Source organism: Nonomuraea sp. NPDC005983 (assembly GCF_040614375.1).
Taxonomy (GTDB): Bacteria; Actinomycetota; Actinomycetes; order Streptosporangiales; family Streptosporangiaceae; genus Nonomuraea.
In genome coordinates this window covers 55852-113522 of record NZ_JBEXUP010000006.1, presented here as the reverse complement: position 1 = coordinate 113522, position 57671 = coordinate 55852, and the positions used below count along the sequence as shown (strand labels likewise).

At 69.9% G+C, this 57671-nt stretch carries 51 protein-coding genes (2 of these 51 only partly in view); 12 read left to right on the top strand and 39 right to left on the bottom strand.

Translation table 11 applies throughout. The annotated features are described in order from the left end of the window. A protein-coding gene (locus tag ABZ297_RS05360; protein WP_355339749.1) for an LCP family protein crosses the window boundary here: on the top strand, positions 1 to 703 show its 3' portion. 698 nt of this gene lie to the left of the window's left edge; the window shows 703 of its 1401 coding nt (coding positions 699-1401); its start codon lies beyond the left edge, outside the window; the stop codon is at positions 701 to 703. A gap of 164 nt (positions 704 to 867) precedes the next feature. Further along, on the top strand, positions 868 to 2349 hold the full coding sequence (locus ABZ297_RS05355; RefSeq protein WP_355339746.1) for an LCP family protein: 1482 nt from the start codon (positions 868 to 870) through the stop codon (positions 2347 to 2349). On the opposite strand, the gene mgtA is transcribed toward ABZ297_RS05355, so the two are convergent. After that, on the bottom strand, positions 2291 to 4771 hold the full coding sequence (gene mgtA, locus ABZ297_RS05350; RefSeq protein ID WP_355339743.1) for a magnesium-translocating P-type ATPase: 2481 nt from the start codon (positions 4769 to 4771) through the stop codon (positions 2291 to 2293). The genes ABZ297_RS05355 and mgtA overlap by 59 nt on opposite strands. Then, positions 4755 to 5108, bottom strand: a complete 354-nt coding sequence (locus ABZ297_RS05345) for a metalloregulator ArsR/SmtB family transcription factor (protein ID WP_355339740.1) — start codon at positions 5106 to 5108, stop codon at positions 4755 to 4757. The genes mgtA and ABZ297_RS05345 overlap by 17 nt, the downstream gene beginning before the upstream one ends. Before the next feature lie 352 nt (positions 5109 to 5460). Here ABZ297_RS05345 and ABZ297_RS05340 point away from each other — a divergent pair, with 352 nt between their 5' ends. Further along, a complete protein-coding gene (locus tag ABZ297_RS05340; RefSeq protein ID WP_355339737.1) occupies positions 5461 to 6114 on the top strand; it encodes a class I SAM-dependent methyltransferase in 654 nt (217 codons plus the stop codon). Positions 6115 to 6122: 8 nt separating this feature from the next. On the opposite strand, the gene ABZ297_RS05335 is transcribed toward ABZ297_RS05340, so the two are convergent. The 5 genes from ABZ297_RS05335 to ABZ297_RS05315 form a co-directional block, all read right to left on the bottom strand. Further along, complete coding sequence (locus ABZ297_RS05335) at positions 6123 to 6476, bottom strand: hypothetical protein (RefSeq protein WP_355339734.1); 354 nt, start codon at positions 6474 to 6476, stop codon at positions 6123 to 6125. Beyond that, on the bottom strand, positions 6473 to 6667 hold the full coding sequence (locus ABZ297_RS05330) for a hypothetical protein (protein WP_355339732.1): 195 nt from the start codon (positions 6665 to 6667) through the stop codon (positions 6473 to 6475). The genes ABZ297_RS05335 and ABZ297_RS05330 overlap by 4 nt, the downstream gene beginning before the upstream one ends. After that, the gene (locus ABZ297_RS05325; RefSeq protein ID WP_355339729.1) at positions 6645 to 7094 is read right to left on the bottom strand and encodes an ATP-binding cassette domain-containing protein; all 450 of its coding nucleotides are present in this window, start codon (positions 7092 to 7094) and stop codon (positions 6645 to 6647) included. The genes ABZ297_RS05330 and ABZ297_RS05325 overlap by 23 nt, the downstream gene beginning before the upstream one ends. 111 nt (positions 7095 to 7205) lie before the next feature. After that, positions 7206 to 7973, bottom strand: a complete 768-nt coding sequence (locus ABZ297_RS05320; protein ID WP_355339726.1) for a helix-turn-helix domain-containing protein — start codon at positions 7971 to 7973, stop codon at positions 7206 to 7208. Between the two features lie 308 nt (positions 7974 to 8281). Further along, positions 8282 to 9769, bottom strand: coding sequence for a carboxylesterase/lipase family protein (locus ABZ297_RS05315; protein WP_355339723.1), 1488 nt, complete (start codon positions 9767 to 9769; stop codon positions 8282 to 8284). Positions 9770 to 10245: 476 nt separating this feature from the next. Here ABZ297_RS05315 and ABZ297_RS05310 point away from each other — a divergent pair, with 476 nt between their 5' ends. After that, positions 10246 to 10683 carry a nuclear transport factor 2 family protein gene (locus ABZ297_RS05310; protein ID WP_355339720.1) on the top strand — a complete coding sequence of 146 codons (438 nt, stop codon included), beginning with the start codon at positions 10246 to 10248 and terminating at the stop codon, positions 10681 to 10683. Between the two features lie 49 nt (positions 10684 to 10732). Continuing rightward, positions 10733 to 13954 carry a BTAD domain-containing putative transcriptional regulator gene (locus tag ABZ297_RS05305; RefSeq protein ID WP_355339717.1) on the top strand — a complete coding sequence of 1074 codons (3222 nt, stop codon included), beginning with the start codon at positions 10733 to 10735 and terminating at the stop codon, positions 13952 to 13954. Here the strand turns inward: ABZ297_RS05305 and ABZ297_RS05300 are convergent. The 3 genes from ABZ297_RS05300 to ABZ297_RS05290 all read right to left on the bottom strand — a co-directional run bounded on the left by ABZ297_RS05300 (position 13938) and on the right by ABZ297_RS05290 (position 16158). Continuing rightward, positions 13938 to 14687 (bottom strand): ABC transporter permease, encoded by a 750-nt coding sequence (locus ABZ297_RS05300; RefSeq protein ID WP_355339714.1) that lies wholly within the window; start codon positions 14685 to 14687, stop codon positions 13938 to 13940. The genes ABZ297_RS05305 and ABZ297_RS05300 overlap by 17 nt on opposite strands. Beyond that, positions 14684 to 15622 carry an ATP-binding cassette domain-containing protein gene (locus ABZ297_RS05295; protein WP_355339711.1) on the bottom strand — a complete coding sequence of 313 codons (939 nt, stop codon included), beginning with the start codon at positions 15620 to 15622 and terminating at the stop codon, positions 14684 to 14686. Before ABZ297_RS05295 ends, ABZ297_RS05300 begins: the two co-directional genes overlap by 4 nt. 137 nt (positions 15623 to 15759) lie before the next feature. Beyond that, positions 15760 to 16158: a hypothetical protein gene (locus ABZ297_RS05290; RefSeq protein ID WP_355339709.1), complete on the bottom strand. Its 399-nt coding sequence runs from the start codon at positions 16156 to 16158 to the stop codon at positions 15760 to 15762. A gap of 333 nt (positions 16159 to 16491) precedes the next feature. Here ABZ297_RS05290 and ABZ297_RS05285 point away from each other — a divergent pair, with 333 nt between their 5' ends. Continuing rightward, positions 16492 to 17973: an alpha/beta fold hydrolase gene (locus tag ABZ297_RS05285; protein WP_355339706.1), complete on the top strand. Its 1482-nt coding sequence runs from the start codon at positions 16492 to 16494 to the stop codon at positions 17971 to 17973. A gap of 37 nt (positions 17974 to 18010) precedes the next feature. Here the strand turns inward: ABZ297_RS05285 and ABZ297_RS05280 are convergent, their stop codons facing one another. Beyond that, entirely contained in the window at positions 18011 to 18538 is a 528-nt protein-coding gene (locus ABZ297_RS05280) for a hypothetical protein (protein ID WP_355339703.1), read from the bottom strand. 78 nt (positions 18539 to 18616) lie between these two features. Next, entirely contained in the window at positions 18617 to 19342 is a 726-nt protein-coding gene (locus ABZ297_RS05275; RefSeq protein WP_355339700.1) for a LuxR C-terminal-related transcriptional regulator, read from the bottom strand. 293 nt (positions 19343 to 19635) lie between these two features. On the opposite strand from ABZ297_RS05275, the gene ABZ297_RS05270 reads away from it, so the two are divergent. From ABZ297_RS05270 to ABZ297_RS05260, 3 genes are all read left to right on the top strand, one after another. Beyond that, a complete protein-coding gene (locus ABZ297_RS05270) occupies positions 19636 to 20964 on the top strand; it encodes a M1 family metallopeptidase (RefSeq protein WP_355339697.1) in 1329 nt (442 codons plus the stop codon). A gap of 390 nt (positions 20965 to 21354) precedes the next feature. Then, positions 21355 to 22938 carry a protein kinase gene (locus ABZ297_RS05265; protein ID WP_355339694.1) on the top strand — a complete coding sequence of 528 codons (1584 nt, stop codon included), beginning with the start codon at positions 21355 to 21357 and terminating at the stop codon, positions 22936 to 22938. A gap of 455 nt (positions 22939 to 23393) precedes the next feature. Continuing rightward, complete coding sequence (locus ABZ297_RS05260; protein WP_355339691.1) at positions 23394 to 24863, top strand: multicopper oxidase domain-containing protein; 1470 nt, start codon at positions 23394 to 23396, stop codon at positions 24861 to 24863. On the opposite strand, the gene ABZ297_RS05255 is transcribed toward ABZ297_RS05260, so the two are convergent. The 3 genes from ABZ297_RS05255 to ABZ297_RS05245 form a co-directional block, all read right to left on the bottom strand. After that, on the bottom strand, positions 24860 to 26098 hold the full coding sequence (locus ABZ297_RS05255) for an RNA polymerase sigma factor (RefSeq protein WP_355339688.1): 1239 nt from the start codon (positions 26096 to 26098) through the stop codon (positions 24860 to 24862). The two genes, ABZ297_RS05260 and ABZ297_RS05255, sit on opposite strands and share 4 nt — an antisense overlap. Continuing rightward, the gene (locus ABZ297_RS05250; RefSeq protein ID WP_355339685.1) at positions 26091 to 26432 is read right to left on the bottom strand and encodes a YciI family protein; all 342 of its coding nucleotides are present in this window, start codon (positions 26430 to 26432) and stop codon (positions 26091 to 26093) included. Before ABZ297_RS05250 ends, ABZ297_RS05255 begins: the two co-directional genes overlap by 8 nt. A gap of 488 nt (positions 26433 to 26920) precedes the next feature. Further along, complete coding sequence (locus ABZ297_RS05245; RefSeq protein WP_355339682.1) at positions 26921 to 28156, bottom strand: hypothetical protein; 1236 nt, start codon at positions 28154 to 28156, stop codon at positions 26921 to 26923. Positions 28157 to 28803: 647 nt separating this feature from the next. Here ABZ297_RS05245 and ABZ297_RS05240 point away from each other — a divergent pair. Together ABZ297_RS05240 and ABZ297_RS05235 are read left to right on the top strand one after the other, a co-directional pair. Then, a complete protein-coding gene (locus tag ABZ297_RS05240) occupies positions 28804 to 29922 on the top strand; it encodes a hypothetical protein (protein ID WP_355339679.1) in 1119 nt (372 codons plus the stop codon). A gap of 153 nt (positions 29923 to 30075) precedes the next feature. Beyond that, the gene (locus ABZ297_RS05235) at positions 30076 to 30624 is read left to right on the top strand and encodes a hypothetical protein (protein ID WP_355339676.1); all 549 of its coding nucleotides are present in this window, start codon (positions 30076 to 30078) and stop codon (positions 30622 to 30624) included. On the opposite strand, the gene ABZ297_RS05230 is transcribed toward ABZ297_RS05235, so the two are convergent. From ABZ297_RS05230 to ABZ297_RS05115, 24 genes are all read right to left on the bottom strand, one after another. Beyond that, on the bottom strand, positions 30625 to 32352 hold the full coding sequence (locus tag ABZ297_RS05230) for a hypothetical protein (protein WP_355339673.1): 1728 nt from the start codon (positions 32350 to 32352) through the stop codon (positions 30625 to 30627). It lies immediately after the preceding gene. Further along, positions 32345 to 33058 (bottom strand): hypothetical protein, encoded by a 714-nt coding sequence (locus tag ABZ297_RS05225; protein WP_355339670.1) that lies wholly within the window; start codon positions 33056 to 33058, stop codon positions 32345 to 32347. The genes ABZ297_RS05230 and ABZ297_RS05225 overlap by 8 nt, the downstream gene beginning before the upstream one ends. 13 nt (positions 33059 to 33071) lie before the next feature. Next, complete coding sequence (locus ABZ297_RS05220; RefSeq protein WP_355339667.1) at positions 33072 to 33404, bottom strand: hypothetical protein; 333 nt, start codon at positions 33402 to 33404, stop codon at positions 33072 to 33074. 60 nt (positions 33405 to 33464) lie between these two features. Beyond that, on the bottom strand, positions 33465 to 34595 hold the full coding sequence (locus tag ABZ297_RS05215; RefSeq protein WP_355339664.1) for an ATP-binding protein: 1131 nt from the start codon (positions 34593 to 34595) through the stop codon (positions 33465 to 33467). After that, positions 34592 to 35632: a hypothetical protein gene (locus ABZ297_RS05210; RefSeq protein ID WP_355339661.1), complete on the bottom strand. Its 1041-nt coding sequence runs from the start codon at positions 35630 to 35632 to the stop codon at positions 34592 to 34594. Before ABZ297_RS05210 ends, ABZ297_RS05215 begins: the two co-directional genes overlap by 4 nt. Further along, a complete protein-coding gene (locus ABZ297_RS05205; protein ID WP_355339658.1) occupies positions 35629 to 36234 on the bottom strand; it encodes a response regulator transcription factor in 606 nt (201 codons plus the stop codon). Before ABZ297_RS05205 ends, ABZ297_RS05210 begins: the two co-directional genes overlap by 4 nt. A gap of 92 nt (positions 36235 to 36326) precedes the next feature. Then, positions 36327 to 37607 carry a sigma-70 family RNA polymerase sigma factor gene (locus tag ABZ297_RS05200; protein WP_355339655.1) on the bottom strand — a complete coding sequence of 427 codons (1281 nt, stop codon included), beginning with the start codon at positions 37605 to 37607 and terminating at the stop codon, positions 36327 to 36329. Next, on the bottom strand, positions 37604 to 37951 hold the full coding sequence (locus ABZ297_RS05195; protein WP_355339652.1) for a YciI family protein: 348 nt from the start codon (positions 37949 to 37951) through the stop codon (positions 37604 to 37606). The genes ABZ297_RS05200 and ABZ297_RS05195 overlap by 4 nt, the downstream gene beginning before the upstream one ends. A gap of 88 nt (positions 37952 to 38039) precedes the next feature. Further along, entirely contained in the window at positions 38040 to 38282 is a 243-nt protein-coding gene (locus tag ABZ297_RS05190) for a hypothetical protein (protein ID WP_355339649.1), read from the bottom strand. A gap of 139 nt (positions 38283 to 38421) precedes the next feature. Continuing rightward, positions 38422 to 38844 carry a histone-like nucleoid-structuring protein Lsr2 gene (locus tag ABZ297_RS05185; protein WP_355339646.1) on the bottom strand — a complete coding sequence of 141 codons (423 nt, stop codon included), beginning with the start codon at positions 38842 to 38844 and terminating at the stop codon, positions 38422 to 38424. 116 nt (positions 38845 to 38960) lie between these two features. Continuing rightward, positions 38961 to 40169 carry a TIGR02679 family protein gene (locus ABZ297_RS05180; protein ID WP_355339643.1) on the bottom strand — a complete coding sequence of 403 codons (1209 nt, stop codon included), beginning with the start codon at positions 40167 to 40169 and terminating at the stop codon, positions 38961 to 38963. Next, positions 40166 to 44152 (bottom strand): TIGR02680 family protein, encoded by a 3987-nt coding sequence (locus ABZ297_RS05175; protein ID WP_355339640.1) that lies wholly within the window; start codon positions 44150 to 44152, stop codon positions 40166 to 40168. The genes ABZ297_RS05180 and ABZ297_RS05175 overlap by 4 nt, the downstream gene beginning before the upstream one ends. Beyond that, the gene (locus tag ABZ297_RS05170; RefSeq protein ID WP_355339637.1) at positions 44149 to 45336 is read right to left on the bottom strand and encodes a TIGR02678 family protein; all 1188 of its coding nucleotides are present in this window, start codon (positions 45334 to 45336) and stop codon (positions 44149 to 44151) included. The genes ABZ297_RS05175 and ABZ297_RS05170 overlap by 4 nt, the downstream gene beginning before the upstream one ends. Then, a complete protein-coding gene (locus tag ABZ297_RS05165) occupies positions 45329 to 46837 on the bottom strand; it encodes a TIGR02677 family protein (protein ID WP_355339634.1) in 1509 nt (502 codons plus the stop codon). Before ABZ297_RS05165 ends, ABZ297_RS05170 begins: the two co-directional genes overlap by 8 nt. A gap of 176 nt (positions 46838 to 47013) precedes the next feature. After that, the gene (locus ABZ297_RS05160; RefSeq protein WP_355339631.1) at positions 47014 to 47934 is read right to left on the bottom strand and encodes a hypothetical protein; all 921 of its coding nucleotides are present in this window, start codon (positions 47932 to 47934) and stop codon (positions 47014 to 47016) included. Positions 47935 to 48153: 219 nt separating this feature from the next. Continuing rightward, positions 48154 to 48747: a hypothetical protein gene (locus ABZ297_RS05155; RefSeq protein WP_355339628.1), complete on the bottom strand. Its 594-nt coding sequence runs from the start codon at positions 48745 to 48747 to the stop codon at positions 48154 to 48156. Positions 48748 to 48961: 214 nt separating this feature from the next. Then, positions 48962 to 50503: an aldehyde dehydrogenase (NADP(+)) gene (locus ABZ297_RS05150; protein ID WP_355339625.1), complete on the bottom strand. Its 1542-nt coding sequence runs from the start codon at positions 50501 to 50503 to the stop codon at positions 48962 to 48964. Then, positions 50500 to 51381 carry a fumarylacetoacetate hydrolase family protein gene (locus ABZ297_RS05145; RefSeq protein ID WP_355339622.1) on the bottom strand — a complete coding sequence of 294 codons (882 nt, stop codon included), beginning with the start codon at positions 51379 to 51381 and terminating at the stop codon, positions 50500 to 50502. The genes ABZ297_RS05150 and ABZ297_RS05145 overlap by 4 nt, the downstream gene beginning before the upstream one ends. Then, positions 51378 to 52262, bottom strand: coding sequence for an SMP-30/gluconolactonase/LRE family protein (locus ABZ297_RS05140; protein ID WP_355339619.1), 885 nt, complete (start codon positions 52260 to 52262; stop codon positions 51378 to 51380). Before ABZ297_RS05140 ends, ABZ297_RS05145 begins: the two co-directional genes overlap by 4 nt. Further along, a complete protein-coding gene (locus ABZ297_RS05135; RefSeq protein ID WP_355339616.1) occupies positions 52262 to 53320 on the bottom strand; it encodes an alcohol dehydrogenase catalytic domain-containing protein in 1059 nt (352 codons plus the stop codon). Before ABZ297_RS05135 ends, ABZ297_RS05140 begins: the two co-directional genes overlap by 1 nt. Continuing rightward, positions 53317 to 54510, bottom strand: coding sequence for a mandelate racemase/muconate lactonizing enzyme family protein (locus ABZ297_RS05130; protein ID WP_355339613.1), 1194 nt, complete (start codon positions 54508 to 54510; stop codon positions 53317 to 53319). Before ABZ297_RS05130 ends, ABZ297_RS05135 begins: the two co-directional genes overlap by 4 nt. Positions 54511 to 54567: 57 nt before the next feature. After that, a complete protein-coding gene (locus tag ABZ297_RS05125) occupies positions 54568 to 55611 on the bottom strand; it encodes a substrate-binding domain-containing protein (RefSeq protein ID WP_355339610.1) in 1044 nt (347 codons plus the stop codon). 24 nt (positions 55612 to 55635) lie between these two features. Continuing rightward, complete coding sequence (locus ABZ297_RS05120) at positions 55636 to 56655, bottom strand: ABC transporter permease (RefSeq protein WP_355339607.1); 1020 nt, start codon at positions 56653 to 56655, stop codon at positions 55636 to 55638. Further along, on the bottom strand, positions 56652 to 57422 hold the full coding sequence (locus ABZ297_RS05115) for an ATP-binding cassette domain-containing protein (protein WP_355339603.1): 771 nt from the start codon (positions 57420 to 57422) through the stop codon (positions 56652 to 56654). The genes ABZ297_RS05120 and ABZ297_RS05115 overlap by 4 nt, the downstream gene beginning before the upstream one ends. Positions 57423 to 57621: 199 nt before the next feature. Here ABZ297_RS05115 and ABZ297_RS05110 point away from each other — a divergent pair, with 199 nt between their 5' ends. Then, on the top strand, positions 57622 to 57671 hold the beginning of the coding sequence (locus ABZ297_RS05110) for an SDR family oxidoreductase (protein WP_355339600.1). The gene runs 706 nt beyond the window's last position; the window shows 50 of its 756 coding nt (coding positions 1-50); it begins with the start codon at positions 57622 to 57624; the stop codon falls past the right edge of the window.

The window sequence follows — 57671 nt, the reverse complement described above, 5'->3', positions numbered from 1 at the left end:
GGTCTGGCAGTACGCCGACACCCACCCCGCGCCCTTCCACAACTCACCCACCCGCGCGCCGGAGGCCATCAAGGGCGCGGTCGGAGAGATCCTCGGACTGAAGATCGACTATTACGTGCTGGTCAACATGTGGGGCGTGGCCCGCCTGATCGACGCGCTCGGCGGCGTGCGCATCCACGTCGAGCAGGACATCTGCTTCGGCGTGGGGCGCAGTGACGGTGGCGTCATCAAGGCCGGCACCCGCCGGCTGAACGGCAACGACGCTCTCTGGTACGGCAGGGCCCGCGACCACGACGGGTCCACCTGTGCCGGCGGCGACAACCACACGCGCATGCGCCGTCAGCACTGCGTGATCTCAGCCATGCTCGACCAACTCGATCCCGGCACGGTGCTGTTCAAGTTCAACCAGCTCGCGCGCGCGGCGCGGCAGACGTTCAAGACCGACGTTCCACGCGGCCTGCTGCAGGACCTGGTGCCGTTGGCCGACAGGGTCAAGGGCGCTCGTGTGAGCACGCTGTCGTTCGTGCCGCCGCACTACAACCCGGCTTACCCCGACTTCCCTCGCATCCGGGCCGCCGTTCGCAAGGCCATCGCCCGCTCCCACGGCACTCCCGCTCAGGCCGGCCCCCGCACTCCGGCGCCGAAACCCATCAAAACCCTGATGGCGGCCACCGCCAAGCTGTCCGACACATGTTCCGCTTAGAAGATCAACACCCATTCGTATAAGTCGAGTACGCACACCAGCGCCCACAGCATGAGCGCGACGATTCTTTGTTGCTCCCCTACCCGCATGTCCCTGCCCCGTCGGTCCTACGTCACATGCTTGCTATATTGCGCAACTATACAACTGGGGTGCCGGGAGCGAGCATGAGCAGACCTACCAGGGAAACGCGGCACGGGCAGGGCCGGGTTCCCCGACGGGCGCGGCGCCGGCGCAGCCGGACGCCGCTGGTCGTGCTCGCCGTCACGGCGCTGGTAGCCGTGGTCGCGGGCGTGGCCGGCACGGTCTACGCCAAACTCAGCTCCAGCATCAACACCTTCGACGGGCAGGGCATCGACGGCAACCGTCCCGCCGCCAACGTCGCCGGGCAGAACATCCTCATCATCGGCTCCGACTCCCGCTCCGGTAACAACGCCAAGCTGGGCGGCGGCACCGGCGCCGTCGGCCGCTCCGACACCACCCTGCTCGTCCACGTCTACGGCGACGGCAAGCACGCGGTGGCGGTCTCGATACCTCGCGACACGCTGGTGGACATCCCGCGCTGCCGCCTGCCCGATGGAACCTGGACGGCACCCCAGACCGGCGCGATGTTCAACTCCGCCTTCACCGTGGGCGTGACCGCCAAGGGCAACCCCGCCTGCACCCAGAACACCGTGGAGAAGCTGACCGGGCTGCGGATCGATCACACGATCGTGGTCGACTTCGACGGCTTCGCAAAGATCACCGAAGCGGTCGGCGGGGTCCAGGTCTGCCTGCCCAACTACGTCTACCAGGGCGACCTCAACCCCAACCGCGGCTCTCGCGGTCAACTCCTCTTCGCCAAAGGGCTCCAGACCGTCTCCGGTCAGAAGGCTCTGGATTACGTCCGCATCCGCCACGGCCTCGGTGACGGCTCCGACATCGGCCGCATCAAGCGCCAGCAGGCCTTCATCGGCAGCCTGATCAAGAAGGTCAAAGCACAGGGCCTGGACCCCGTGACGCTCCTGCCGCTGGCCGAGGCGGCCGCCGCCTCGATGACCGTCGACCCCGGACTCGGCTCGGCCGACAAGCTGCTGTCGTTCGCCCTCGGGTTGAAGGACATCGACCTGCACAACACCAAGTTCGTCACGCTGCCCTGGCGCTATCAGGGCGCCCGCGTGGCCGTCGTCCAGTCCGAAGCGGAGCAGTTGTGGGCGGCCCTGAAGGCCGACCGCACCCTGGACGGCGCGGACGCCAGCGGCAAGGTCCGCCCCTCCGCCAAGCCCTCCGCCAAGTCGGCCCCCAAGCCGGTCTCCGGTGCCGGCATCAACCTGGCGGTCTACAACGGCACCACCGTCAGCGGCCTGGCGGCCCGCGCCGCCGCCGAGCTCAAGGCCGCCGGCTTCACCGTCACCGCGGTCGGCACCGCCGCCTCCCAGAGCACCCTCAAGACCGTCATCCAGTACGGTCCGGCCGCCACCGACCAGGCCAGAACGGTGGCCCGGCTCCATCCCAAGGCCGAGCGCGTGCCCGTCGCCGCCCCCGGGATCACGCTCATCCTCGGCAGCGACTACGCCACGTCAGCCGCCCCCGCTCCGACGCCTACGACACTCAACGGCAAGGCACGCTCGGCCGACGACGATCCCTGTTCCAATCTCTCCTACGGCTGAGAACAAGCAACACCCCGCCGTACGCGATGGCCACCAGCAACAGCCACAGGTAACTCGCGGCAGGCAGCGCGAGCAGTCCGAACGCGCCCGCCAGCGGCGAGAGCGGCAGCAGCAGGCCGACCGCGGCCAGCGCGCCCGTGGCCAGCCCGAGCGGACGCGACACCCGCGTGGTCGGGCGCAGCAGCAACATGATGACGGCCTGGGTGAGCATGTTCTCGATGAACCAGCCGGTGTGGAAGGCCGACTCCCCCTCCACGCCGACGACCCGGGTCAGGACGGCGAAGGTGGCCAGGTCCGCCACGGCGTTCAGGGCGCCGAATCCCAGGATGAAGCGGAGAATGCCACGTGGCCGGAGCAGGAAAGGCCGGCGAAGTACTGCCGGATCGGCCCGGTCGAAGGCGAAAGCGAGCTGCGCGGCGTCGAAGCACAGATTCTGCACCAGCACCTGGACGGGCAGCATCGGCAGGAACGGCAGCGCCAGTCCCGCCGCCAGCATCGCGATCACATTTCCGACGTTGGACGACAACGCGATGCGCAGGTAGGTGAGGATGTTGCCGGTGCTACGCCGCCCGACCACAACCGCATGATCGACCGCGGTGAGATCCTTGGCCGCCAGCACAATGTCGGCGGCCTCCCGGGTCACGTCCACAGCGTCCCGCGGGCAGATACCGACGTCAGCGACACTCATCGCGGGCCGGTCGTTCACGCCGTCACCGAGGAAACCGACCGTGTGCCCGGCCTCCTTCAGCGCGGTCACCACGCGGGCCTTGTCCTCCGGGGTGCAGCGGGCGATCACCGTGGCCCGGTCGAGCGTTTGCGGCGTCAGAGCGGATGCATCGACCACCGCCTCCACCCTGAGTCCCAACTCCCGGCAGACGCGGGCGGCAGTTGCCGGGTGGTCTCCGGTCAGCACCTTCAGTCTGATCCCCCTACGAGCCAGCATGGCCAGCGCGTGGGCCGCCTCTGGTGAAGGCTCGTCGACCACGGTGACGAAGCCGGTGAGTTCCAGCTCGCGCTCCTCGCCCAGGTGGTGAAGAGCGAGGCGCTCGGCAACGGCGACCGCGAGCACCCGCGCCCCGGCTTCTGCCAGGGCCTCGGCGACCTCGCCCGCACGCAGCCGCTCCTGCGTGCTCATCGCGCATCGCTCCAGCACCGCTTCCACGGCCCCCTTGACCACCACGACGTGCCTGCCGCTCTCCTGGACCAGCGCGCAGGAGATCCTTCGCGAGGGGTCGAACGGCGTGGCATCCAGCCCCTCGACGTCGCCCAGATCCGGCGCGCTCTCGAGGATCGCCTCGTCCAGAGGATCAGGCGTCGGTGGGTCGGTCAGGTGCAGCGTCCAGAAGCTGTTGACGGCTGCCCAGCGCAGCACCTCGGGATCGGCCCGGCCGTCCGGGGCGACCGAGCCGCTGACCACGGGACGATCCTGAGTGAGCGTGCCGGTCTTGTCCATGCACATGACATCGATCGCGCCCACATCGTGCAGCGAGGGAAGCCGCTTGACGATCACACCATCGCGCGCCAGCAAGGCCGACCCCCTAGCCAAGGCCGTGGTCACCACGACAGGCAGCATCTCCGGCGTCAGCCCGACGGCCACCGCCACAGCGAACGGCAGCGCCTCCAATCCCGTCCCGTGCAGCATTGCGTTGGCCACGAGCGCGACCGGCGGAATGATCAGCATGACGCGGATCAAGATCCAGGAGATGCCGTTCACCGAACGGTCGAAGGCCGAAAGCCTCCGCACCGGCGCCTGGTAGGCGCCGGCGAACAGGGTGTCAGCTCCCGTGGCCGTCACCACGGCCAGCGCGGTGCCCGAGGCCACGCTGCTGCCTTGCCACAGCAGATGGTCCTCGCCGTTGGGCAGGTCGCGTGCCTGCTTGGGCACGGGCGCGGACTCGCCGGTCAGCGGCGCCTGGTGCACCGTCAGACCACTGGCCCGCAGCAGCCGCACATCGGCCGGGACCAGGTCCCCCGAACTCAGCTTGATCACGTCACCAGGGACGAGTTGGTCGATCGGGATCTCCCGCTCATGCGGCTCGGCGTCCTCCGAGGTACGCCGCCGGACGGTTACCGTGGCGGCCACCAGCTTCCGCAGCGCCAGGGTGGAGCGGTCGGCCTGGTACTCGCCGTTGGAGCGCAGCAGGCAACTGGCCACGACCAGGATCACGATGACGCCCGCCGTACCCCACGAAGCGATCACGGCGGACACCAGACCCAACGCGAGCAACACCATCGTGAACGGGTCGCGCAGGCTTCGAGCCAGCCGACGAGGCCAAGACGTCGGCCGCTGGAAGGGGACCGTGTTCTCGCCGTACTCCAAAAGACGGGTCTCGGCCTGCGCCTCCGCCAGGCCGCGCGGCCCGGTTTCCAGCAGTCGCAGTGTTTGGAGTTGACTGGCGCCCGCTTCAGGCGCCCAGACCATGCCTGCGTTCCCCGGAGAGGCCCGCCCGCTCGGTTAGTCGCCCGACCAAGCCGTGAACGGTGGCCACGATGTCATCGTCGTCGATCAGGTAGATCACCCTGCGTCCCTCGCGCCTCGACCGGACGAGGCCTGCGAGCTTGAGTTTGGCCAGGTGTTGACTCACCGCCGGAAGCGCGCCACCCACCCGCTCGGCCAGCCCGGTCACGTCGCACTCGCCCTGCGCCAGCACCCAGACAATGTGCAACCGAGGAGGCGAGGACAACAAGGTGAAAACGGACGCGGCCTCTGCCAGCACCTCAGCCGGCGGGTCAACGATCTCTCTGGTCGCCACGATCACCCCTCCTTCAGATAGTGGCCAAGTTTAGGCGTGTCCACCGGGACGCCCTTCGACGACGATCCCAACCAGTGGATGCCGGTGGCCCGAAGGCCTGGACTCTGAGCTGCTCAGGCCCTTGGGCCGCTTGTCCTACCGAGAAGCCCAGCCCGCAGCCGAAACCCAAGGTTCCAGCGAACGCGAGCGCCGACCACAGCCCTCGCCACCTGCGCCGGGTCACGTCCGTGGACGTGACCGTACCCACGTCGTCTATGAGACTCGTTGAGGTCGCGGTTAGCCGACCGGAACGGAACGGACGCGCCGACCGGTCGATGATCGACGACCTTCGCCGACCGATGAACTAAAGTCGTCCGCCGTGGCTGAATCCTCCCCCTATCTGACCGCGACGGCGGACGCCTACGACGCCGTCGCCGACCTCTACGCCGACCTCGCCCGAGACTCGCTCGACCGCCTGCCACTGGATCGCGCGATACTCGCCGTGTTCGCCGAACTCGTAAGGGCCGCCGGACCCCGGCCCGTCGCCGAGGCCGGCTGCGGTCCCGGGCACATGACGGCACACCTGCGTAACCTCGGACTGGACGCCTTCGGCATCGACCTGTCTCCAGCACTGATCGACATCGCCCGCAAAGACCATCCTGACCTGCGTTTCGAGGTCGGTTCGATGGGCGCCTTCGACGTGGCCGACGGCGAGCTGGGCGGTCTGCTCTCCTGGTACTCCGTCATCCACATCCCGCCATCGGAGCTGCCGCCGTACTTTGCCGAGTTCCGCCGGGTGCTGGCCCCAGGTGGTTACCTCCTGCTCGGCTTCTTCGAATCCGAGGGCGGTCCGGTGCTGCAGTTCGACCATAAGGTCACGCCGGCCTACCGTTGGCCGATCGATGACTTGGCCGACCTGGCCCGCAAGGAAGAGTTCGTCGAGGTGGCGCGGATGTTGCGCGAGCCTTTGGAGGATGAACGATTCCGCCGCGGCCACTTGCTGATGCGCAGACAAGCCGCCGCCATGAGCTGATGCGCGCACTATAGGCCCCAGCACACCAGACGGGCGGGCACGCGGGCGGCCTGGCGCGGAACAGGCACGCCCGCTGCCCGAATGCGCCGCGTGACCACGTCAATGGTGCTGGAGATCGTCGCGATCGACGCGCCGTCACGCGTGAGGACCAAGTTCTCACCGGGCTCGAGGGCGTCGATGAGCGCCACGACGTCTTCTGGAAGGCGGGTCACGTCGATTCGCTGCGTGGAGCGTGGGGCGCGTTTGCGGATCACCACGCCTGGGACACGCTCACGGCGGCGTGGCCGGCCTGCGGCGAGCAGGATGTCGATCTGGTAGGTCTCCGCCGCGGTGGGGCGCGTGATGGCGGCCGGGGTGCTCATACGTTCACGTCCTGGTGGTCGGTGGTGGCCGGGCCGGCCGTGTGGCCGGTCAGGGCGAGGAAGGCCTCGTCCAGGCTGGGCTGGCCGAGAGTGACCTCGGCGACGCCCACGCGGGCCTCGGCGAGCTGGGTCAGCGCGTGCCCGACCAGCCGGCCCACGTCTGTCGTGTCAGCCGGGGTGACAAGCAGCATGGACAGGGCGAGCGGGTCGGCGGCGAGGTGGACCGTCCCCTTCAGGGCGCCGGCCAGGACCCGTTGCGCTCGCGGCGCGGGACAGGCCGTGGAGACGACCGAGGCTGATCAGGTTCTCATACCCGGTCAGGTCCTCATCAAGGGCGGCGAACTGGCCGGTCACGGCCACCCGGGCCCGGATCGCATCCCGCTCGCTGACCACGTCGTGACCGAGGACACGGGCGGTGCCGCTGTCAGGCCGGGTCAAGGTGGCCAGGATGCGGATCGTGGTGGTCTTGCCCGCTCCGTTGGGGCCGAGGAACCCGAACACCTGACCGCGCCGGACCGTGAGGTCGATCCCGTCCAGTGCTCGGTTCTCGCCGTAGATCTTGACCAGGCCGTACGCCTCGATCGCTGGATGGTCCCCATCCGCGCTGTTCTTCGACATGCTCGACATGACTGCCAACATCGCAAGCGCGCAGGCGGGATGTCTTGGAAAATGTTCCACTCTCGTGGTCAGCGCGACGGGCATCGGTACTGGCCGTAGCGCTCGCTCACGTCACCTGCCAGATGCGTGCTTGGGGGGCCACGCGACATCGTCGAGCGCGAGAAACGGCGTGACCGCAACCGCAGTCGGCGTCATCCCGGCGAAGGCTATGACGTCTCTGTGCAGGTGGGACTGGTCGGCGTAGCCGCTTCCTGCCGCTACCAAGGCGGCGCTATGGCCGGCGGCGAGACCGTGGGCCGCGCGGTCGAAGCGGATGAGCTGGGCGACACGCTTGGGGGTGAGGCCGACCTGGGCGCGGAAGCGAGACCAAAGGCGCTTGCGGCTCCATCCGGTCTCGGCGGCCAGTCGTTCGACACGTACCTGCCCTCGGCTAGCCACCATCTGTGCCCAGGAGAAGGCGACTTCCGGGTCGACAGCTCGGCCTGCGTCCTCCCGCCGAGCCAGCGCAGCCTCCGCGATCGCGAACCGGTCCTCCCACGACCCGGCGGCACGCAATCGCTCTTGGATTCGCACGGCCTCTCGTCCCCAGAGATCATCGAGGGCGGCCACCGTCCCGCCCAGCTCCGAGGAGGCGCCGAAGACCGCGTATGCGACCCTCGGCGAAAGCCGCAACTGGAGGCACTCGGAACTTCTGGCCAGCCCCCGCCCCCGAGCCCTCATGGGTGCGAGCCCGGCGACGACGCTTCCTCGCTGCTGCGAACCACAGCCGTCTTCGATGACGAACGGTTCGTCGCCGAGGTCGAAGATCACCATAACCGCGGGGTGCGGGACCAGCGCGACGTCGCGGAGCTCATTCGCTTGGTCGCTGAACCCTGCCATCACGACCCCCGGCAGCCGGCCAGGACGCGACGGGACCGTGATCTCCCATCGAGGTACACCGGCGCGAACCAGCTCGGCTGATCCCACACCGACATGATAGGAGCCGCTTCGCGGCGGCCACAACGCGACCATTCTCAAGACACAGCTCGGGCGCGCGACACCGCGCAGCCCCGGTGCCCGGCAAGGATCCTTCCGCTGGCGGCGCTCTGCTGCTGGTTCTGGTCTCGTCCCATGACGCCCCCTTGTTGTCTTCGTCAAATGGATCGCCACGTTGAGCCACACGGTCGACACCGAATGACAACTGCCGATCAGCGTCGGCCGGCCCACCCCTCGCGCTCGGCACCGTCGGGGGCGTCGACGACGGTGATCCCCTCGTCGATCAGTGCAGTGGACCGGTCGGCCAGGGTGTATCGGGGCCAGCCCGGGTCGCCGTCGGCAACGAAGCGGACCCAGGCGCCGTGGGCCGTATCGGCGACGATTTGTGGTGGTTCGTCACCGATGAGGGCGTGGGTGGACTCCTCGTCGAGGAGGTCGAACACGTACGGGAGCTCCACCGCGTGGGCGGCGCCGAGGCGGCCGGCGAAGCTCGGCGACTCGTGGTCGAAGCGGTACATCCAGGTGTCGGCCGCGCCGGCATCGAGGCGTGCCTCGGCGACCCGGATCGCCGGAACCCGAATGAAGCAGTCGGTGGTCACGGCGGCGAGCAGGTCCCCGTTACTCGCTCCCGGCCGGGCTGCCCGGTAGCGCTCGACCGTCGCGTCGGGCGCGCCGAGGGCGCCCACGACTGCGGAGAGGATGCGCTCGTCGACGATGTCGATCATGCCGGTGGGGACGAGGCCGATCCGGATGTCGTCCCGGTTCCACCCGGCCAGGAGCCGCACGCCGCTGCGGGCGCCCCTTCTCAAGGCGTCGAGAGGGTGGTCGGGGAGGGTGTCGCCGTCGACGACCGGGGCGAAGGGGAGGCTTGCCCACCTGGCCGGATCCGGGGCGGTCTGGTTCTCCTCGACGAGGGCGGACGCCGCCAGCGCGAGCCGTTCGACTGGCACCTCGCTGAAGGCCTTGCGGGTCGGGGCGACCCCGAGCGACTCAGCCAGCCTTGAGGCGACGCCCGCGGCGGTCTCAGCCGTGAGTGTCTGGGCGGCCGCCCCGCTTTGGGCGACCGCCTGGCGGAACAGGCCTCGGGCGCGGGGCATGGCCATTAGGGTGATGACGCTCATGGCCCCGGCGGACTGGCCGGCGACGGTCACCTTCCCCGGATCGCCACCGAAGGCGGCGATGTTGCCCTGGACCCACTCGAGCGCGGCGATCTGGTCCAGCAACCCCAGGTTGGCGGTGCCGTCATCGAGGTAGAGAAAGCCCTCGGCACCGAGCCGGTAGTTGATCGTGACGCACACGACCCCGTCGCGGGCGAAGGAGGTGCCGCGGTAGCCGGCGGCGGATCCGGACCCCTTCGTGAACATGCCGCCGTGAATCCAGACCAGTACCGGTAAGCCTGCTCCCCGGGGGTCGGGGGTCCACACGTTGAGGTTGAGGCACTCCTCACCAGGGATCACGACCTCCGGGAACAGCGCTGCGATCTCCGGACCGTCGTTGCCTTTCGGGCAGGTCGGCCCGTAATCGGTAGCGCTGCGCTCGCCCTCCCACCGCACATGTGGCTCGGGAGGCCGCATGCGGCGCGCCCCGAAGGGCGGGGCGGCGTACGGGATCCCGAGGAACGCTGCCACTCCCTGGTCCATCCGACCCCGCAGCCGACCACTCGCCACCTGAACCTCTGGCGCGCTGTTCACGGCCGTCATCACCTCTCCTGCCGCTCGGAGCTCCGCGGCCTCCGCACGTGGAGCCGTACCAGACACGAGATCGAGCATCACAAGCTCAGGCCAGGGTGTCTTGGACGAATGTTCCGTTCGGTGGTCTCGAAGACCGCCAGTCCTGTCTGGGCTGCAGGTTCCTGATCGTTCACGACGCCCACGGCCCGATATGGTCTCGACCGGCGCCGCGTCTGCGATCGCCTGTGTGATCACCGAACCTCGGCGAGTTCACCGGTGGGCATGTCCACCATCCTCTTCATCAGCGGCTCAACGCGCCGTGCCGACATCACGCGTGTTCGCCGCGACTCAATGCGATCGGACTGATCTACGTGTCATCCATCGAGTACATGCAGAGGCCCGAGCACGCCACCGAGGCCGATTACGTGGGAGGTAATCGCTGCGGCGTAGGAGGCGCTGGCAAGGTGGGCTCGTCCAATCCTGTTGTGGTTCTGAGGAGGCTGGCCATGTCGGTAATTGCCACGTCCATGAGCACGCGAGCTGTGGTGGAGGAGTTGCTGCGCCGGATCGGTGCAGGCGACCCTGAACAGATTGCTGAGATGTACGCCGAGCACAGCGACTGGAAGTTGGACTGGCCCGAGGCGGAGCACGGCCGCGCCGCTACACCATGGATCCAGCACCGGTCCGGCCGCGCTGATGCTGCTGCCCACTACCGAGAGATCGCCGAGCATCACGTTCCTGAGGAGGTGGACACTCAGGTTGAGCGCATTCTGGTCGACGATGCTGACGCGGTGGTGTTGGGTGAGATTCGACAGACCGCCCGATCCACCGGGCGCGCTTATCGCGCCCGGTTCGCCTTGCACCTCACGGTCGAAAACGGCCTCGTCACACGACACCACGTCTATGAAGACAGCCTTGCCGTCGCCCAGGCCTTCGCGCACTGATCATCAACGGCGGCTTGCGTGAGGAGATGACCAGCGCCCTGACCGTCCGTTGAAGGTCGGCGGTGTTTGCGGACTGCGCGCAGTGGCGATTAGTCGGTTGTCGCCGGGGTTCGGCACAATTGCCCATGTGAGAGTCGGATTGCTCGGGCCGTTCGAGGTCCAGAACCGCGATGGGGCCGTGGTGGAGGTTCCTGGGGTTCGGCTGCGCGCACTGCTGGCCGCCCTCGCCCTCGAACCTGGCCGGATCGTCACGCGTGCGAGGCTGGTGGACTGGGTTTGGGGGGAGCAGCCGCCCGCGGACGAAGTGAATGCCTTGCAGGCGTTGGTGTCCAGGCTGCGCAGGGTGCTGCCGGACGGTGTGATCGAGGCCGATTCCGGCGGGTACCGGTTGGCCGTGGCTCCCGACGCCGTGGACGTGGGCCGGTTCGAGCGGCTGGTCGGCCAGGCCCGCACCGCCGAGCCTGCGGCACGGGCGGATCTGCTGCGCTCGGCCTTGGAGTTGTGGCGCGGTACGGCCATGGCGGACATCGCACTGCGAGGCAGCGATGCGTTCGACGCCGCGATCGCGCGTCTGGACGAACTCCACGTTGCCGCGCTCGGGGATCGGGTGGATGCGGATATCCGCCTCGGCCGTGGCTCGGAGTTGGTCTCCGAGCTGACCGAGCTGGTTGCCGCGTATCCGCTGCGGGAAGGGTTCGTGGCGGCCTTGATGCGAGCGCTCGCCGAGGCGGGGCGCGGGAATGAGGCGCTGACCCTGTACCAGCGGACACGCGAACTGCTCGCTGAGGAGCTGGGCGCCGATCCATCGGCCGAGCTCTCCGCGCTGCACACCGCGTTGCTCCGTGGCGAGCTGGGCGAGCGAGCGGAGAATCGCAGGACGAACCTCCGCGCCGAGCTGACGAGTTTCGTCGGCAAGGACAATGACATCTCCGCGGTCGCCGTTCTGGCCATCGGGCACCGGCTGGTCACCTTGACGGGGGCGGGTGGCGCCGGCAAGACAAGACTGGCCACGGAGACCGCGCGGACGATGCTCACCGAGCTGCCGGATGGGGCGTGGCTGGTGGAACTGGCCTCGGTGCAGGCAGGCGGTGACCTGGCGCAGGCCGCCCTGACCGCGCTCGGCCTGCGTGAGCAGCCATTGCTCGGTGGTGAGCGAGGCGGGGAGCCGATGGATCGGCTCATCGCCGCAGTCAGGGAGCGCGCGATCCTGCTGATCCTGGACAACTGCGAGCACGTGATCGAGGCGGCCGCGGCCTTCGCGGATCGGCTTCTGGGGGAGTGCCGGAGGCTGCGGATTCTGGCCACGAGCAGAGAACCGCTCGGTATCACCGGGGAGGTTCTGTGGCAGGTCGAGCCACTCGCGCTGCCCGCGATGGAAGCGAACCCCGCCGAGGTCGGGTCCTCGCCCGCGGTGCGGCTGCTGCGGGACCGCGCGGGTTTGGTACGCAAGGACATCGGCTCCGACGCGCACACCTTGTCGGCCATGGCGCGGATCTGCCGGGCGCTGGACGGGATACCGCTGGCGATCGAACTGGCCGCGGCACGGCTGCGCACCATGTCCATCGATCAGCTGGCACGTGGGCTCGATGACCGTTTCCGTCTGTTGACCGGCGGCAGCCGTACGGCGCTTCCCCGGCACAAGACGCTGCGTGCGGTCGTGGACTACAGCTGGGATCTGTTGACCGAGGCCGAGCGTGGCGTGCTGCGGCGGCTCTCGGTGTTCTCCGGCGGGGCGAGCCTGGAAGCGGCCGAACGGGTGTGCGGGGACGGGGCGTTCGCCGGGGAGCAGGTGCTCGACCTGCTGACCGCGTTGATCGAGAAGTCGCTGCTACTCACCGACGGCGAGGGCACGCCGCGCTACCGGATGCTCAACACCATCAGGGAGTACGCGGCGCACCGGCTCACCGAAGCCGGGGAGAGCGAGCTGGCGCGCCGGGCGCACCTCGCCTACTTCACCGAGCTGGTCGAGACGGCCGATCCGCACCTGCGCCGGGCCGAGCAGCTGGAATGGCTGGCCACGCTCGAGGCCGAGCACGACAACCTCAACGCGGCCCTGCGCGGGGCGATCGCCGAAGGATGGGCCCAGGAGGCGATGCGGCTGGTCGGGTCCGCGGGCTGGTACTGGTTCCTCACCGGGCGCAGGGCCGAGGGCACCGAGTTGAGCGTCGCGGCGGCCTCGATGCCCGGTGAGGTGTCCGATGAGGTGCGGGCGCTGGCCTACACCATCGTGACAGTGTTCCTGACCTCCGGGGTCGGTCGCGATCAGTATCAGGCGCAGGAGTGGATCCGCGAGGCGTACCGGATCACCCAGCGCAGCAGGTCTCGCCACCCCATGCTCGGGTTCGTCGCGCTTTGGGAGCGGATTCTGCAGGACCCGACGGACTTCCTGCCCACGTTGGAGCCGCTCATCGCGGACGATGATCCATGGGTGCGCGCGCAGGCCAGGCTCACGCGTGGCCGATTCCGGCTCACGCTCGGCGGCGACGAGACCGATGTGGACATCGACGCCGAAATCGCCCTTGCCGAGTTCCGCACGCTGGGTGACCGGATGGGGATCTCGTTGGCGCTGACCTTCCTGGCCGATCGGCTCGCCATGGGCGGCGAGTTCGCACGTGCGAGTGAGCTCTACGAAGAGGCGGGCACGGCGCTGACCGAGCTCGGCGTGAGGGAGGAAGTGGTCAGCCTGCGGGCGCGGCAGGCCCAGCTGTACTGGCTGGTCGGCGATGAGCGCTCCAGCGCGTCCGCCATGGAGGAAGCGCAGCGGTGCGCGGGCGGGATCACCTGGCCGGAGGCGCTTACCGACCTGGAGCTTGTGAAGGCGCAGCTGGCGCGCTGGCGCGGCGAGCCGGATGAGGCACGCCGGCACCTGGCCACAGTGCGGGCGATGCTGGGCGGCGAGGAAATGACCGGCTCGACCCTCGTCAGGGCCATGGACCTGCACGGCTATCTCACCGGGGACCTCGAGGAGGCCCGCGCGCATCGGAGGGATGCGTTCCGCGCGGCTGTGGAGACGACGTATCAGCCGCTGATCGCCGAGGTGTTGATCGGGATCGCGGATCTCGCGCTGCGCCAGGGACAGGACGAGCAGGCCGTACGACTGCTCGCGGCGAGCGACGGCGTGCGCGGCACACCGGATCGTTCGCAGCCGGACGCATCCAGGATCGCCGCGGACACGCGCGATCGCCTCGGTGAAACCGTGTTCACCGAGGCGACCCGTGACGGACAGCGGCGGGATTGGCATGAGCTGGCGGAGATCACGCTCGCTTCGTGAACGACGCGCGTGCCCAGAAGTAGCCGATCAACATGATCCCCACACACCAGGCGATCGCCGTGATGGTCGAGCCCGTCGACGGCGCGCCGGTCAGCAGCCCGCGCAGGGTTTCGATGATCGAGGTGAACGGCTGGTACTCGGCGAACTGCCGCGCACCAGGGCCCATCTTGTCGGCCGGCACGAATGCGCTGCTCAAGAAGGGAAGGAGCATCAGCGGGACGCCGACGAGGCCCGCGCTCTCCGGCGACTTCGACGCGAGACCGAACGCGACGGTCAGCCAGCCGATCGCCAGTACCGCCAACACGACGATGCCGATCACGCCGAGCCACTGCGCGAAACTCGCCGACGGCCGGAATCCCATCAGGAACGCGACCCCGATGATGAGCGCGATGGCCACCAGGCCCCGTAGCAGGGTCCCGATCACGTGCGCGTTCAGCACCGCGGACCGGGACACGCTCATGACGCGAAGCCGGTTGATGAATCCGCTCGTCATATCGGAGTTCACCGCGATCGCGGTGGGGCTGATGCCGTAGCAGATGGCCGTCAGGATCAACCCTGGCGTCGCGTAGTCGGCATAGTTGACGCCGACGCTGAACGCGTCGCCGAGCACGTAGACCATCAGGAACATCAGAACGATCGGCATGATGATGCCGTTGAACATTGCCAGGGGATTTCGCATCGTGTGGCGGAAGTTGCGCCGCAGCATGGTCGCGGAGTCCGAGATGACGTTCATCGTGCGTTGACCTTCTTGTTCTGGGGACCGGTGAGGGCGAGGAAGACGTCATCCAGGTCCGGTGTATGCACCGACAGTTCCTCGACGTCGATGGAGTGCGCATCGAGCCGATCGAGCAGCGCGCGCAACGACCGCACCCCGCCGTCGCCGGGTACCCGCAAGGCCAGCTCTTCGGCGTCCATGGTGGACCCGTGCAGGACCTGTGCCGCGACGTCGAGTGCGTGCCGATCGGCGAACCGCAGCCGGACATGGCTGCCGGGAACCCGGCGCTTGAGCTCATCGGCGGTGCCCTCGGCGACCAGCCGCCCCTGATCGAGTACCGCGATACGGTCGGCGAGTTCGTCGGCCTCTTCCAGATACTGGGTGGTGAGGAAGATGGTCGTACCGCTGGCGACCAGTTCCCGGATGATCTCCCACATGGTGCGGCGGCTGCGCGGATCGAGTCCCGTCGTGGGCTCGTCCAGGAAGATGATCTGCGGCTCGCCGACCAGCGTCATGGCAAGGTCCAGCTTGCGGCGCATGCCGCCGGAGTAGGACGCCGCCGGTTTGCCCGCCGCTTCACCCAGATCGAACCGGTCGAGCAACCGGGCGGCTATTCGTCCGGCCTTGGGCAGGTGCAGGAGATCCGCCATCAGCAGCAGGTTCTCCTCGCCGGTGAGCAGGTCGTCCACCGAAGCGAACTGCCCGGTGACCCCGATCGCCGCGCGCACCGCCTTGGTCTCCGTGACCACGTCGTGCCCGGCGACGACCACCTTCCCGGCGTCGGGGGTCAGCAGCGTGGTCAGCACGTTCACCGTCGTGGTCTTCCCGGCGCCGTTGGGCCCGAGCAGGGCGAAGATCGTGCCGGCCCGGACATCCAGGTCGATGCCGTCGAGCACGATCTTGTCTTTGTACGCCTTTCGCAGCCCCGAGGCCGCGATCGCTGAACCGTTCATGGCATCCACGATCGCCGACCGCTCTGATACCAGGCCGTTGTCGTGCTGACACGGCCGCTGACACGGCCCCGCATCAGACCTGATCGCCGCCGGAACCTCCGCCGGCCTGGCGTGTCGCCCGCACAGCACGTTTGTTGCTAAAAGATCGGGACTCCTTGCTGGGTTGCCTGGTCGAGCAACTGGCGTCCCGCAAGAGGGCTCTTCAGGTGAAACTGATACCTGCGGCCGTACCCTATGTACGTTGAGTCAATTCCGTGCTCCCAAGGAAAGAGTGGTTCGCAATTGTTGCGAGCCTTGATTCCCAGAACGACCTGCTTGGCGGATTCTGATACTTCGGTACCGGTGACCTCCTCGCAAAACTTTCCATCGGAGCCCGGCTTGCCAGTGACAATTTCGGCTGTGATCGTGCGGCCATCGGAGCCGACAGCAGCGGTTTCGATCGGATACCAATCTGCTTGCCGGGCGCATCCGGCGGCCAGGAGGGCGCCGATTACCGCTACTACCATTCGGAACGGAAATCTCGCACGATCCACCATGCTTCACTCCGGATCATTCAGGTTGCCTTGCGTTCCTTGATATCGCCGCCGTACGCCTTGGCGGCCAGTCTGATATCGGTGAAGCGCGCCTGACAGCCTCCCGAGGTTACCGCTCTACCGCCGCTGATGATCCCCTTGGCAGTTCGCCCCCGGGTGCCGACGACATGCGCTCCTGCGATGGGGGCATTGAGGCGGCTCGGCCGTAGAGCCGTGATCATTGCCTGACGAAGGCCTGGTCCACCCTGGAGAGTAGGACGAGGATCCTAGATCGCCTCTGCCGAATCCATCTCGAGGTAGGAAGAAACCGCCGGTCCGCGACGGCACGCTGGGATCATGATCGCGATTCGCGCAATGAACCTGAGCACACGCCGCGGCGGCGTACGCGGTAGGAGCACATGGCCGGTCATCGCCGTGATAGCGGCAATGCTGGCGGTGATGGCCCCGGCGGCGTCAGCTTCCCGTGATGACGGGCGGCTGAGGTGGCGGGACTGCGGGAGCGAAGGCGTGCCCACGGACATGCAGTGCGCCTCGATCGAGGTGCCCGCGGACTGGGCGAAGCCGGAGGGGCAGAAGATCACGCTGGATCTGGCCCGGCTGTCGGCCACCGAGCCCGCACGCCGGATCGGCAGCGTCCTGGGCATTTCCAGTGGTTACGGGATCCAGGACCTGACCCGTTCCGCAGCGGATCTCACCGAGCTGCGGCGCAGGTTCGATCTGGTCGGCTACAACACGCGTACCACCACGTGGATCGCACACATGCCCCAAGCATGCACGCAGCCCGGGGGGTTCCTGCACGACCCGCGCAACGCAAAGGAACTCGCGACGATGGCCGCCGCGATGAACGACGCGTTCACGCAGTGCCGGCAGGCGGACACGACGGGGCTGTTCGCGCACTTGGACGCCGTGTCGATCGCCAGAGACACCGAGGCGATCCGCAAGGCGCTGGGCGAACAGCGGCTGAGCTTCATGGCCAGCGGCATCGGCGGGTCGGCGGCCGCCGCGTATGCTCGTCTGTTCCCGCAGCGCATCCGGGCCATGTATCTCGACGGAGTGAACAACCAGACCGAGGGCTGGCCCGCGCAGCGGCTGCTGGCCCTGCCCGTCATGCAACAGATGTTCACCAGGTTCGCCGACTGGTGCACGAAAACTGCCGCTTGCGCACTGCATGGTCAGGACGCCGAGGCGGTGTGGCGCAGGCTCCTGCGAGATGCTGATCGCCATCCGATTCCGGTCACCTCATCTCAGTACGGCGATGGGAAGCTGACTGGATGGCTGCTGACATCCACCCTCCCTCTCGATCCGGGGCGGCAGAACGCCAACTGGCTCACCTTTGCAGACGCGGTGGACAAGGCGCGGAGTGGGGACGGGTCAGGGTTCGCCGATCAGGCCCTCTACAACGTGCGGTACGCGGCAACGCCGGCAGCGCAGGTGATGAGTTGTGGGGATGACCGCGGATACTCCAGCTATGCCCAGCTTGAGGACTTCCGTAGGAAAGCGCGGAAGATCTCACCTGAGTACGCGGGAGCGGCAATCGACGCGCTCGGCTGCACAGGCTGGCCACTGCCGGTCGCCAATCCATCCCGCCCGCTGCTCACGCGGGGTCTGCCGCCCTTCCTAGGGGTGGGCACCACGTGGGTCGACTACACCTCGACCAAGAGCTTCACAAGCATGATCCCGGGATCGGTGACCATTCCCTACGACGGGCCCGGTCACGTCATGTACCTGTCGGGCAAGAAGTGCCCGATCCGTCACGCCACCAGATACCTGATCGACCTGACACTCCCGGAACCGGGCGCAGTCTGCCCCACCGAATGATCAACGCTTAGGGTCAAGCCAGGGTGGCGATGTGCTCCTAAGCCGTCCGAGCCGTCGCGGCGCGCCAGCCGAAGGTGACGGCGCCGGCCAGGAGCACCACCCCGGACAGCACGCCGCTGACGAGCGGTACCCAGGCGACGGCGGCCGTCGAGGCCAGAACGAGGCCGGCAGTACCGAGCAAGGTCAGCACCCCGCCGGGCACGGCGATGCTCCGGTCCTTCCAGATCGGCGCCAACGCGATGAAATGCACGCCCACCACCAACGCCACCCAGGCCACGTTGGCCTGTTCAGGACGTCCCCATGCGGCCAGTACCCGGAGCCCGCCGAAGAGCAGGATCGCCTCGGCGGCCACGACGATCAGGTAACCACGGCTGAACATGTTCCGCCGCGGTCCTGCGGCGGGCCGCTGTTTCCGGGCGGTGGTGAACCACATGGCGACCACGCTCGCGGCTGCCAGGCAGGCGGCCAGCCGCAGGAGGTTCACGCTCACGGCGTTCAGCGGGCTCTGCGCGTTGACAACCACGAAGACCGCGCCGAAGACCGCGCCAACCAGTAATCCAGTCATTCTCTGCATGACGTCATTGAAGTCCTCGCCGCACCCCGCCTGCATGGGGGCTGGGGCGAGGACGAGGTCGGCCTGGCACTACCTCGCCGTGCCGCGCAGGTAGGCGAGCACCGCCAGCACCCTCCGGTTGTCGTCCTGGGTCGCGGGGAGCTCGAGCTTGCCGAACACGCTGGCCACGTGCTTGCCGACGGCCGCCTCCGTGATCGACAGGGCGCGGGCGATGGCGCCGTTGGAGCGTCCTTCGGCGATCAGAGCGAGCACCTCGCGTTCGCGCGGGGTCAGCCGGTGCGTCGGCTCGCTGACCTCCCGGGCTCTGGACCAGGTCTGCTCGAACAGGTCGATGAGGGTGGTGATCAGACTCTGCTGCCTGATCACCAGGGCGCCCGGCGAGTGGGCGACTGGGGTGATCCGGACGAACGCCACCGCGCGATCGAAGACGAGCAGCTGCTGGATCGGCTCGTCGACGACCCGGTGCAGGTCACCGGCGGCGTGCAGCTCCCCGATCCGGGCCGCCTTGCGCGGGTCGTCCAGCACGCTCGAGTGGATGATCGTGCGCATCGCCATGCCGCGCCGCAGCTCGTCCAGCACACTGAGGCGGCTCTGCTGCTCCTGGCGGCCGGTGTCCGGCGAGCCCACCGGGTGCATCGCGCGCAACTCGCCGGCCGTGCGGGCGGCCTGTGCGATCTGCTGCCGGACGAGTTCGCTGTCGTCCAGTCGTTCGACGTCGACGGGGATGCCGCGCAGCTCCCCCACCACCTCTTTCAGTCGTTGGGCAAGCTGGGCCAACGACGCACTCTCGTCCACATGCCTCCTTTGCTCCGATCACGTCGCCCTCGCCCCAGCGCGACTGCTACCTGCAGATTCTGGCCGGTGCGATCGGCGCAGCGCTAATTGGCCCACGACTCCGCTGACGTCGCCCTGCACCGCTGCGTCGCCCGCCCGGATCGTCCGGTGGACCGGCAACGGGTTTGCTCGGCCTACAGCTGAGACCATCCCGACCCATAACACTTCCTGTCATCGATATTGACCCGTATGACCTAAGAAGTTACGTTTCGTCGGCAGATCGGGGGCCCCAGCGTCACACAAGGAGCCAGCCCATGATCCGAAGAATGCTGACGTTCTGCGCGATCGTCGCGTTACTCGCCGGACTCTCCACCCCCGCCCTGGCGGCGGACGCGACCCGTACACCAGGCTCGCCCTCCTACACCGTGACTCTCACCAGCGACTCCTCGGGCACCACGTGGACCGGCCACGAGAGCGTCAGCTTCACGAACCTGTCCGCCGATCCCCTCAACGAGGTCTATCTGCGCCTCTGGGACAACTTTCACGGAAGCTGCCCGTCCACGCCGATCACGGTCACGAACGTCACCGGCGGTACGCCCAGCCCGCTGACCGTCGCCTGCACAGCGCTGAAGATCACCCTCCCCGCGCCGCTCGCCCAGGGGCAGAACGGCTCGGTCGGCTTCGACCTGAGCATCGTCGTGCCCAGCGGCGCCGACCGGTTCGGCCACGACGGCGCGTACAACTTCATCGGCAACGCCCTCCCCGTGCTGGCCGTACGAGACGGCGCCGGATGGCATCTGGACCCCTACACCAACAACGGCGAGTCCTTCTACCAGCTCGCCAGCGACTACAACGTCACCCTGGACCACCCGAGCTCGCTGCTCGTGCCCGCGACCGGCACCTCTGTGGACACCCCCGGCAGCGCCGGCCGTACGATCACCACCGCGACCGCCACCCACGTCCGCGAGTTCGCCTGGGCGGCCGGCCCGTTCACCAAGACCACCGGCACGACCAGCACGGGCGTCACCGTGAACGTCTTCCGCGTCAGCGGCGTCAGCTCCTCCAGCGCCACCTCGATGATGAACACCGCCAAGAACTCGCTCGTCGCCCACGCCGACCGCTTCGGCGCCTACCCCTACGACGAGGTCGACGTCGTCCTTGACAACAACTTCTGGTTCGGCGGTATGGAGTACCCGGGGTTCGTGCTTGACGTGGTCAGCTCCACCGCGCTCGCCCATGAGCTCGCCCACCAGTGGTGGTACGGCATCGTCGGCGACGACGAGTACAACACCCCATGGCTGGATGAGTCCTTCGCCGACTACGCCACCGACCTGTACCGGGGAGTCAGCGGCACCAACTGCTGGAACAGCGTCTCCTGGCAGTCGTCGGCCGAGAAGATCAGCAACTCGATGGCCTACTGGGACGCCCATCCCAGCCGGTACAGCACGGTCGTCTACACCTACGGCAAGTGCGCCCTGCACGACCTGCGCCGCCTGATCGGCACGTCGACCATGCAGACGCTCCTGCACGACTACGCCGCCTCACACTGGTACGGCATCTCCACGGTGGCGGACTTCAAGGCCGCCGCCCAGGCCGCGACGACGGTCGACCTGTCGTCGTTCTGGACCACGCACCGCATCTAGGCCTTTCGTGGCCACGTGCCGCCCATTCGCCCGCCGCCTCCTCGTCCAGAGCCTGTACGGATGCGCACAGCGGCGGGCGGATGCTGGACCCCGAAGAGTTCCATCCGGGACGCATGGCGGCGGCGTTTGATCGGACCGGATATCGGCCGGCGTGTTTAGTGGATTATGGCCGTTATGAGAGGGTCTATCGCTCAGGCATCGCGGGGGCACCACCACACTTCTGCCACCCCAAGCCATCACATAAAGGGCAGTAGATATCAGAAACGATGATATCGGGCTAAATCTTCCACAGGAAGATCCGATTGCTGAGTGAGCACTCTGACTTATCTCTTAACTAGCCACGACGCCGCTCTGATACGATCTCTGCTCCCTTGACTGGCTGGAGGCTTGGTGGCCGAAGTGCTGGCCCTGTTAGCTGAAGACCCCCGGACGGTCGGCCCCTACCGCCTGGAGGGGCGGCTCGGGGCGGGCGGGCAGGGCACCGTCTATGTGGCGCGGGGCGACGACGGCGTGCTCGTGGCGGTCAAGCTGCTACACCCGCACCTGATGGCCGACCATCGCGAGCAGCGACGCTTCCTGCGCGAAGTGGAGACCGCCAAACGGGTCGCGCTGTTCTGCACGGCCCAGGTGCTCGACTCCGGGTTCGTCGGAGGCAGGCCGTACATCGTCAACGAGTTCGTCGACGGACCATCGTTGCAGACCGCCGTGGAGGACAACGGTCCGCGCGGCGCGGCCGCTTTACAGCGACTGGCGATCAACACCGCGACCGCCCTGGCGGCCATCCACGAGGCAGGGGTGGTGCACCGCGACTTCAAGCCCGGCAACGTGCTGCTCGGGCCCGACGGGCCGGTCGTCATAGACTTCGGCATCGCCCGGGCGCTGGATCTCAGCCAGTCGGTCGTCAGCAGCCAGCCCATCGGCAGTCCCGCCTACATGGCGCCCGAGCAGATCGCCGGCGGCGAGGTCGGGCCTGCGGGCGACCTGTTCACCTGGGGCGCGACCATGGTCTACGCGGCCACCGGGCAGCGCGCCTTCGCCGGCAACTCGATCCCCGGCATCCTGCACACGATCCTGCACGGCGAGCCGGACCTCGGCGGGCTGGAGGGGCCGCTGCGGGCGCTGCTGGAGGAGTGCCTGGCCAAGGACCCAGCCCGGCGACCCACCGCCACCCAGGTGATCGAACGTCTGCGCGCGCTTCCGTCCCCTGCCTGGCACACACGTCCGGTCGCCCGCTCGGCAGGCTTCGCCGCCCCAGATGCGCCCGGAGTTCCGGTCGGTGTCCCGACCGCTCCTGGAGCCGCTGTCGTACCTGCTCAGAAAAGGGGCGGTCGGCGGCGCGGCCTGATCATGGGGACGGCGAGCGCGGCGGCCTTGCTCGTCGCCGTGGTGACCGGCTACTTCGCCTTGGTGCCCAGAGACTCCGACAACCACACGGCGGGGGTGACGCTGGCGATGTCGCTACCAGTGACTTCGCCTACCCCCAGCGCACGTGAGACGCCGACCGCGCATGGCACGCCCACACCGGGGGCCACCAGGGAGTCACTGTCGGCCGAGGCCGTGCCCAGCATGAGCCCCGTCAAGCCGAGCACGCCGAGCCAGACCCGCAAGCCGTCGCGCACCAAAGCCCCAGTTGAGCCCACCACCAGCGCGCCCACCACCGACGCACCCACCACGAAGCCGACCCACAAGCCCGTGAGAAAGCCGACCAAGACCACGCCACCCCCGAGCGACGACCCGCCCGCGGCCTCCCAAGGGACGATCACCCTCGACGACGCCCAGGCATACTGCAAGGCACAGGGCTACAGCATGGTCTCCAATAACTGGAACTCTCTGTCGTGCTTTGGTGGCGCGAGCTACGCCCCGGTGAGCATCACCCCGACAACGGTGTGCCAGTGGAAGTACCAGGGCCGCGACGCGGTCGCCGAGCAACCTCCGAACGCGTGGGCGCTTGAGCGGACCTGCCGGTTGTCATGACGCGCGTCCAGCGCTCAGACCGCCGACATGACCCATCCGCACGCCCATCCGCGCGCCCGTCCACAGGGCCCTCCAAGCGCCCGTCCACCCGAACGACGGTTCCGGTCCCGACGGTCAAGACCTGCACGACGACCAGGACGGGCAAGGTCACGACCCGCCGCTGCTCCTGACCCCGGCCTCGGCGGCCAGGACACCGTGTCCCGGCTTCTCGATTCAGGCCGCCGGGTCTGACCCCTCGCGACGGGCGTCCGTCCTGCCATCGTGCACAGGCGCGCGTGCCCGTCCGTGAAGCGCCCGCGCGCCGCAGAAGGCCGGCGGCCGCGATCGGTGAGCATTTTTGAGGAAGACATCGCAAGATCACTGTGCGACGTTCTTGGTGACGAACGTCTCGCTAACGGAGGGTCTCGCGGCGGATCTCAGGGGGCCGCCGCCGCCGGTCATCGATTGGGGAAATCATGTTGAACCGACGGCAGTTCCTGGCGCTCGGCGTCACCGTGGGCGGTGCGGCGGCGCTGCCGTTCAGCCAGCTGATCCCTGCGGACGCCAACGAAGGGGAGCCGATCCACAAGGGCTACCACCTCGGCAAGAGGGTCAGCGGCACCGGGGTGCGGCCGGCCGTGACGGCGTTCACCGAGCAGATGCCCGTGCCGCCGGTGGTCCAGCCGGCGCAGTCGGCAAGCGGCGTGGACATCTACATGATCCCTATCCGGGCCTCGACCGCCGAGTTCATCCCCGGCCTCAAGACGCCTGTGCTGACCTACGCCGGCTCGTTCGTCGGGCCGACGATCCGTGCCAGGACCGGCCGTCCCGTGAAGGTGTTGTACGCCAACCAACTGGACCAGCCCGCGAACGTGCACCTGCACGGCGGCCACGTGCCCGCGGTCAGCGACGGCCACCCCATGGACGTCATCCAGCCCGGCCAGACCCGGGTGTACGACTACCCGAACCTCCAGCAGGGCGCGACCCTGTGGTACCACGACCACAGCCACCACACCGAGGCCGAGCACGTCTACCGCGGCCTGCACGGTTTCTACCTCATCGAGGACCCGGCGGAGCAGGGGCTCGGGCTGCCGAAGGGGCAGTACGACGTGCCGATCATGCTGCGCGACGCGGAGTTCGACAAGGACGGCGGCCTGATCTTCTTCGACGATCCGGCGAACCGCACCACCATCCTGGCCAACGGCAAGATCCAGCCGTTCTTCCCCGTGGCCGCGCGCAAGTACCGGATCCGCCTGCTCAACGCCTCCAACGAGCACGTTTTCCAGCTGAACCTCGGCGGCCAGGAGATGGTGCAGATCGCCTCCGACATCGGCCTGCTGCCCGCGCCGGTGCCCCTGACGGAGCTGGTGCTCGCCTCGGCGCAACGGGCCGAGATCGTGGTCGACTTCTCCCGTTTCGCCGTCGGCACCAAGCTGGTGCTCTCCAATGGGAGCGAGCCCGTCCTGCGGTTCGACGTGGTGCGCGAGGCCCTGGACCTCAGCCACCTGCCCGCCACCCTGCGCCCGCTGCCCCCGTTGCCCACCGCCACGACCGAGCGGGAGGTGGCGATGAGCTTCGACCTGTCGAGTACCAGCCCGGTCGGTCTGGTCAACGGCAAGCCGTACGACCCGAACAGGGTCGACTTCCAGATCAAGCGGGGCAGCACGGAGATCTGGAACGTCATCAACGCCGACGCCATCGAGGGCGTCGACATCGACCACACCTTCCACATGCACATGACGCACTTCCGGGTGCTGGACCGCGACGGCGGCAAGCCGCCCCTGCCGCAGGACGCCGGGCTGAAGGACACCGTGCGCGTCCCGCCGCGCTCGAGGGTGCGCGTGCAGGCGACCTTCCCCGACTACCTCGGCAAGTTCGTCTACCACTGCCACTACCTCGAGCACTCATCCCTCGGCATGATGGCGCAGATGGAGATCGTCTCCTAAGGTCGGCGCGCCTCGACGGCGGCCAGGCGGCGCCGGAGGTGGGCGCGCTCGGGCTCGCTCCCGGCCGCCTCAAGAGCCACGCGGTAGGCCGCGGCGGCCTCGGGAAGGCGGCCGAGCCGGTGCAGCAGGTCGGCACGCGCCGCCAGGTAGGGATGGTAGCCGCGCAGCCGCGGCTCGCCGGCCAGCTCGTCCAGCAGCGTCAGGCCCGCCTCGGGCCCGTCGCGCATGGCCACGGCCGCCGCCCGGTTCAGCGCGACCACCGGTGACTGGTCGAGCGCGAGCAGCACGTCGTACAGGGCCACGATCTGCGGCCAGTCGGTCGTGGCCAGGTCCGCCGCCTCGTCGTGGAGCGCCGCGATCGCGGCCTGCACGCCGTACACGCCGGGCGGGCCGCCGCTCAGCGCGGCCACCACCAGCGCCGAGCCCTCCTCGATCATGGCCCGGTCCCAGCGGCCGCGGTCCTGCTCGTCCAGCAGCACCGGCTCGCCGTCGGGACCGGTACGGGCATCGCGGCGCGCATGGATCAGCAGCGACAGCGCGAGCAGCCCGGCGACCTCCCGCTCGGCGGGCAGCAGCCGACGCAGGATCCTCGCCAGCCGGATCGCCTCCTCGGTCAGGTCCAGCCGCTGCAGGTCGGGGCCGGAGCTGGCCGCGTACCCTTCGGTGAAGATCGAGTAGACCACCTGGAGTACACCGGGCAGCCGCTCCGGCAGTTCGTCCGCGCCGGGCACGCGGAACGGGATGCGGGCCTCACGGATCTTCTTCTTCGCCCGGACGATCCGCTTGGCCATCGTCTGGACCGGCACCAGGTAGGCCCGCGCCACCTCCGGCGTGGTCAGCCCCGCCAGGCAGCGCAGCGTCAGTGCCCCGCGGTCCTCGGGGGGCAGCGCGGGGTGTGCGCAGGTGAAGAACAACTGCAGCCGCTCGTCCGGCAGATCGCCGTCCGCGTCGGGCGGCGGGGCGTGCGCCGCCCGCTCCGCCTCCACCTGCAGGACGGCCAACCGCGCTGCCAAGGCCCGGTCGCGCCTGAGCCGATCGACCGCCTTGCGCCGCGCCGTCGTCATCAGCCACGCGCCCGGCTTGGGCGGCACGCCCTCGACCGGCCAGTGCTTCAACGCCGCCTCGATGGCGTCCGAGGTCACCTCCTCGGCGAGGTCGAGATCGCCGAAGCGCCGCACCAGCGCGGCCAGCAGCCTGCCGCGCTCCTCACGGAAGACCGCTTCGACGTCACGCATCGAAGTCGGCGACCGGGCGCACCACCACCGACCCGCCGCCGCGCGCGCCCGGGCAGCGGGCGGCCCAGTCGAGCGCCACGTCCAGGTCCGGCACGTCGATCACGTAGAAACCGCCCAGAACCTCCCGGGTCTCGGCGTACGGCCCATCGGTCACGGTCCGCGCGCCGTCCCTCCCGACGCGCACCGTCGTGGCGGTCACCAGATCGGCCAGCGACTCGCCGGACACCCAGATGCCCGCCTCCCGCACGGCCTTGTCGTAGGCCATCCAGTCTTCGACGGTGCACGGGTCGTCCTGGGCGGCGGTACCGGCGTTGATCAGCATCATGTACTTCACGGTGTTCCCCTTTTCGTGGAGGCAGCGTACGGCAGGCTCGCCGCACGCCATCACCACGAACGGACCCCGGCCAGATGGACACGGCCTCCCAACAATTTTCTCCCCACGCAACCACCCCCTCGAGCCGCCGCCCGCGCCAAGGCGGGCAGTAGGGCGTTTCGGTCGTACGGCGAGACGGACCGGCGTGCCAGGCCCTCGCCCGGCGCCGTGCGCTGAGTGGGGATGGCGGCCTGGCATGGATGATCGCACGCCGTTGCACGAGGCCCCAGCGGACACCGGACGGCACGCGCCCGGCTCGATACGACTACTGACCTCGTAGCCCTCCGGGCGGGCGGTCAGGCGGCATAAGGCCAGCTCCTTTCAAGCCGCGCGCCGTCGCCTGGTGATGGTCCCGATCGCGGGCAAGCAGATCGCCCGCCGCTCGCCAAAAACGGCAACCGCAGAGTCGCGGGTTGCGGTTACGACCGCAGTCGCCCGGGTACTGGCGGTCAGCCGCCGGGCCTGGTGAACTCCACGCCGTCGAACCGGAACACCGTGATGCGGCCGGGGTAGTCGCTGACCGCCAGAAGTCGCCCGTCGGCGGAGAAACCAACCGCCTGGTACCAGCCTGACCGCTCGCCGGGTACGGCGAAGTGCGGCTCCAACGGCTGTCCGTTCGCAACGTCATAAACGATGACCGGGCCACGGTCGAGGACGCCGGCGAGCAGGGTGCCGTTGGGTGACAGTGCGAAGTCACTCAACCGCTCGCACCCGTACCGCTCGTCCTCAATCGCCCAGCACAAGGCACCGGATTCCACCGAGACGCCAAAGCATCCTGACGTCGCGCCGCTCGCGACAAGGATTTGCTCGGCCCCGTTGAACGCCAGCTTGTCGAACCGGCGGCTGATTCCCTGGAGTCCTGCTGGGAAGGGGAACGGGGCGGCGAGCACTCGCTGACCAGCGTCGACATCCCAGATCTCGAGGTCGTACTCCGTATCGCGGTTGTCCGGGTCGTGGGCGAGGCCGACGAGCCGGCCCGACGGCGACAGCGCGGCGGTGGTCTGGAAGCGTTTGCCTGCCGGAAGATCGAGGCACGAACCGCCGTCCGGGCCCAGCACTCGCGGCGCGTGATCGTTGTCCACCACCAGCATCCGCTGACGGGCGGTGTCCCACCCTGGCCGGGTGTAGGGCAGGCGCTGGACATGACCGGTGGCGAGCGCCACCGTGTAGCTCACCTCCACGAAGGTGATCGTGTCGCGGACGGTGAACGTCAGGTGCGATCCGTCCGGCTCGAACGTCACAGTATGGATCAGCGAGTACTGATACGCATCGGTGTACACCACCTGGCGGGCGCCGGTCCGTAGGTCGACTGTCTGCACATCGGAGCCGGCATGACCGATCCGGTCGGGGATGCCGCGTGCGACCGCAACGGTGTGGCCGTCCGGGTGCAGAGCGATCGCCACGACGCCGTTCGTCGCCCGCGTCGCGCACTGGACGACGACGTCGCCCGGTTCGGTTGCGGCGACGTCGTGGAGCAGGGCGTACCCGTCACGCATCTTCTCGGCGACGATCTTCTCCAGGGCCTCGCGCGCCGCGCCCCCGTCATCGAACGACTTCGTGCGCCCCTGAGGCTTCCCGGTACCGGCCCACCAATTCCGGTGCAGCTCAGCCCCGTCGACTCGGAGTTCCAGATACTTAGGCTTCGAGGCACCGGGATGGGTCAGGAGAATCTGGTCACGATCCACCCGCGGCATCATAGAGGCCTCCAGCACACAAGTGGGCAGCCCAGCTCGACCGCTAGGCAGGCGGCCGTGCCGCTTCTAACCTGTTTACGGCTGTCGGTACTTTCGATCCCTGCCAGGTAGTCGTCGTCTGATGGAACAAAGAACCCGCTCGTCCGATACGCCCCCTTGGCGGCTCGACAGTCCTGCTCGCCACCCTGCCAGCCAGCGACACCGGCACCCTCGACGACACAGCCCGGCTCCACCTCGCCGCAACCGACGCCGCCGTCCTCGCCGACTCCGGCCGACTCCGGCCGACTCGCCGCGTCCACCAGCGGCGCCGGCGGCACGCGACCGCGTTCGCCCGGATGCACCCGACGAAGAGGAGCAGCGCGGATCTTGCCGCTCCCATCATCCTGTTATAGATCCCATAGAGAGAGGTCGACTACCAGGCGTCCACACTGAGCGCACCACATGGAGCACATGTGCATCACCTCTGGGAGCGGCTTGAGATGGCTATGACGTGGTTCCTGCGGATGGCGGCAGCGGGGGCCCTGGCCGTAACGGTTGTGTCGCCTGCCGGCGCAACGGCCCTGGCCACTGACACGGCGCCGCTTCAACCGCTGAGTCTGGCGGGCCTCGATCTGCGCGCCGGATCCGACCCTTACACCGTGCCGCCCTCAGTGGAGTACGAGCAGGTGGGCATCGGCGGGGCGCTCAGCGGGAACGACCGTACCGCGTTACCGGGCAGCGAGGATGCCGCCTGCGCTGCTCGGGCGGCGTATCTGCCGCGGGTGCCGGTCCGCTCCTGGTTCTGCTGGGACGCCGCAGCCCAGGGCGACAAGGACGACGTCCCGCACTCTCCCTGGGTACCGCAAGGGCTGGCCACCTCCGGCGAGGCCCAGCTCGACGGCACTCCGATCGGCAGTGAGCACAGGGCGCTCATCACCAGCTGGGCCTGGCTGAACTCGCCCGACCCGAACGCACCCGACTACCGCACCAACTCCGTGAACCTGTCGGTCGTCGACCTCGACGAGCGCCGCTACCGCAACGTCCTGCCCGTGTGGGTCGACGGGCAGGGCAAGCTGCGACGCATCTACGGACACGGCGGCGGCCTGGCGTGGTACGGCCCCTATCTGTTCATGACCTCCAGCTCCAACTGGAACGGCTACTCAGGCCCCGACTCCACCCAGCACACCCTCCGGGTGTTCGACACCCGCAAGATCTACCGCAAGAAGGACGGAGGGGGTGGTGACTACCGTTACGTCATTCCCGAGGTACGCCACTACATCACCCCCATCCTCCTGGACTTCGTCTCCCTGGACCGCCACAGCTCCGGCGGCGCAAGCTTGATCGCGGGCACCTACAAGCGCTCCAGCGGCACCTCCGCCTCCCTGGCCGGCACCAAACTGGTCCGCTACCGCTTCCAGCCACCCCCCGACGGCGACTACCGGGTCATCACCACCCCTGTGCAGGCCTGGGTGTCGACCGCCCCGGCCGACCCGGCCGACGCCATCAGCGACGTGCAAGGCGTCCAAGCCGACGGCGACCGTCTCTACCTCAACATGTCGGCCGGCTCGCACCCCGGCCCCGACCCCCGCAGACGCTTCGCCACCGTGAACGTCAGCGGCCCCGCCTCGACCTGGACGATCAACGCCCACACAAGCTGGGCCTACCGGCCGGAGGACCTGTCGCTGTGGTACGCCACCGGCGAGCTCTGGGGACTCACCGAAGGCGAGGAGGAGCGGGTCGTCTTCTCCGTCGGAGTCGCCGACACCGATCCCCCATGACCGTTCCTCTCGCCGAGGCCGCCGCATTCGTCCACAGCGAGCGCAAAGCACCGGCTTGGCCGGTGCTGACGGGCCGCTGCGCGATCTGGGTGTGCAGAACGCGCACCTTCTCTCATTACCGTGATCCCCGCACCGAGAGAAGGGGGTACGAACATGCGCACAAGGATCATGGCCGTGGCCGTCGGGCTGGCGCTGACGGCCGGCGCGCTGGGAGCAGGACCCGCAGCCGCCGAGGACAAGGTGACGTACCGGCTCAAGCCGCACGTGAACGCGCTTAAGCAAGGCGCCTGTCCTGCGGGTGACAAGCAGTGGTTCGAGAATAACGACAAGGATGGAGCGCAGATCGCCTGGACGTACACCAACGGCAGCCGTCCCTGCGTGACAGTTCTCTACGAGGCGGTGACGACCTCCCGCCAGTGTGATTTCTACTTCTACGTTCCGCGCGGTTTCGCGACGGCGCTCGTCCGCTTCGACTTCACCACCGCCGACGGGACGTTCGTCGACGGGCCCGGCACGTACGGCCTCGACGAGGAGGACCTCGAAGGCTGGCAGCACATCGGCACCGGAGCGCGAGTAACTTCGATCTTCTTCACCGACGCGAACGGGCAACGGTACAAGAGCAAGATGCTCGGGTGGGGCATGGATGAGAACCACTGGCTCAAGCAGGTGTGCCCGCAGGTGGGCCGGAGGAGTAGAGGGTGATCAGAGCCTCGCGAGGCGGCGGCGGACCTCGGCGAGGCGGCGCTCGATCTCCGGCAGGAAGAACGGGCCGATCAGCGCTCGGTCTTCCCGCAGCCGCCGCTCCGCCTCCTCGTGCGCCCGCCGTACCAGATCGACGACCGCCTGCCGGCCTTCCAGGTAGCCCTCCTGGACGGCCGCGGCGCGGTCTCGGGCGAGCACCCGATCGAAGGCCACCTTCTCCTGGATGAGCAGATCGCGCAAGGTGGACGCGCCAACGGTGAAGGCCAGCGGCCACAGCAGCGCGGTGAGGTCGGCCAGGCGGACGGGGAGCGGGAGGAGGGCGGAGCAGGCGGTGAAGACGGCCGCGGAGGCGGCGACGGTGGCGGCACGCCGGCCGCGCGACAGGTCGCGGACGTACATGACCGCGAGCGGCCCGACGAAGAGCGGGAAGTGCAGGAACGGCATCCTGGTCAGCCCGCCGGCAGCGGGGTTGGCCAGCAGCGCCGTCGCCGCCAGCGCGTCCACTGCCCCGAACGCGAGCGCTGCTGCCAGGACCCGCCCATGCGCGCAGTCGCCGTCGGCGACGATCTGCCGATGAGACCACCAGGCGACCGCCAGCCCAATGATCACGAGGAGCAGGCTGGCCGGAAGGGGCACCGCGTCCAGCTTGGGCCATGAATGCGAGAGGCTGCCGACCGCTCCCAACGCGATCATGCTGGGCCCCGGGTCGAGTGAGGGGACCCGGGCCGGGGTGTCCTCGGGAAGGATCACCAGTTCGGTGCCGATCCGTACCTCCTGGCGCTGTCCCAGTGGTCTGGGGTCCGCCACGGTCACCACGACGAGGTCTCTGGGCGCGAGCCGTACCAGCTCCGCCTCCAACCGGGCCACCTGGTGACGGGACAGCAGGAGGGAGGTGCAACCGCCCTCCGTACGTAACCGCACGTCCCTGGCCAGGTCGGGGCTGGCCAGGTTGTGGCGTTGCTCCCAGCGCAGCAAGGCGGCGGACAGGTAGTCGGAGCAGCCGATGGTCTGCTCGGCCAGGTGCTGGCGCCAGGCCGCCAGCGGCGAGTGGACGGCCTTGCCTGGTACGGCGAGCAGGGGCCACGTACGGGTGATCAGGTCGACCACGGTGTCGGCGCCCACCGCGACACTGTGCCGCCCGGCGAGCTCGGCCTGGCCACGCGCCGCCTCCTGGTCCGCGAGGGCGGTGCGGAGGTGCGCGTGCAGGCGCAGCTCCAGGTAGCGGCCCAGCCCCAAGCCGCACAGCACGGCGAAGGCCGGCCAGAGGAAGGGAGACACGCTGCCCGGCCGCGCCGCGGCGAGCAGGGCGGCGTTGGTGGCCAAGCCCACCGCCAGGGGGACGGCAAGGGCTCGGCCGCCACGGACCAGGGCCAGTTCGAAGGCCAGAGGCGCGGCCAGGAGCGCGGGGGCGTCGATCGGGTCGCCCATGACGACCGACCAGCCCGCCACGTCGGCCATGTCCAGCGCCAGGCGCAGCCCCGGGGGAACGCGCAGGCCCCGGCGCAGGCGGAGATAGAGCACCGCGTCATAGCTCAGGCAGAGCACGCAGGCGGCCAGCGCGGCCGGCGGGGTGAGCCGCCGGCCCGTCACGGCCATGACACACACCGCGATCCGGGCGACGAGGCGCAGGTTGAGGAAGAACTGTGTGGTCGTGAAGGCGGTGGTGGCGGCGGCGAGCTGGGCGAACGGCGGCAGCTCAGTCGGCAGCCCAGTCGGCGGCTCAGCCATCGCCGGCCTCAGGTGGCTGGGTCTTGACCCGGGTGGCCCACTGCAGGAACCGGGAGATCTGCGGCAATGACGGAAGATCCTGGCGGCGGTCCGGGGTTCGGCCGTCGGAGGTCATCGCTGTCAGCCGGGCCTCCCGGTTGAAGTCCCGGCGCAGCCGCTCCCACGCGCGCGAGCGGGGATTGCGCCGTTCGGCGATCGTGGCCGGCAGGCCGTGCTCCAGCGCGTGCCGTACGGCCCGGTTGACCAGGCTGTGACGGGACACGCCGTGCCTGACCTCCTCCTCGCAGTCGATCGGCGGCGGCACGGCCCGCCGCGGGTCGCGCACGGTCGCCAGGAGCACGGCGGTGTCGGCGAGTTCGCCGCGATGGTAGAAGTAGTCGGCCCTGGCCTCCTTCATCCTGCGGCGGATGGCGCCGTCGAGGAAGTGGCCGGTGATGACGATGACCACGGTGTGCGGGCTGGTCGCGCGGATGGCCTCCACCACCGCCACGCCGGGGAAGTGGTCGTCCGCGCGGCGCTCGTCGGCGGCGTCCACCAGGGCCACGTCGATCCGGGGCCAGCCCTGCCAGGTCATCGCCCGCTCGTGGTCGAGCACGGCCACCACCTGCAGGCCGGGCGCGGTGGAGAGGATGGCGGCCAGGCCGAGCCGGTTGATGTCGTCGTCGTCCACGATCACCAGCCGTCGCGCGGAGATGTCACGGTCCATGATCGGCGCCCGTCTACCGACCGTCATCCATGGCGCGGCGGCAGGCGGCCAGCGTGGCCGCGCAGGCCAGGCGGAGCCGGTCCTCTCCGACGGACGCGGCGAGCCCCACCGCCTCGCGGGCCAGGGGCAGGGCTTCGCTCGCCCGGTCCAGTGCCAGGAGGTACCGGGCGGCCTGGTGCAGCGCGCGGCCGAGCACGTGTGGCCGCTCCGGCGTGAGGCCGCGCAGGAGGACGATCGCCTCGGTCACGGTGTCCAGGGCGACGCGCGGGCGCCCGCTGTTGAACTCGTGCTCCGAGCGGGCCCGCAACTCCAGCGCCCGCTCGAAGCTCTCCTCCATCGAGTGCACGAGGAGCCTCCTGCCGTCCCGCGGACCCCCGCTCGCCGTGGAGCCCTGCTCACTCCCCGATCATGGGCGTCCGGTGGCTGTCGCGTCTGTCCCGGCGCCTGTCCCCGGTTCCGGGGACAGCGGGAGGACGATCTCCACGCTCGTGCCGCGATCGGGCGCGGAGTCGATGGCGACCGTGCCGCCCACGCCCTCGATCCGGCCCTCGATCGACTGCCTCAGGCCGAAGCCGGGCCCGTGCCCGCGGGCGAAGCCGCGCCCCTCGTCGGTGACGCGTACGACGAGCCGTCCGCCCAGCAGCCGCGTGCTCACCTGGGCGCGCCTGGTTCCGGCGTGCTTGACCACGTTGACCAGGGCCTCCTGGACGGCTCCCGCCGCTGCCGCGACAACGGCGGCGGACAGCGGCGGGCTGCCGGCGAGATCGGACTCCACCTCCAGGCCGAGGGCTCGGGCCCGCGCGATCGCCACGGTCAGCGACTCCCCCAGGGTCGAAGGGCCGCTGTTCCCGTCCAGGTAACGGCGCAGCCAGGCGGCCTGGTCGGCCACGTGGGCGCGCAGCCGCGGGTCGGCGACGTGATCCTCCTCGCCCAGCCGGTCGAACAGCCGCAACACCCGTTCACTGATCAGCTCGGCGTGGACGGCGCGCTCCCGCTGCGCTGCCAGGTCCGTCGCCGCCTCGATCGCCTGCTCCCTGGCGGCGTCCACCGTGTCGGCGTAGGCGCGCAGGGTCCTGGCGACGTACCACGCCAGTACCGCCATGAGGGGCAGGCTGACGGCGGTCGCGGGGCGTTCGGCGTGCGGCAGCGATACCGAGACCGCCACGGTCAGCGGTGCGATCGCGCTCAGGAGGAGCAGCATCGAGGGCAGAGCGAGGCCCGCGCCGACGACGACCACGTAGGCGTAGGGATAGGTCCACGAGTGGCCGTCGGCGGGAGCGCAGATCACGGCCGCGACCGCGACGAAGAGCGCGTCGGCGACGAACATCCACGAAGGTGACAGCGTACGGCGGCGGACGGTCCACAGCACGAGCGCCGTGGCCTCCACGGCGGTGACGGCGAGAAACGGCTGGAGCCAGTCGAGGCGGCCACCGGCGAAGGTCGCCGCCAGCTGCAAGCCGTATCCCGCGCGCAGCACGGCGAAGGCCACCATCAGCGAGTGCTCGGTGCCTTCCCTGCCGAGCGCGTGCGGCCTCACTGCCGGGCCGCCCTGAGCTCGACCTCGCTGCCCTCACCCGGCGTGAAGAGCACCTCGGACTCGACCCGGGGATGCTCCCATCCCCGGGCGGGCGGACCGGCATGGGTGATCGTGACCAGGACGGTCCCGGCCGCCGCCTCGACCGGCTCGACGAAGATCACCACCCTGCCCCGGACCGGCAGCGCGGTGAGGTAGTCGCGGACCGCAGTGACGATCTCCTGTGGTACGGCCAGTCCGTCCGGCAACGTCAGCTCGGCGCTCACCCCGAGGCCGCGGGCGTGCTCCACGACCGCGGCCATTCCTTCGTCCACAGCCGCTCCCCCACCTGACCCGATGAGCGCCCTGAGCCGCCCCGCCTCCGCCCTGACCTGCTCCCGCAGCGCCGGCTCCGGGACCTGCCCCTGGTGGCCGAGGAGTTCCAGGGTCTGGAGCACCTGGTCGTGGATGACGCGCGCGTGCGCGGCCCGTTCCCGCGCGGCCGCGGCCGCCGCCTCGGTGGTCACCGCCTCCTGGCGCGCGGCGTCCGCCTCGCCTCCTCTTCTGCGTACGGCCCGCGCCACGAGCGTCCCCACCGCCGTGTTCACGGTGAGCGTGGCGAGATCGAAGGAGGCGTATCCGAGAGGTTCGCCGGTCATCGGCGAGGCCGCGGCGACCACGGCCAGCACCGGCGCCAACGCGGGCAGGGTGACGCGCCATCTCCCGCCGCTCAACCCGATCCCGATGACGAACGGGACGGCGTAGTCGAACGGCCAGTTGTCCCAGGTGTGCGGCCGGGCCGTCCGCACCAGCACGGCCAGCGCCATCGCCGCGAGCAAAGCCCCTTCGGCGAACACGGCCCAGCTCGGCGGCACCCTGCCCGCCCGCCACGAGAGCCCGGTCAGCACCGCGCTCTCCACCACTGCCACCACCATCAGCCAGTCGCGGGACTCGCCGCTCAACGCCGTGGCCGCGACCATGACCGCCGCGGCGGCCCTGACGACGGTGAACGCCACGAGCAGCCACCGCTCGGCCGCGTCCGCCCCGCTGGACAGGCTCACTCCCCTGGAGGTCGCAGGCCGAGCTCGTCCGCCGCGCGGACGAGATCCGCCATGGCCCCCAGCCCCAGCTTCACCCTGATCCGCTTGACCAGCGTGTCGACGGTCGACTCCGCCACTCCCATCCTGCCGGCCGTCTGCCGGCGGGTCCGCCCCTTGGCCAGGTGGGCCAGCACCTCCGCCTCCCGGGGCGACAGCGCCGGCCTGCCTGCCAGCGGAGAGGCGGGGACGGAGAGCTGGCCGTGCAGGATGCCGGCCAGCCCGCTGCCGAGCACGAATCCGCCCGAGGCCACCGACACCACGGCCGCGTGGAACTCGGCGGGTTCGGAGCTCTTGGTCAGATAACCACTGGCTCCCGCCTGTATGGCCGCCACGACATCGGCCTGCTCACCCGAGACGGACATCACCAGGACTCTGGCCCTGGCCGACCAGTCGGCGATGACCGGCAGCGACGGCCTGCCGTTCTCCAGATAGAGGTCGAGAAGCAGGACGTCCACCTCGTGCGGCACCTGGCCCGGGTCCGCGGTGCTCGCCACGACGGCCACCTGCGCCGACTGCTCGAAGAAGCGGGTGATGCCCTCCCGCATGAATGGATGATCATCCACGACGGCAAGCCTGATCACTGCCCTGCCTTCACAAGGGTGGCCACGTCACCCCATTCTTCACCGACCCGTCATTGTGATCAAGGAGTCGCTTCTCAGCGGGACGGTTCGTCCTCCGTCAGATCGCGGAGGCGGGCGGCCAGGTAGGCCCGTTCCACGGCGTTCTCGGTGAGAAGAAGGGCCTCCTCGTAGGCCACGCGGGCTTCCGCGGCGCGGCCGAGGCGGGCCAGGAACGCGCCGCGCGAGGAGGCGGCGTAGGCGTACCCGGCGAGTTGCGGCTCGGCGGCCAGCGCGTCGAGCGCCGCCAGGCCGGCGGCGGGGCCATGGGCGAACCCCACGGCGACCGCGCGGTTCAGCGCGACCACGGGAGACGGCCACAGCTGTACCAGCAGGTCGTACAGCGCCACGATCTCGGCCCAGTCGGTGTCCTGCCAGACGGGCGCCTCGGCGTGCACGGCCGCGATGGCCGCCATCAGCGCGAAGCGGCCCGGTGGCCGGTGCCGCAGGGCGTGCCTGACCAGTGCGATGCCCTCGTCGATGGCGCGCCGGTCCCACCGCGATCTGTCCTGCTCGGCCAGGAGGAGCAGTCGTCCGTCCGCGTTCGTCCGGGTGTCACGGCGGGCGTCGGTGAGCAGGATGAGAGCCAGCAGACCCGCGACGCCCGCTTCGTCGGGCAGCAGCGTCCGCAGCAGGCGGGCCAGTTCCAGCGAGCGTTCGACGAGGTCACGGCGGATCAGCTCCGCCCCCGCGGGAGCGGTGTGCCCTGTGGTGAACAGCAGGTGCACGACCGTGAGGACGGCGTCCACGCGAGCCGGCAGTTCGTCCGCCGCCGGTACCCGGTACGGGATGGCGGCCGCGGCGATCTTCTTCTTGGCCCTGGTGATCCGCGCCGCCATCGTGGCCTCCCCCACCAGGAAGGCACGCGCCACCTCGGCCGTGCTGAGCCCGCACAGCAACCGCAGCGTGAGCGCCACCTGCGCCTCGACGGACAGCGCAGGATGGCAGCAGGTGAAGATCAGCCGCAGCCGGTCATCCGGGATGTCCGGGTCATCGCCGTCTCCAGGCCCCGGCTCGGTCTGCTCCGTGAGCAGGTGCGGCAGGCGGCGCCGCATCGTCGCCTCCCTGCGCAGCAGTTCCAGTGCGCGCCGCCGGGCGACCGTGGTCAGCCACGCCCCGGGCCTGGCCGGCACGCCACGGTCGGACCACGCGGCCAAGGCCTGCGCGTAGGCGTCCTGCACGCACTCCTCGGCCAGGTCCAGGTCCCGCGTGACGCGCACAGTCGCGGCGAGGACGAAGGCCCATTCGCGTCGGTGCGCCTCAGCCACGGCGGCGGCTGAGGCGCCCTCGGACCACTGACGCCCGGCGGCGTCCGTCACTCGAACACCCGGATGGGCCGCACCTCGACCCCGCCGAAAGGCGCCGGCACCCGTTTGGCCACGGCCAACGCCTCGTCCAGGTGCGCGACCTCGATCAGGTAGTAGCCGGCCAGAACCTCCTTGGTCTCGGCGAACGCGCCGTCGGTGACGACGAACCCGCCGGAGGAGTCCGCCCGGATCGCGGTCGCGGTGTCAGCCGCCTGCAGAGCATGACCGGCGCGGACGACCGCGCCGTCGGCGGCGCCGAACTCCTCGTGCGCCTTCAGCAGGCGCACGAACTCCTCCGGGTTCGCCGCCGCCCGCACGGCCTCATCGTCGTAGATCAGAATCAGGTACTGCGGCATGACGCATCCTTCCGTCCCTCGACCATGGACCCGATGCCGGGCCCTCATCAATCCGATGGATGACATCCGCCGAAATCGACAGCGCGGCTCAGTGCATCCGCGTGTAGTACCACGACTGGCCATTCCAGGGCGCGGCGAGGTTGTAGCACTCCCGATTGGTGACGTAGACGTCGTTCCGCCTTGCGGATTCGCAGGTCCACGGGTCCCTGTAGGGGCCGATCGCCTCATAGGTGCCTCCGCCCCACGGCAGGTCCTCGTCGGCCTGGGCCGGGCTGACGATCACGACGGCGGTGACGGCTCCGGCGAGCAGCACCGCGATGCGCTTGAGCATGGTCGAACGGTCCCTTCCTGTGGTTCGAGCTTCGAACACGTAGGGGGACTGTAGGAGCGAGAGCCGCGCGATCCGGACAGCCGGATCACGCACCGCTCGATCTTCCGGTGGTACGGCGGGACGGCCTCCCGGCCACTTCTCAGGCGTCGGCCTCTGCCCCAGCGGCGGCCGAGGCTTCCGCGGCGGCCGGCGTCTCCGCGGCGGGCTCCGTCGAGTCGGCGTCGGGATGGGCCGCGATGAACTGCTCGATGACCTCGTCGGCGACCTTCCCCCGAGGGGCCTCCAGCCCTTGCTCGCGCGCCCATTCGCGGACGTCGGTGAGGGTGTAGCCGCGCAACCGGGGGGAGAGGTCCGCGGCCTTCTTCGACCGCGACGCCTGCTTCACCTCGCGGGAGTTCTCCAGGACCTCTTCGATGAACGCGAGAGCGTCGCTCAGCCGTTTCTGGTTGGCGTCGGACAGGTCGATGGCGAAGGTCCGGTTCAGCAGCGGGAACTCCCGTCTCGCCACATCATCGCCCTCGGAGTGGTCGAGGTCGTCAACCAGTATTACCTTCTGCGCCACGTGCAGCCCTCTCCGGATGGATCTTCGTCTGTCTCAACCGTGGAATCTTACTGGTGGTTCATCTTGCGATCGCCCACCGACGGAACCAGTGCTCTGCCGGTCTCCTCGATGCGCGTTCAGTGAGCCATATCGGCGACGAGGTCTGGGATGAGACGCTCCTCCATGATTGCTCGGCCTGTCTGCGCCATACGCTCCGCCAGCTCCTGCGCCCAGGGGCTGCTGGACCGGCTGCCCCGGAGAGGCTCCGACTCGCCTGCCGCCAGCGCGCGATCGTAGGTCTCCATGTCCATCCGCCACGGAGACGCGCCGTAGCGGTTGATCGCCTCGGCGGTGGTGCGCAGGCCGGTCCAGTCGAAGTCGCCACGCCAGTGGATGGGACGTCCCGCGCACGCCGTGAGCAGCCGGTGGCACGCGATGGAGGGTATGCCTTCCGTACAGATCAGGGCCGCGCCGGAAACGCCCGTCGCGGCCCTGAGGACGGCGGGATTCTCACACACGTAGACCACGGAAGAGGTCACCGTGAGAGACATGGTGACGAGCTGGTGCAGCGTGACGCGGAACGGAGTCCGGTGACGGGCCGCCGACGACAGCCACTCGGCGAGCGGAGAGCCCTCCGCCGCAACTCCGAGGACCAGCACCTGGCTGGCCAGGTCGTCCACGATCACGCCCGCGGACTCCCACAGTGACCGCCGCCCCGCCGCCGTCACCGAAGGGGCCTGTCCCGCACGCCACGCCAGCGCCCGCAGCACGAACCTGGCCAGCGGCGTGCCCGACAGGGCCTTGGTGTCACCTGTCGCCTGCTCGGCGAGCACGGTCAGCGGGGTCAGGTCGGCGGGGAGAAGCTCGAGGACGGCGTGCGCGTGGCGGACCAGCTCGGCGCCGCCCTGCCGGACGAGTCTGGTCAGGGTGCCGTCGGCCGACAGCGAGTCGAGCCAGTCGGTGTGCCACGCCGCTCCAGCGTGGCGGCCGGTGGACAGCGCGGCGACGATCAGAGACCTGGCAGCGTCCTCCTGCGCAACGGTCTCGGCCCGCACCGGGACGCCGCCGACCAGCCCGACCACGGCGGTGCGGAGATCCTGGCAGATGCCGGCCTCGCGTAGCGCGGACTGGATCAGCTCTGGCCGTACGCTCAGCGTTCCGCCGTCCTGCCGGACCCTACGCCCCAGCAGCCGGGCGATCGCCCTACGCTCGGCGTCGGACGGGGCGGCCAGCACGACGGGGATGAAGAGGTCCTGGCCGAGCTCGATCCGCTTGGCCAGCCTGGACAGCAGCCGCTCCAGCTCCGGTACGCCGAGGGTACGCCGCAGCCGTACGATGTCCGTCACCACAAGGGATCACGGCGATCCTGTGCCGGGCGCTCCACCCGTTCGGCACTGGTGCCGTCCCATTCCCAGGTGGTCACGTGGACCGCGTCGATGCCGTCCCTGCGCACCAGGTGATGCGCGGCGATGCCCGGCACCGTCGAGTAGAACCCCCACTCCCGCTCGCTGGTCATCGCCACGTCGAGGTCGAAGGTCGCCAGCAGTCCCAGGCATTTGGCGCGGGCGTCGTCGTCCACGCCGGCGAACGCTTCGTCGAGGGTGACCAGCCTGGGGGCGTGCGGATGAGCCGACCGATAGTGGGAGGAGGCCGCGGCGAACAGCGGCAGCGAGACGGTCAGGACCCGTTCTCCGCCGGAGGCGGGGCCTGCGGCGGAGCGCCAGCCGCCGTCCTGGTGACGCTCGATGACGAAGGTGTGCCAGTCACGGTAGTCCAGGGCGCGGCGCAGATGCTCGGTCCAGGTGCCATGCTCGTCCTTGAGTCGTTCAGCCTCGATCTGCGCCTGGAGGAAGTCGCTGACAGCGGCCCTGTCGGACGGCGACCACATGTCCGCTCCCTGCCGCAACAGCCTGGTTCTGGCCTCGGCGAGCCCAGCCGGACCGTCCTTCCTCGGCAGCCAGGACATGCGTAGCTTCATGCCGGTCGAGGTGGGGCGCTCCATCAGCTCCCGGTTCATCTGGGCCACCTGCTCGTCACCGTCGGCGATGAGCTGCTGAAGGTGCGCGGCGACGTCGTTGACCAGGTGCTCCTCGACGATGTCCCGCTGCCGCGCGGTGAGCGTCCGCTCCCGGTAGTCGATCTCGCCGTCGAGCAGCGCGACCAGTTCGCCGGGGGGACGTTCCCTGCCCTGGAACTGGATCGTCACCACGAACCAGTCCGACAGTCCCGCCATGGCATGGTGGCCGTGACGGGTGAGCGCCTCGGCCAGCTCGCTGTACCGGCGCGTGATGTCGTCCTGGACTCTGCGCCAGGCCTCGTCGGAGTCGTCCACGTCGGTGAGAAGCTGCTCGGCCCGACGAGCCAGCCTTACGGCGGGGTCGGCCGACCACGAACCGGGCAGGTCGATGTCGCACGCGACGGCGAGCAGCCCCGTCTCCGCGAACCTCTGCAGCGCCCCCACGGCCGCGTCGCGCCGTTCGAGGACCGCGGTCATGCTCTCCAGGAGCTGCTCCTCCTTGCCTTGCGCCCTGGCCCGCCGTTCTCCGGCCTCCCGATGCCTGCCGTCAAGGCGCTTGATCTCGGCGGTCAGCGCGCCGACCCGTTCCTTGGTCTCGGTGAGGCGGGCCCTGAGGTCGTCCACTGAGGCGCCGACCGCGGCCTGGAGCGCCACCAGCCGCCCGTGCTGGTCCGCGGCCTTGCGCACGGCGTCGCGCTCGTGCTCACGCGCCCGCGCCAGCTCGCGCTCGGCCGCTTCCAGCTCTCCCGCCCAGGTACGGACCTCCGCCGTGCGGCCTACGTGCAGCCGCACGGCGGCGACCAGCTCGGTGATCACTTGCCGGTAGTCGGCGAGGACCTCTCTCACGTCGGCCAGGCCGGTCAGCGTGGAGGGCAGCCGGGTGTCGGCCGCCGCCCGGTCGCGATCGTCCGCGGCCCGCTTCAGGTCGTCCTCGGCCCAGCTCACCTCGTTCGCCTGGTCCTCGACGGACCGGACGGTCTCGCGGTGCCTGTCTGCGGCGGCGGCCACGGCGACGTGCGCGGCGCGCAGGTCCTCGTCACGGGGGTGGCCGTCGGCCTCCGCGGCGACCGCGTCCTGGCGGGCCGCCAGCGTGGCGGCGACCTGCTCTGCCTGCGCGACCGCCTCTGCGCCCGCCGCGATGAGCTCCGCCAGTTCGGCCAGGCGCCTGCGCCGGGCCTCCGCACGGGCCGCCGCTCCGATGTACTCGGCGCCGTCCTTGGCCCAGGCCCCGTGCAGCGGGCCGAGCCGCCACCGGCCCTCGGCCGTCACATAGGGGCCGTCCTGCTCCCCCAGGCCGATGGTCGCCAGTACGGCTCGTGCCACCTCGTCACCGGTGTCCAGCGCGTCGGTGAGAGCGGAGGCGGCCGGCGTGCCCGGGACGACGATCACATCGTGCGTGGCGGGATCGAGCAGCCGCCCGTCGGGTGTGATCCACGCGTCCAGCAGCCCCGATGCCTCCAGCGCCGCTTCGAGCCCGGCCCGCGCCCGCTCGTCCAGCCCGTCCTTGAAGTCGGTCAGCTCCCACAGTGCCGCACCCGGCCTGCCCTCGCGGACGCCGGCTCCTCGCGTGTGGGGCGGACGGGGCCGCGCCCGCTCGCCCTGCTCCAGCCGGTCACGCTCGTCGTGCAGCGCGCGTAGCCCGGCCTCGGCCTGCTCCAGGCGGAGCGTCGCGGCCGCGTGCTCGTTGGCCAGGTGCTGGCCGGCCCGCTGCGCCGCCGCGCGCAGCTGGCGTTCGGCGGGATGTGGTCCGATCATGTTCACTGTCCACGTCGGCAGGTCCAGGTCCTCCGGGTCGGGGAGGGCGAGTTCCGCCAGACTCATGCCGTACCGACGCCAGGCCGCGACGTGGGCGGACGCGGCCGTGTCGAGCTCTTCCCCGGCACGGGCCAGCCCGTCGGCCGCCCTGTCACGTTCGCCCTCAAGGCGGGTCAGGGCTGTGCGCGCCTGTACCAGCTCGCGCTCCGCGGTCTCGGCCGTCTCGGCGAGCGCGAGCACATGGGCCACCGCCTCGCTCCTGACGGCCGTGCCGCTCCTGGCGGCCGCCTCGCCCTGCGCGAGCCCGTCCTCGCCGGACGCTCCGGCGATCACGGAACAGTAGCCCTCCAGGCCCGCGCGCTCCTCTGCCCGGGCGGCCTCCGACCGGCTCCGCTCGACCGCCTCGCCAGACTCCCGCGCGGCCGTGACGGCTTCGCCATGCCTGCTCCGCCTGCCCGTCCGCGTGGTCTCGGCCCGCTCGACGGCTTCCAGCGCCGCGGTCACGGCCCTGTCGGCCTCCTGGGCGTGGCGCTCGGCCGCGTCGAGGTCCTTCAGCCGTGGGTCCCCCGCCAGCTCCTCGCGAATCGCGTGCTGCTCGGCCAGCTCGACCTGCGCGGTCTCCAGGCCGACCGCCGCCTCCGCCTCCGCCGCTCCCTCCTGTGCGATCAGCTCCCTGGCCGTGGCGAGGTCACGGTTGACGTGCTCGTACGCCGAATGGGCGACGCGCAACTCGCGACTCTGGCGCCTGGCGGCAACAGCCGCGTAGCGCCGATAGCGCTCCAGGAAGCGTCGCATGTGCTCGCGGGTGTCGCGGAGCCCCGTCAGCTCGTTGCGCTGCTGCTCCAGGTCGTGAAACGCGGCGGCCACGTCGGAGATGATCGCCTGGTCGACGGGGGCCAACGCGTGTGACAGGGCCTCCGACAGCTTCGCCTCGTCGGGGCGCTTGGACAGCTGCGGCTGCCGGAGCTGGATCAGCAGGTTGACGAGCGCGTCATACCGTTCGGCGCCCAGGTGGAACAGGTGCTCGTCCAGAATCCGCCGGTAGTGCTCCGCCCGCTGGGTCACCTGGCCCGACAGGCCGACGGCCTCGGTCAGGCGGTCCCGGGAGAGGGCGGTCCCGTTCTTCCCGATGAGGTGGAGCTCTTCACCGACCCGCTGAGAGGTCAGGAAGAACCAGCGGTCGGCTACTCCTCGCCCTTTCACCGCTTTGAGGCCGCAACCGATGGTGACGTAGGCGCGCTCGCCGTCCTCGGTGATCCGGCCGAACTCCAGCCAGGTGTAGCCGAGCCGCTCGTCGTACTTGCCGCCGAGGAGCAGGTTCCACTCCATGCGCTTGCCACGGTCGCCGTCGGGCTCGACACGGCTCGGTGACAACTCGCCGTCCAGCAGGAAGGGCAGCGTCAGCGCCAGCACCTTCGACTTGCCGGTGCCGTTGTTACCGCGAAACAGGATCCTGCCGTCGCGGAACCAGAACTCCTGGTAGTCGTAGTAGAACAGGTCCACCAGACCGGTGCGCAGCGGCTGCCAGCGGGTGGTGGACGCGACGGGGAGCGTCACTTCTCGCCCTTTCCTGTGATGACGGCCTCGGCGAAGCCGAAGCGCGCCAGCGCGGGCAGTGCGGTCACGATCTGGTCCCGCACCTGGATCAGGCCCAGTGCCCGCAAACGGTGAACGGCACCCGCGGTCAGCTCCGGCACGGAGGCGTTCTTCCGCCAGTGCTTGCGATGCGTCTCGGCGAGCCGGGCCATCTGCTCGTGCAGTTCGTCGAGCGGGATGGACTGCTCCGGATACGTCCTCATCCGTTCGGCCAGATGCTCGGCGAGCAGCAACGTCGCGTGCCCGTCGGTGCCTTCCTCGGGCATGCCGAGATCGGTGGCCTCGCCAGTGGGGTCGAGCAGTGCGATGCCCTCCGCCCTGACCTCCGCGACGAACCCCGTCGCGTCGGCGATCCTTTTGAGCAGCGGTCCTCGCTGTCGTTCCAGGTATGCCCGCTCGGGTTCGGTCATTTCCCGGTAGTAGAGGACGGGGTCGTCCAGCAGGCGCCGGGTGAGGGAGTGCCGGATCATCCTGTTGCGGCCGTCGTCGGTGTCAGGGACGATCTCGGCGGTGATCTCCGCCAGGCGCTCGTCCAGCTCGGTCGCGGCCACCGTGGAGGGCCCCCTTCGAGTGGTCAGCAGGACCGCCAGCACACGGCGGTCCACGTCGTACAGCGCGTCACCGGATCCGCTGACGAAGGCCGTCTCGTCACCGGCGACCTTGGTCAGCACGCCCATGCCGATCAGCAGACCCGAGACGGCCACCAGGTCGGCCCGTTCCTCCCGGTTCGCCAAGGTGAAGGTGACGCCCGCGGCGGCCAGGGCGTCGTCCCCCGCGAAGGCCAGCAGCCGTTCGGCCAGCCAGCCGAGCGTCACCTGGCTCTCCGCCCGTTCCAGGCCCGCCAGCGCCAGGCAGACCAGGACGTAGCGGCGACGGCTGAACGCGACCTTGCCCTTCGCCTGAGCCGCCCTCGTGCCGTCCTGGTGGCGTACGGGCACCTTTCGCAGCCGGGCGACGGCAGTGTCGGTGTAGAGCGCCCAGCCGGTCTCGCGGGCGAACCAGTCGGCGAGCCACCCCGCGTGCTTACGTACCACCTTGTACTCGGGCTGTTCCGGTGTGAGCAGAGGGCGCCGCAGCAACGCGCGCACCGCCCTGCGTCGCTCGTCCTCCTGCTGCGCTTCCAGGACGTCCCGCACCTCAGCCACCACGCGCCTCCACGGGGCTCGTCAGGTCGACGATCGTCAGCTCATGATCAGGCCCGCGGAGCACCCCCGACTCGGTGCGGACCTCCGCGTATCCGCCGACCGGGCGCATGACGATCTCCAGGCTGCCGTCGGCCGTCCTGGTCCGCACCTCGCCGGGGCCGAGCGACAGCGCCTCGCCCAGGAGACGCAGAAACAGCTGAAACTCCGCCGGATCCAGCGTGCCGAACTCGCTCAGCAGCGTGGGTCTGCCCGTGGCAAGCCGCTTGCGGGCCAGCTCGGCCTGTTCGCGCTCGGCCGCCACGAACTCGGCCAGGTGGGCCCGCTGCCGGCTGCGATCGACGACCTTGCTCGGCGCCCCGCGACGCTGGTAACTGCCGGTGGCGCGCAGCCGCACGGAGATCTCCACCTGGGGCGCCTGCGTCCAGCTGACGGTTGCCGGCACGTCGTCCGCTGATTCGCCTTCGACGGTCAGATGGCGTGACGATGACAGGCCGAAGGCCGCCCGCCACAGTCGATGGGCGTCGGTGTCGGTGGAGCACTGGGCGAACCAGCGCGCCAGCGCCCGGAAGTCTGCCGACCTGTCGCTCCGGCCCGCTCTGCGCTCCTGCAACACGCTGATCGTCGCCAGCAGGTCGGGAATGGCCTGACGGGCCCGGCTGCGGAGCAGATCCGCCTGGCATGGACGCGCCCGGTCCCCCACGAACCACGACCGCAGGCCCGACCAGCGGCTGCGCCACTCGACCAGCTTCGACTCGGCCGCTTCGCCGGGCTCGGCCTCCTCGCCGGGGGCCACGTCCGCGGCCTCACGGGCGGCGGCCAGCCGCAACAGCCGTTCCGCGTCTCCCAGCCCACGCAGCGTCACAGCGATGTCGTAGGCCTTGACGACCAGCTCCGAGACGAAGCGTTCGAGATAGGCGATCAACCGGTCCTTGTAGGCGAAGAACGCCTCCTCCTCGATGTCCTGCAGGTCGATGGTCCGCTGGAGACCGCCCATGAAGGCGCTGGCGTTGGCGGCGAGGCTGTCGAGCCTGTTGACGATCTCCAGCAGGAGACTGTGCACCACCGCGGCGTCCGGCCGCTCGTCCAGGCCTGCCAGCGCGTGCAGACGGACCCGGATGTCCTCCAGCGCGACGGCCTGCAGTTCGCCCCGGCGGCCGAGTTCCTGCTCGAAGACGTCGAGTGCCCGCTCCGCCGCCTCGCCTTCGCGGCTCAGCTGGTAGAGGTAACGGGCCCGGTAGAAGTCCTCGACAGTGGTCACCCGCCCGGTGTCGGGGTCCGCCCGCAGGTTTCCCCAGTCCTTGAGGCTGCTCAGGGCCTTGTCGACCTGGTCCTGGCTGACGGGGACGCCGCCGTCCGCACGAAGCGACTCCGTCACGTCCTCGGGACGCAGGTGCACCACGAACCGTCGTTTGTTCGCCGTGAACACGCTCATCACTCGGCGGTAGAGAACGGCGTTAGGGGCATCGAGGTGCGCGAAGACGCTTGTCACTGAATGAGTCATGACAACACGCCAGTATGCCCAAAGAGTCGGTGTGAGCGGCGCAGGTAACCGAAACAGGATCGGGCACGCCCGCCCGCCTGGTGGTTGGCACCGTAGCCTCCCAGCGCCGAGGAGCCGTCGCCGTTCAAGCCGACTTCACGATGCCGGGGCACTCCAGTGACAGGGCCTGCCCGTGGTCAGCTCTGCCGGGCCAGTGCGCGCTCCCGCTCGCGACGGGCCTTCTCCTCGGCATGCTTGGCGGCGACCCGACGCTCCCGTTCCTGACGTCGTACAGCGGCGGCGTCCAGCAGGGCGGCGACCGTCCGCTGAGGAGTTCCCGCCGGTGCCGACGGGCCGCGGAAACGGCGCAGCAGCCCCATCCGCACCTGGGCCGCCTGGTTCTGGACCACCCGCAGGAGCAGCGCGTCCTTCTCGTCCGCCGGAAGGGCGGCGATCCAGGACGCCAGCGCGGCAGGATCGTCCTGTACGGTCTGCGTCGGCGAGCTGGCCTCGGCGGCCACCGCCAGCAGATCGGCGTCCAGGCGCAGGAAGTCCGCCAGCGCCCGCTGCGGCGCCGTGAGAGAGCCGAGCCCGCGCGGGACGGGCGGTTCGAGCTCCTCTTCGTCCTCGTGGTCGAAGGCGTCCTCGTCGCGTTCCCATGCTCCGTAGGCCGACAGCCAGGCCAGGTAGAGGGGCCGCAGATCGCCGGCGGCGAGTTCGGCGCGCACCCCGATGATCGCCGACAGGGAGCGCTCTTCCCAGTCCTCATCCTCGTCCTCGGCCTCGCTGGTCAGGTCGAGGACGACATGCTCGCCGGACTTCCAGGCGGTGACCTGCTCGCCGACGCAGTAGTGCTCGGCGACGTCCAGGCCGAGGAGGCTGCGCGGCAGGCGGAGCATGACCCGGTGCGTGCCCCAGTTGGCCAGGTACAGGTGCGCGTCGTAGTAACGCTCCATGAGCCGGACGGGGTCGCCGCGGAAATCACCCCACTCGTACTCGTTGGTGAAGCTGGTGGCGGTGATGTGGGCCCGGGTGGACAGTGCCCGCACCTGGGCCTGCTCCTCCTCGTCCAGCGGACGGTCGACCGCGAGGAACTCGTAGTACTGGTACTCGCTCACCGGCTCAGGAACTCCAATGACGTAAGGCGTCGACGGTGGCTTGTTCGACGAGCGCGTCGAGCCTGGCGCGTTCGGTCCGCGGGGGCATAGCCGCCCATGCTAGTGGCCCGTCACCGATCGCTGGACGGGTAATCGATCTGAGACGGTGAACCCGTCAGGCTGGCTGCTTCCAAGACCGCAGCTGGATCAGTTACCCGGCCAATGCTGCGTGACGGGCCACTAGCAGACGCCGGGCAACTTACATACCTTGGCGGCCATCTTCTTGGCGTCCTTGGTCAGTCGGCCGGGGTCGTAGGCTCCCTCGGAGGTCGTGTAGATCATCAGTGCGCTGCCTCGGCGCGCGACGATACCGCTGATCGTCTCGTTCACGCTGCCGTCCTGCCAGGTCTGATAGCCCATGCCCAAAGCCTCGTCTCCCGCCTTGGCCTTACTCGTCCGCCACCGGAACTTGAGTTCGGGCGCCGACGGGACGCCCTTGCGCGCGCACTGCTTGACCTCGGCGCGCAGACGGGTGAGCGCTGAATGGGCGGCACGGGGGCTCTTGTAGATGACGAGCTGTTCGGAGGAGACGCTGGGGCCGCTGGTCCAGTGCGTGATCGTGCGGGCTGCCGCCCTGTCACGGTCGACGGCGCGCCCGTGCCCGCACGGGTTCGGCTCCAACGGCGCGGTGAGTTTGTCACTGGTCTTGTAGCCCTGTTCTGATGCCTCATCGGGGTCCAGGTGCCTGCGCGCGTCGCGTTCAGTGAGCAGGAAGTTCTTCGGAATCTCGGTCACGGCCGCCGGTGACAGGGCCAGCAGCAAAGAGAGTGTCACGCTGATCATGAAGTGTTGGACGCTGGCTGGAACCGCATGGTTCGCTCGCCCTTAGCCTCTTCGACCTCGACAGGACGCTCATCGACCTGGATGCCGCCTTCCTCTGCTCGGAGGTTCATTTGGTACGGCGCGTCAAGCACGTGCCACGACGCCGTCCGCCCCGCAGGTGCGGACGGCGTCCGCGAGATAGCCGTAGGCCGGAGCCTAACGCGGCTCAGCCGGTAGGCGAGATCGCCGTCCCGGCGAGGACTCCGTCCACGCGGCGGGGAACGCCGAGGGGGTTGTCGTCGCGCAACTCGGGCGGGAGCAGCCGCTGCGGGGTGTCCTGGTAGGCGATCGGGCGCAGGAACCGCTGTACGGCGGCGGCGCCGACCGAGGTGTGCGCGGAGTCGGTCGCCGCCGGGTACGGTCCCGAATGGTTCATCGCCCAGCTCACTGCGACCCCGGTCGGATAACCGTCGCACACCACCCGCCCGGTGCGCCGGGTGACGACGTCGATCACACGACGCGGGAGATCCTCCTCCCCCTCTCCCATGTGCAGCGTCGCGGTGAGGCTTCCGGGGAGACGGTCGAGCAGGGCGAGGAGTTCCTCTTCCGTGGCGTACTCCACCAGCACGGTCACCGGGCCGAAGCACTCCTCGGTCAGCGCCTCGCTGAACATCGCGCCAGGCACCCTCAGTACGGTGGGTGTCGCCCTGCCGGCGAGGTCCCGCGGCTCGGCTCCGGCCAGGACCCGTACGCCCGGCTGCGCGGCGAGTTCCCGCACGCCTTCGGCGTACGCCGCCAGGATGTTCCTGGTGAGCAGCGTGCCGGCCGGCGCGTCGGCGCCGCGTGCGGCGAGCGCCTCCTGCAGCGCCGTCCCGTGCTCGCCGGCGGGAACGAACGCGAGTCCCGGTTTGGTGCAGAACTGGCCCATCCCGAGTGTGAAGGAGCCCAGCAGCCCTTCGGCGATCGACGCACCGCGTTCCGCGGCCGCGGCCGGGGTGACGACCAGCGGATTGACGCTGCCGAGCTCTCCGAAGAACGGGATGGGCTCCGGGCGGGCGACGGCCAGGTCGAACAGCGCCCGCCCGCCGCGCACCGAGCCGGTGAAGGCGACGGCCGCGATGTGCTGGTCGGTGACCAGCGCCACTCCGGCGGCCTGCCCGTGCACCAGGCTCACCGCGTCGGGAACCTCGGCGCGGACGGCGGCCCTGCGCAGCGCGCCGTAGGTCGCCAGCGAGGTCGCCGGGTGGGCCGGGTGGGCCTTCACCACGACGGGGCAGCCGGCCGCCAGCGCGGAGGCGGTGTCGCCGCCCGGAACACTGAAGGCGAGCGGGAAGTTGCTGGCGCCGAAAACGGCGATCGGGCCGCGCGGGACCGTCATCCGCCGCAGGTCCGGGCGCGGCGGTACGGCAGCCGGGTCGGGATGGTCGATCACGACCCCGAGGTGGCTTCCTTCGGTGACGACGTCGGCGAGGAACCTGAGCTGGGCACAGGTGCGGGCGAGCTCCCCGGTGAGCCGTGGCAGTCCCAGCGCGCTCTCCCGGTCGGCGAGCGCCAGGATCGTCTCGCCGTCCTTCTCCAACTCGGCGGCCATGTCGCGCAACAGCGCCGCCCGGCCCGCGACGCCCAGAGCGGCCAGCGCCGGTACGGCTGAGTCGGCGGCCGCGCAGCACGCCGCCACCTCGGCCGGCGTGGACTCGGCGCCGACCACCTCGACGGCCTCACCGGTGCGTGGGTCGACGGAGACGACCTCTGGGGCGGCGTGGTTCATCGCAGCGTTCCTTCCAGCGACTCCAGCATGGGCGCCAAGCCGCGGACCACGCTGTTGGTCAGGGTTCCGATCTCACCGATCTCGATCTCTACGACGTCTCCTCCGGCGAGCGTGAAGGGAAGGTTCGGCACCAGGCAGGTGCCGGTCGCCAGCACGGCGCCGTCCGGGAAGACGTCGGCGGCGAACAGATATCCGGCCAGGTCATCCAGCCGCCGGTTCAGCTGCGAGGTCTCGGCCTCACCGGACCAGGCGACGGCGCCATCGCGACGGATCGTCATGCGGATCGGCAGCGCGTAGGGGTCGGCGACCTCCCATACCGGGCGGATGGCCGGGCCGACCGCGCAGCCGCCGAGATAGATCTTGGCCTGGGGAAGGTACAGCGGGTTCTCGCCCTCGATGGTGCGTGAGCTCATGTCGTCGCACACCGTGTACCCGACGATCTCGCCGTGCGTGTTGAGCACCAGGGCCAGCTCGGGCTCGGGCACGTCGACCGTGGAGTCGGCCCGCACCGCGACCGTGCCGCCGTCGCCGACGACCCGCCAGGCGGCGGACTTGAAGAACAGCTCGGGCCGTGGCGCGTCGTACACCCGCTCGTAGACGTCCGCGGCGGCGGTGCTCTCGGCCATCCGCGCCTGGCGGGAGCGACGGTAGGTGACGCCGGCGGCCCACACCTCCATCCGGCCCTCGACCGGCGCGAGCGGCTCGGCCGGGCCGTCCGGGGGTTCGTTCATAACCCGCTCGACGAGTTCACGCAGGCCGGACAGGCTCAGGCGCAACAGCTCGGCCAGCGGCAGAGGCAGCGGATGGACCAGGCCGTCGTCCGCTCGCACCCCCGCCCGGATCTCGCCGTCTCTTGCGTAGCGCACGATATGTGTCATCGGTCAGCTCCATAGAAGGGTGTGGCGGGACGGCCGGTGGTTCCGGGGTCGACTGCGAAGATCGACCCGGCCAGCGGCTGGGCGGCCAGCTCACCGGGGGTGAGCCGGTAGGCGGCGGAGGTCACGTACAGCACGTCACCGCCGGGGCCGCCGAACGCGCAGCTGGTCACCTGGGTGACAGGGAGGCGGACGATCCGGTCCAGGACGCCGCCGGGGGTGTAGCGGCGGACCGTTCCGCCGCCCCACAGCGCCACCCACAGGCAGCCGTCGTCGTCGACCGTCATGCCGTCCGGCATCCCCTCGGCGGGGTCGACGGTCACGACCACGCGGCGCGAACCCAACTCGCCCGTCGCGGGGTCGAAGTCGTAGGCGTCGACCCGCTGGGTTCCGCTGTCGATGTGGTACATCACGGTCCCGTCGGGGCTCCACCCCAGACCGTTGGACAGCGTGACCCCGGTCAGGACGCGCACAACGCTCCGGCCGTCGTAGCGGTAGAGGGCGGCGGCGCCAGGTTCGGCCTCGTACGGCATGGTGCCCGCCCAGAGCCGCCCGGACGGGTCGCATTTGGCGTCGTTCATCCGGTTGCCCGGACGGTCGGCCTCCACCTCGGCGACCATGCGGACGTCGCCGGCGGGTGACAGCAGCGCCAGCCCGTCGCGTACCGCGAGAATCAGGCCGTCGTCGCCCGCGGGCACCGCCGCGCCGACATGCATGCCCACGTCCACGACCTGGTCCACGCCGCCGACGGGGTCGAACGTGTGGACCGCGCATCCGGTGACGTCCACCCAGACGAGCCGCCGTCGAGCCGCATCCCAGGCCGGCCCCTCCCCCACGTCCGCATTGCTCCGCAACACGAGTTCGCCGTCGAGTTCGCTGACCATCAGACCTCCTCCTGGCCGCGCGGATCGATCGCGACCTTTACGACACCCTGATCGGGTACGGCGAGCAGCGCGGGCACCTCGTCCAGCGACGCCACGCGCACCGGTACGAGGGCCGGGTCGATCACCCCGGACGCAAGCAGCCGTACTCCGGCGGTGACATCCTCGTCCCAAAGGTGCGCTGCCGTACCGACCAGGCGCTTCTCCTTGAGCACCACGTCGGCGAGCGGCACCGCGGCGTCCCGGCCGGAGAAACCGACGATCACCACGGTGCCGCGGGCGCGGCAGTGCCGGATCGCTTCCGGCAGCAGGGCGGGCAGGCCGGTGCACTCGAACACCACATCCGCCCCCCTGCCCTCGGTCAGACGGTCGATCGCGCCGGCCGTCTCCTCCGGCCGGACCGCCACCGCTCCGGCGTGGCGAGCCGCCGCCCGGCGGAAATCGGCGGTCTCGCTCGTCACGACCTGGATCCCGGCGGCCACCGCCACCCTGGTCAGCAGCAGTCCGATGGCGCCCGCGCCGAGCACCAGCGCGGTGCCGCCGGTCACGTCACCGGCCTTGCGCAGCGCGCGTACTGCGACGGCGGCGGGCTCGGCGAGCACCGCCATCCGCGGCGGAACGTGGTCGGGGACGGGAACGCAGGTGGCCGCGTCGGCGACCATGTACTCGGCCAGCCCTCCATCGAGGTTGAGGCCGCGTACCGCCTGCCGCGCGCAGACCCCCTCCTGGTGCCTGCGGCACCACCAACACGTGCCGCAGCCGAGCACGACGTCGGGGATGACCCGGGTGCCGACGGGCAGCCGGCTCGCGTCGGTTCCCGGACCGTGCCCGGCGACGACGCCGACCACCTCGTGTCCGAGTGCCAACGGCGCCCGGGTGCCGGTCAGCGGGTGGGGCCTGTCCACGTCGATGGCGAGCGGCCCCTCCCGGTACTCCTCCACGTCGGTGCCGCAGATTCCGCACAGCTCGACGCGGACCAGCACCTCCCCGGCCGCCGGAACGGGGTCGGGCACCTCCTCCACGCGCACGTCCCGGCGCGCGTGCCAGCGGGCCGCTCTCACAGCCGGGACACCCGCCGTTCCACGTCGTCCCGCTCGGCGACCCCGTCGCGCAGGGTGACCCCGTGTCCGGGAGCCCTGCCCGGCCGCACCTGCCCGTCCTGGATCTCCGGCAGGCCGGTGACCAGCTCGTCGTACCAGGTACGCAGGAACGCCCTGACCGTCTCCTGGATGAGCCCGTTCGGCTGGCTGCACGCGAAGTGCACGCAGCTCGCCAGGGTGGCCGGGCCTGTGCAGTCGTGCGGGGCGACGGGCACGCCGTAGGCGTCGGCCAGCGAGGCGACCTTGCGCGCCTCGGTCAGCCCGCCGGTCCACTGGACGTCCAGGGTCAGGATGTCGACGCCGCCGGAGTCGAGCAGCGGCTTGAAGCCGCGCCGTCCCACGCAGGTCTCTCCCGTGGCGATCGGCACGCCGTCGACCCTGGCCAGTTTGCCGAACGCGTCGGCCGCGTCCGAGCGCAGCGGGTCCTCCACCCAGTACGGCCGGTACGGCGCGAGCGCCGAGATGATCTTTTCGGCGGCGGGCCTGTTCCACAGGCCGTGCAGCTCGATCATCAGTTTCATGTCCAGGCCGACCTCGTCGCGGACCGCGGCGACCGTCGAGAGAGCCTGGTCCAGCTCGGCCCGGGAGATGTCGGTGCCGCCGGACCGCTCGGCGGCGGTGTCGAAGGGCCAGATCTTCATGCCTCGGATGCCCTCGTCCCACAACTCGCGGGCCAGCCGCGCGGGCTCGTTGAGGAAGGCGTGCAGGTCCTCGTAGCGCTCGGCGGTGCTCACCCCCCAGTTGCTGGACTCCTGCCGGGTGGACGAGCCGACGTAACCGGGTCCGGCGCACGTGTTGTAGATGCCGATCGCGTCACGTACGGCTCCGCCGAGCAGGTTGACCAGCGGCAGCCCCGAGGCGTGCCCCAGCAGATCCCACAGGGCGATGTCGATCGCACCGTTGCCGCGCGTCTCGGCCCCCGCTCCCTGAAATCCGACGTAGGTGGCCAGCGCTCGCGCGGCCCGCTCCGGCGTGGGATCGGTCATCCCGAGCAGGACGGGAGCGGCGCTTTCGTGCAGGTAGGCCTCCACCGTACGGGCGCCGAAGAACGCCTCGCCCAGGCCGACCAGTCCCGCATCGGTGTGCAGGCGGACGAACAGCAGGTTGGGCTGGATGGCCGGACGGATTGTCTCAAGAGCAGTGATCTTCATCCAGATCTTCCGAAAGTTGCTGAACTGCGGGGGACACGGGACGCGCGGGCGTATGGGTCAGGCGAAGCGGGCCTCACGCGCGGCGACCGCGTCGATGTTGGCGGCGTTGACGACCTCCGCGCCGGTGTCGTACGTCCTGGCCGGGTAGCCGGGGTCGAACTCCTCGGCGAGCAGGGCCGCGGCGATCCAGCCCTGCGCGTACGGGTTCTGCCCCAGGGAGAAGTCGATCGACTTGTCCTTGATGCCGTCCAGGACCGGCTGGATCAGGTCGAAGCCTCCGACGGCGAACTTGCCAACGAGGTTCTTGCTCTTCGCCCAGGTGGACACGTACTGGTGGTCGAAGGCCGCCATCGCCCAGCCGACGATCTTGTCCTTCTTCGAGGCGTACTTGGCGTCGATGGCGGCGACGGCCTTGGACTCATCGGTGCTGGTGATGAGGACCTCGGTGGTGAAGGAGGTGCCGTTCTCCTTGTTGTACGCCTCGACCCCCTGCTTGATCCCCTGGATACGCTGCTCGAGGGCGGTGCTGCCGGGCCCGAAGTTGCCACACACGATGACGCCGTCGGACTTGCCGGTGCGCTCCTTGGCGCTCCTGGCGATCTCACGGCCGCATGCGTCGCCCGCGTTGACGAAGTTCTGGCCGACGAAGCCGACGCCGAGCTTCTCGTAGCCGTCGCTGGCCACGTTGGACAAGATCACCTTCACTCCGGAGGAGGTCGCCTGCTTGATGTTGGCGTCGAAGGAGGTCTCGTCGATCCGGGTGAAGATCACACCGTCGGGCTTGGCGCTCAGCGCACTCGCCTGGAGCTCGACGGTCTTCTGGGCGTCCTGCGCGGGCGGGCCGATGAACTGGGTCTGCCACCCCATGATCGCGCCGAAGTCCTCGAAGCCGCGCTGCACCGGGGCGAAGAAGGGGTTCTTGTCGTGCACGACGAAGATCACCTTCTTGCCCTTCTGCGGACCGTCGGCGGCGCGGCCACCGGACGAGGCGGCGGCGGACGGCTCCTTCTCGCTGCTGCACCCGGCAGCCAGGACGCCGGCGGTGGCCAGGGAGCCGGTGAGCAGCATGCCCCTGCGCGACATCGGGCTGTTCGTTGCCATGTTCTCTCCTGTTTGGATGGGGGGTCAGGCGTTCAGGCCGTGTGCCGAACGCCTGGCGACGAGGTGGTTGAGCATGACGGCCCCCAGGATCAGCAGGCCGGTGGCGACCTGCTGCCAGTTGCCGTCCACGCCGAAGAGGACGAGCGCGTTGGTGATCACACCGGTGATCACCGCGCCGAGGAAGGTGCCGAGGACGCTGCCCGTACCGCCGGCCAGACCGGCGCCGCCCACGACGACCGCGGCGATGACGCCGAGCTCGAAGCCGTTGCCGGTGAGGGGGTTGGCGCTGCCCAGCCAGCCGACCAGGATGACCGAGGCCAGGCCGGCCAACCCTCCGGTGAGGGCGAAGCACATGACCTTGACGCGGTCGCTGGCGATGCCCGCCCCGGCGGCGGCGGACGGGTTGCCGCCCACGCTGTAGACGTCGTAGCCGAACTTGGTCCTGGCCATGACGAAGGCTCCGATGGCGACCACGGCGGCCATCCACAGCGTCTGCGCGGCGAGGTTGGGCAGCGGGCTGCCCGCGAACAGATCGGTGAACGCCTCGTTGCGCGAGCCGCGGATCGGCACGCCGTCGGACAGCAGCAGCGCGGCGCCGCGCAGTGCCGCCAGCGCGGCCAGGGTGACCACGAACGAGGGAATCTTGAACCGGGTGGTGATCAGACCGTTGATCACACCGATCGCCACACCGGTGAGGATGGCCAGCGGGGCCGCGGCCCCGACGGGCACGCCCACCTTCGTCACCAGCCAGGCCAGCTCCACCGCGAGGAATCCGTGCAGCGACCCCACCGACAGGTCAATCTCGCCGACGACGATCAGGAAGGTCATGCCGGTGGCGACGATGCCGAGGATGGCGATCTGCTGGGCGACGGACAGCAGGTTGTCGGCGGCGAGGAAGCCCTCGGCTCCCACGGCGCAGACCAGGAAGATCACCACGGTGGCGGCCAGCACGCCGAACTCCCTGGCGCCGAGCAGCCTGCGGACCAGGCTTCCCCCGGAGTCGTCCACCCGGTAGGCGTTCGCGATCTGCTGCTGGATGGTCATGCGAGTTCTCCGGAGGTGTGAGGGGCGCCGTCGTGAGCAGCCGCGGGCGCGTTGCCGAGGATGAGTCCGACAACCTCGGCCGCCGTGGTGGTCGCGACATCGCGTATGCCCGACACCAGGCCGCCGCGCATCACCACGACCCGGTCGGCGACCTCCAGGACGTGGTCGACGTTGTGCGAGACGACGACGACGGCCTTGCCCCGTTCCCGCAGGTCACGGATGAGCGAGAGCACGTTCTGCTGCTGCTCGGGTCCGAGCGCCGCGGTCGGCTCGTCCAGCAGTACGAGCTCACCGCCCTGGTGCACGGCTCTGGCGATGGCGATGCACTGGCGCTGCCCTCCGGACAGCCCGGCCACGGGCATCCGTACCGACGGGATGCGGATGCGCAGGGTGGTGAGCACCTCTCGCGCCTCGGTCCGCATCCTGCGGGTGTCGACCAGGCCGAACCTGCGCGGCTCCTGCCCGAGGAAGACGTTGGCGGCGACGCTACGCTGGTCGACCAGGCCGAGGTTCTGGTAGACGACCGCGATGCCGCAGGCCGCGGCGTCACGGGGGCTGCGGAAGACCTGCGGACGGCCGGCCATCCGGATCTCTCCCTCGTCGGGCCGGTACGCACCGCAGATCACCTTCATCAGCGTCGACTTACCGGCGCCGTTGTCGCCCATGAGGCCGACCACCTCGCCGGGTTCGACGCTGAAGTCGACGCCGCGCAGGGCCTCGACCCCGCCGAAGCGTTTGCGTACGCCAACGGCCTCGAACAGTGGCATGCTCTCTCCCTTCCGAACCCGCGGGTTGGCTTGACTGGTAAGACCGGTTATGCCATGCGAGATTTGTCTCTCGAAGGGCGATTCGTCAACCCTTTCGCGCATCTCGAATCGGCAACGGCCGATCGGGTCGCGGCGGCGAGGCCCACGCAGTAAGGTGTCACTGGTCTTACCGGCCTAACCACATCTGAGGGGGGTCTCCATGCCGGACCTGGGGGGAAGAAACGCACTGGTCACAGGCGGTGCTGGCGA

Coding starts and splice junctions, on each gene's coding strand:
- ABZ297_RS05315 (WP_355339723.1), bottom strand. CDS start 9,769: ATGACGGCCGTGAACAGCGCGCCAGAGGTTCAGGTGGCGAGTGGTCGG.
- ABZ297_RS05330 (WP_355339732.1), bottom strand. CDS start 6,667: ATGCTGCTTGTCACCCCGGCTGACACGACAGACGTGGGCCGGCTGGTC.
- ABZ297_RS05120 (WP_355339607.1), bottom strand. CDS start 56,655: ATGACCATCCAGCAGCAGATCGCGAACGCCTACCGGGTGGACGACTCC.
- ABZ297_RS05150 (WP_355339625.1), bottom strand. CDS start 50,503: ATGAACCACGCCGCCCCAGAGGTCGTCTCCGTCGACCCACGCACCGGT.
- ABZ297_RS05310 (WP_355339720.1), top strand. CDS start 10,246: ATGTCGGTAATTGCCACGTCCATGAGCACGCGAGCTGTGGTGGAGGAG.
- ABZ297_RS05115 (WP_355339603.1), bottom strand. CDS start 57,422: ATGCCACTGTTCGAGGCCGTTGGCGTACGCAAACGCTTCGGCGGGGTC.
- ABZ297_RS05190 (WP_355339649.1), bottom strand. CDS start 38,282: ATGCTCAAGCGCATCGCGGTGCTGCTCGCCGGAGCCGTCACCGCCGTC.
- ABZ297_RS05230 (WP_355339673.1), bottom strand. CDS start 32,352: ATGGCTGAGCCGCCGACTGGGCTGCCGACTGAGCTGCCGCCGTTCGCC.
- ABZ297_RS05165 (WP_355339634.1), bottom strand. CDS start 46,837: ATGACTCATTCAGTGACAAGCGTCTTCGCGCACCTCGATGCCCCTAAC.
- ABZ297_RS05235 (WP_355339676.1), top strand. CDS start 30,076: ATGCGCACAAGGATCATGGCCGTGGCCGTCGGGCTGGCGCTGACGGCC.
- ABZ297_RS05355 (WP_355339746.1), top strand. CDS start 868: ATGAGCAGACCTACCAGGGAAACGCGGCACGGGCAGGGCCGGGTTCCC.
- ABZ297_RS05270 (WP_355339697.1), top strand. CDS start 19,636: ATGATCCGAAGAATGCTGACGTTCTGCGCGATCGTCGCGTTACTCGCC.
- ABZ297_RS05255 (WP_355339688.1), bottom strand. CDS start 26,098: ATGCGTGACGTCGAAGCGGTCTTCCGTGAGGAGCGCGGCAGGCTGCTG.
- ABZ297_RS05320 (WP_355339726.1), bottom strand. CDS start 7,973: ATGGCAGGGTTCAGCGACCAAGCGAATGAGCTCCGCGACGTCGCGCTG.
- ABZ297_RS05130 (WP_355339613.1), bottom strand. CDS start 54,510: ATGAAGATCACTGCTCTTGAGACAATCCGTCCGGCCATCCAGCCCAAC.
- ABZ297_RS05295 (WP_355339711.1), bottom strand. CDS start 15,622: ATGAACGGTTCAGCGATCGCGGCCTCGGGGCTGCGAAAGGCGTACAAA.
- ABZ297_RS05225 (WP_355339670.1), bottom strand. CDS start 33,058: ATGGACCGTGACATCTCCGCGCGACGGCTGGTGATCGTGGACGACGAC.
- ABZ297_RS05290 (WP_355339709.1), bottom strand. CDS start 16,158: ATGGTGGATCGTGCGAGATTTCCGTTCCGAATGGTAGTAGCGGTAATC.
- ABZ297_RS05335 (WP_355339734.1), bottom strand. CDS start 6,476: ATGAGCACCCCGGCCGCCATCACGCGCCCCACCGCGGCGGAGACCTAC.
- ABZ297_RS05145 (WP_355339622.1), bottom strand. CDS start 51,381: ATGACACATATCGTGCGCTACGCAAGAGACGGCGAGATCCGGGCGGGG.
- ABZ297_RS05300 (WP_355339714.1), bottom strand. CDS start 14,687: ATGAACGTCATCTCGGACTCCGCGACCATGCTGCGGCGCAACTTCCGC.
- ABZ297_RS05285 (WP_355339706.1), top strand. CDS start 16,492: ATGATCGCGATTCGCGCAATGAACCTGAGCACACGCCGCGGCGGCGTA.
- mgtA (WP_355339743.1), bottom strand. CDS start 4,771: ATGGTCTGGGCGCCTGAAGCGGGCGCCAGTCAACTCCAAACACTGCGA.
- ABZ297_RS05280 (WP_355339703.1), bottom strand. CDS start 18,538: ATGACTGGATTACTGGTTGGCGCGGTCTTCGGCGCGGTCTTCGTGGTT.
- ABZ297_RS05140 (WP_355339619.1), bottom strand. CDS start 52,262: ATGGTCAGCGAACTCGACGGCGAACTCGTGTTGCGGAGCAATGCGGAC.
- ABZ297_RS05125 (WP_355339610.1), bottom strand. CDS start 55,611: ATGGCAACGAACAGCCCGATGTCGCGCAGGGGCATGCTGCTCACCGGC.
- ABZ297_RS05195 (WP_355339652.1), bottom strand. CDS start 37,951: ATGCCGCAGTACCTGATTCTGATCTACGACGATGAGGCCGTGCGGGCG.
- ABZ297_RS05325 (WP_355339729.1), bottom strand. CDS start 7,094: ATGTCGAAGAACAGCGCGGATGGGGACCATCCAGCGATCGAGGCGTAC.
- ABZ297_RS05260 (WP_355339691.1), top strand. CDS start 23,394: ATGTTGAACCGACGGCAGTTCCTGGCGCTCGGCGTCACCGTGGGCGGT.